We start from the raw sequence: 55,522 nt of genomic DNA, 5'->3' as shown, positions 1-55,522 counted from the left end.
TGGGTGGCTCTGGTTCTCATGGCCGGCGACCACGTCAACAAGTACCTGCTGCACGAATCCAGCACGACGCTCTATGCCCTCGGGCGCCTGGTGATGCCGGTCTTCGGCTTCGTGCTGATGTTCAACCTGGCCCGCCCTGGCGCCCTGGCCGGCGGTCTGCATCGGCGGGTCATGAAACGGCTGGCGATCTTCGGCATCCTGGCAACGCCAGCCTTCGCCTGGCTGGTGGGGTGGTGGCCGCTGAACATTCTCTTCACGCTCTTCATTGCCACCCTGGTCGTCTACCTGCTCGAACGCGGCGGCAAGGGACATCGGCTCCTGGCTGTCGTGGCGTTCGTCATCGGCGGAGCGTTGGTGGAGTTCTGGTGGCCGGCGCTGTTGTGCTGCCTGGGCGCGTGGGCATTCGCGCGCCAGCCCACGGCTGGCCGCTTCACGCTGTGGGCGCTCGGCACGAGCTCCCTGGCCATCATCAATGGCAACGTCGCCGCGCTGGTTGCCCTGGCGCTGATCTGGGGAGCCGCGCAGGTGAACATCCCGCTGCGCCGCAGCCGCTGGGTCTTCTACGCCTTCTACCCGGCCCACCTCACAGCGTTGGCGCTCTTCCTGGCGACGCGCTAGCCGCGCGTGCCGCGGCGCCGCACACAGGCCGGCTTTGCAGGTCAACTCCCGGTGGCCGGCGTCGTTGCGTCAGATCCCTCCTTTTGCCAGCGGCCCAGTATGACGCCCTGCTATAACTCACGCTCGCATGGACAGCACCCAATTGCGCATCCGCATCGACCGGGCCATTGCCGACAAGGCGCACAAAATGGCCAGGTCGCTCGGCATGGAGTTGCCCGACGTGGTCCGCATGATGCTCACCGAGGCGGTGCGCATCGGCGACTTCTCGATTGCGCCCGGCGAGCGGCGGCCCACGGGCCAGGCCGACCGGCCCTTCTACGAATACGACGAGCGGCAGTGGAACTCGATGAAGACCGTGCTGGACGCCGAGCTGGCGCTCGCACTGGTCAATCAGTACATCGCCTCCCATACGCTCCAGATCGAGGCGGCGGCTGAACGGGGCGAACCCCATGCACGACGGATCGAGCAGCTGATCCGGGAGCGCGACGAGGCCCGCAGGGTCCTCGCGACGCTGGACCCGGCCGATGCCGGCGCCGTCCGGGCGATCCTGCAGCAGTTCGGCCGCCAGCCGGACCGGGAGGAGCAGGACAACGAGGGTCTCAAGAAAGGGAACGCATGGTGACGCGCCCCCCGGAACCCGGGTCTGCATCCGCCCCTAACACGCCCACGCCCTCCGAGCGCGAGCTGCGGCGCCTGTACGAGCGATGCGTTGCACCGGACCTCCTGGTCGGTGCGCAGCCTGCTGAGCAGCCTGTGGCCATGATCATCGCCGGACAACCCGGTGCGGGCCTCACTTACGCATCGGTCATGCTGCGCCAGCAACTGATGCAGACCGTGGCACCCGCCGCCCATGTGTCCCTGAACCGCCTGCGTGCGTACCACCCGCTGTGGGCGGCCGGCGGCGACGTGGCTCCGACGGATGCTGCCCGGGTGACCGCCCATTGCCAGGCCTGGTTCGACCGCTTCGTCTCGGACGTTCAGACAAAGCGCCTCAACCTGGTCGCCGAAGTCGAGACCACGGACATCGAGACCGTGCCCAAACTCGCGGCGGACCTGCGGCGCGGCGGCTACACCGTCCAGGCGGTCTTCGTGGCCACCACCCGCGAAGAAAGCCGCCTGGCCATGCTGGCTCGCTACGAGCTGCGCCGCTGCGCGGGGCTCGGCGCCGAAGCGCCCTCCATCCAGGCCCATGAACTGGCCTTCGGCAACGTGAGCAGCCTCCTGGGCCGCCTGGAGCACGAGCACCTGGTCGATGGTCTGCGGGTGATCACGCGCAGCGGCACCCAACTGTACGAGAGCCGGGTGATCGATGGCATGCTCAACCGTGTCCCCCGGGCCGCCGAGACATTGCGGGCTCACCTGGACCGCACACCCGATGCCAGGGAGCTCGTCCAGTACGCGATGCGCTGGGAGACACTGGTGCAGCGCCTGACCGGCGACCCGTCGATTCCACGCGACATCGCCGGGCGCACGGTCATCTGGCGCAACGAAGCCGCCGCTCGCTGCGAGCAAGATCCCGACGCGAAACAGATGCTGCAGTGGGCGCGGGAGGCCGGGGCGTTCCGGGTGATGAACCGCTTCGAGTTCGAGAAGGAGTTCCCGCATCTGGCGCGTGCCGTCGCCGCGCTGGGCGAGGCGGTCCTCGAATCCGAACGCTTCCCGCCTAAGGAGGCCGCCCGGCTGCTGACCCACGCGCGCGAGAACATCGCGCAGCGCATCGAACGCGGGGACATGGCGCGCATCATCGCGCGCCAAAAAGCGATGGAAATGAAGGCGCAGGGAAAGGGAAGAACCCAACCGGACAGAGAGCGAACGGCGAAGGAACCGCCGTCCGAGGAGCCTCCCACTCGGTAGTCCGTCCAGAGGGTCCCGGAGACGGTGTGACGCCGGCCGCAGCGCTGCCGGCCATCCAGGGCAACAGCGTCCAATTCAAGGCGTGTACTGCGTGCGCTGAGTGGTGGCAGCGCCCAACTACCGCCAATCGATGCTGTACGACGAATTCCGGCTTTGCAGCGATTGCGGCCGTTGGCCGCAGATTTTTGAATGACTGATTCGCGACTCATCGCAGTCGTCGGACGTGCCGTGACGCGATGAGCTGTTCGAAGATCTCAAGCAGAAGCGCGAGCGAGAGTCACCCCTGCTTGATAAGGTTCTGCAGAACCAGCGCGCCGCCCTTGTCCAGCAACGTACCGGACTCCGCGAGTGTCCCGAGGACGATCGGTGCAAAGCCCAGGTCGCCGACCAGCTTCGAGATGACGGCGGTGGCCTGCGTCTCATCACCGGCCACGAACATGACCCGCCGTCCGCCGTGCTCAACCGGATTCATCGCCAGCAGCCTGGCGGGAAGTTGATTGAACGTCTTGACCACGCGTGCACCAGGGAAGGCAGACGCCACCACGACCGTGGACGGCTGACCTTTCAGCGCTTCCGGCGGAACGCCGTAGGTGTTCATGGCGTCGACCACGACCTTGTCGGTCCACTGCCCTGCAGCGCGGGCGACATCGACGTGTGCGCTGAAGGGCACCGCGAGAATGACCACGTCTGCCTTGACCGCATCCTGCAAGGTCAATGCCGTGACGTAGCCAGCGAGTTCCTTCTCGAGGGTTTCGATGGTGTCGGGTCCACGCGTGTTGGCGACGCCGACAGCGATGCCGCTGCGCGCGAACTGACGGGCCAGCGCCGAACCGACGTTGCCCGAGCCGATGATTGAGTAAGTCATGAAGATTCCTTAATTGATGATTGATTGAACGTCGGGGCCTTAGGCCGAGATGGCTGCGATGTCGGCAAGCGCCTCTGCGACGGCAGCCTTTTTGGCCTCGGGGCCCATGGCGATGCCTTCAGCTCGCACAACGGTCACGTCGGTGATTCCCAGGAACGCAAGCAAGCCGATGAGGTAGCTCTCCTGGTGTTCGAGACCCGCCGCCGGGCTTCCAGCCGAATACACACCCCCTCGCGCTGAGGCGATGAATGCCTTCTTGCCCTTCAGCAGGCCCTCGGGGCCGGTGGCGGTATAGCGGAAGGTCTTGCCTGCGACTGCGATACGGTCGATCCAGGCCTTGAGTGGCGTCGGAATCGACAAGTTGTACATGGGCGCGCCGATGACGAGGATGTCCGACGCGAAGAGTTCGTCCATGTACGCGTTGCCCTTGACCAGATCCGCCGTGATGGTCGCGTCTTCGGTGGCTGCACCGTTGAAGGCGGCCATGTGGGCGCCGGAGAGGTGCAGCGCCGGGTCGGCCGCCAGGTCGCGGGACACGACCTGGATGCCGGGGTGCAGGGCGCGGTGGCGCGCGACGAGTTCGGCTGAAAGTTGCCTGCTGACGGACGCGCCGCCGAGCACACTGGAGTCGAGATGAAGGAGTTGCATGAGAGCCTCGAAAGATTGATGAAGAAGTCCGACCTGTCCGCTTCGGCGTACAGGGCCTCGGGAAGTCTTTTCCCGTGGCTTGAATGGTGGGGACGCGGCATCATTCTGAGAAGCCGGTATATTGAGATTTAATCCATCTGCCCTGGAGATGGAAGGAGTTCAAATGCTCGATGGCGTGTCCCTGGACCAGCTGCGAACCTTCATCGCGGCCGTGGATGAAGGCAGCTTCTCGGCGGCGGCCCGGCGGCTCAATCGCGTCCAGTCCGCGGTGAGCGGGTGGGTCAGCAGCCTGGAGGGCCAAATCGGAGTCGTTCTGTTCGACAGGTCAGGCCGGTACCCCAAGCTGACACCCGAAGGCGTTCTCTTGCTCGCGGACGCACGCAACATCGTGTCCGGCGTCGACACGATGAAGGCCCGCGCAAGGTTGATGTCTGCCGGGTTGGAAGCGGAACTCTCTGTCGTGGTGGACGTCTTTTTTCCGACGGCGCTCGTCAGTGCGGCCGCGAAGGCGTTTGTGAGCCGATTTCCGCTCACTCCATTGAGGTTGTTCGTGGAAGGTCTGGGCGCGGGATACCAGCCGGTGCTGGACGGACGCTGCAGCCTGGGAATACTGGCGCCGCTGGCGGTCGAGTTTCCGTCGCTGAGCAGCGAGAGCATTGGTCAGGTGCCATTGGTCACCGTGGCCGCACCTGACCACCCGCTGGCGAGCTTCAAGCGACGAATTCCAAAGGCTGCCTTGGCCAAGCACGTCCAACTCGTTCTCACTGACCGGTCGGAGTTGAGCGCGGGCCGGGACTTCGGGGTCAAGTCGGCTTCAACCTGGAGATTGGCAGACCTTTCCACAAAGCACGCATTTCTCAGGGACGGCGTGGGCTGGGGCAACATGCCGATGCACATGGTGCAGGGCGACCTTGCGAGCGGCGCGCTGGTTTCACTCGATGTCGAGGACATGCTGCCTGCCGGCTTTTCGCTGGCGATGGCAGCATTCCATCGCGCCCTAGATCCGCCGGGGCCCGCGGCCAGGTGGCTAGTCGACGACCTGAAGGCGCGCTGTTCGCACGACGCAATGGAGTTAAAGACTTAGCCTGTTGAAAGGCTTATGCCGTGACTCGGTGGTGGTCCAGACTAGCGTCTGATCTCTCTGTAGAACGGTCACGACGCAGACTGAGCCCAGAGACCGCTTCATGCCCTTCACCGTCATTGATCGTCCGGTGCCGAACGACCTCAGGCAGTCTGGAGCGGCCATGCCTGACGATTGCAACCACAGCCGACCGGCATGACCTTCGTGGACGGCACCACTGACCGCTGTCGCACTACGACCTCGCAGGTGCTCACCTCCAGCGAGCTACCGACTTCGCTCATCGGGCGCACGAGTGTGGGAGCGCTCCGGCGTCGGCGCACGCCGCTGAGCCTGCCATTGCTCCGCAAGCCGCTGCGCGTCCGTCCGCACCGGCGGCATCTGCGCCGCGTAGCGTTCCACCTGCTCAGCCAAATCGGCCTGCCCCTGCCGTCGCAGCATCTGCGCCGTGGATCGCCAGTCATCGATCACGGCGTCGCGCGTGCGCTTCAGGGTCTGTTTCCCCTGCTCGATCGAACTGTCCCCGCCTTGGAGCGCTTTCACCATCGCCAGCACCTTGTCGCGCATGAAGGTCGACGGCTTTGGCGTGGCGCGCTGGCTGCGCTCCACGGCATCCAGTTGCCCGAACGCGCGCATCGCCCGCAGCCGATGGTGGATGGGGTCGCGGTGCGGTCGGTGCGCCTGGCCGCGGATCTGCCGCGGCGTCGCATTGGCGGCCACGCCTTGCTCGCGCATGAGTTCAGCGTACTGCTCGCGCCAGCGGCGCAGGGTGTCCTTGCGGATATAGAGCCGCTTGCCCGGCTCGTACTCGTGCTCGCACTTGACCACCAGGTGCACATGGGGGTGCGCCTGGTCAGTGTGCAGCACCATCGCGTACCGGTGCTGCAGACCGAAGTTCTCGCGCGCGAAGATGCGCGCTGCCGCCAGCACCTTCTCCGGCGGTGTCCCCGCGGGCATCGACAGCACGATGTTGTGCGCGAGTTTTGGCCGCGTGTCCTTCTCACCATCCGCGGGCTTCGACCGGTACTGGCTGCGACACTGATCGAGCTGCCAGTCCTGCGCGATCTCCAGCGCCGCATTCTTGCCTTGAACCATGAGGCCATCGTCCGTCTCCAGCGGCAGCTTGCCATGCCGACCGATGTACTTGAGGTGGGCGCGGACACCGCCGAAGTCGCGGCCGCCGCCAGAGACCTTCACCATCACTTCGGGCGTGCGACTGACCGTGCGCTTGATCTGCTGGATCTGCTCCGGACCGAAGCGCAATACACCGCCAGGACCGCGCCGGCCATGGCTCACGATGTCCAGTGCCATGTCACGATCGCCACCACTCAATGGGCGCGATCTAACCGTCCGCTTAGGCATGACCCGCCTCCCAGCTCATCAGGTTGCGGCGCACCACCGCCGCCGCCGCTTCGCGCGCCGATTCAACGTCGTGGCGCACATGCGCGAGCAAATCACGCAGCTCCGATGCTGCGGGTTCGGCCGAAGTGTTCGGCATGTCGAACATTCGCAGTTGCCGGCCCACGGCTGCCAGCTGCGCCCCCACTGCCTTGATCAAGTCCAGCTCCCGCGGCGGCAGGACATCCGAGGCGCACACGTGGTTGTGGATGAGAAGCGCCAGATACGTGCCGGTCCTCATGCCCCGTGCGCCAGCGCGTTCTGCTGCGCGCGTGCGATCGCCATGGCGAAGGCGCAGCGTGATGCGGTCCTCGGATGCAACGTCCGTCGCGGCGTCACTCGCATCAGCCACCGGCCCTGAAGCAGCTACGCCCGGTGCGTTCGAGCGCAACACTTCGTCGATGAGTTTGCAGAGCAGGCCCGACTCGGTGAGCTGGTGACGCGCGGCCAGCGCGGCGAATCTGGCCTTCACATCGGTAGGCAATCGCATCGAGATCACGGCGGATCGAGGAGCGTTGGCCATGACAAACACCAAGGTGTAAACAATGTCTGACGGCAGTCTATCCTGCCCTCAACACCGCACAAGGACTCTGCGTTCGGCATGTCGAACATTGAAGTCTTCGACCAGCGCCGCCGAGCCGCGACGCGCGAGCGGCGCCACAACCCGATGAGGCGCCTCACCCCCTTCCCGCTTCGGCGTGCCGAACACATGGGGCCAGACGGCCACATACGCAAAGGCCTGCCATCCTCGATGGCAGGCCCACAATCCTGGCACGCACCTTCAGCTTCGCATTCGTCGCCCGGTCTTCTTCCATTCTGCTCGCTCGAGCGCCACTCGCTGCTTCACCGCTGCGTAGTAGCACCACGCCAGGTCGACCGTTTCGCGTGAGCGCAGCCCCTTGGCGCGCAGTTCGATCACGCCGCCGACGATCGTCACCATCACGGCCCGCAGTCCTCGCTCACGCACCATGGCCGTGCTTTCACGGGTCACCGGCTTGAACGACTTCGTCGCCATCAAGCGCTCCGGCGCGCCGCGAGCTTGCGGGCGAGTTCGACATGCCGCTCCGCTTCCGACAGATGCCCGGCGATTTCGGCGAGATCCTGGTCCGGCAGGTGCCGTTGCCGTGCCTGCTCGACCCCGAGCACGGCCAGTTGCAGGAGTTCCTCGCATTCGCGCGTGCGCCGCGCGAGGCAGTGGCCCTCGAAGCGCGACAGCGGCTCGGACGCCGCCTGCAATGGCGCCGCGCTATCGACCGTGTCTACCGGACGCATGATGACCTCGCTGGTCAGAGGCCTCGCCACGTGGCTGCTGTGACGCGCCCAGTTCCCGCGTCGGCACGCCGTCCAGTTGCACCGGGGTGAGTTCGCGCGTGCTCCCGATCCCCGCGATGACTGGAAGCGTCGGCTGAAAGCGCGCGGCGAAGGCCGGGGCAATCGGTCTGGCGGGCGTTGAGAAGGCGTCGGGGGCTATCCTGCCGACCGTCACGAGGGTCAATGCCGCCACCACGACGCCGACCGTGCCGCCGATGATGACCTTGTATATGGTGTGCATGAAAAATCTCCTTGGGAAAGTTTGGCGATCGATGTGCCGCGTGCCGCCGGGCTGTCCGGCGGCACGCAAGGGCGATCACTCGTCGATGTCAGTGGTGGTCCCTTCCGACGGCGCGAGCACGCGCAGCGGCTTGGGCAGCCAGCGCGTGCCTTCGAGCTTGCTGGCGCAGTACGCGATTGCTTGAGGCTTCTTCATGCCGGCCACGGCCTTGCTGCAGTCGGCGCCGGTCCCCTCCTTCACCGCTTCCAGCGCCTTGGCCTTGCTGACGCTGCCGAGATAGTGGGTGGCGGACGGCACCCACCAGTCGGCCATGTCGATGCCGAGCGCCTCAGCCAGCGCGTCGCTGTGATCGAAGCTGTGCTCGCGGCCCGTGACAGCGTTGAAGCTGCGTGCCGTGCAATACGCCAGCAGCTCCATCAGGGTGGCGTCGGACTGCGCCAGCAGCCAGCGAAACAGCATCTCGGGCGAACCCGGCAGGCGGTCGCCCCAATGCGACTCGGCCTCGCCCAGCAGTGTGGCGGCGGGACTGGCGGCATAGTCACTCGCGTCCTCGGACAGCGCATGGTCACCGGTCACGCTGACGGTGACCTTGACCACGTTGTTGCCCCGCCCATAGAGGCTGAATACCGTCTCGGCCATCCGGTGCACCAGGGCCACCAGGGCCGCCCTCGGGTTCTGCATCAGCGCCGCCTGGATCGCAGCCGTGCGGTGCGCCGTCAGGTCACGCATCAGCCTCTCGCTGAACTCCGCGCGCACCGGCGTTGCGGTATCAGGCGTGGTCCCAGCCGCACCATCATCGCGTGCGGAAGGCATCGCCTTGCGGTCCTCGGGGCGCACCAGTCCGCGATCGATCGCGACCTCGCCGCGATGGTCGAGCCGCACCAGCGCCCCGGCACGGCTCATCTGCTCGGGCGTCCATTGCCGCAGCCCGTCGCGCGCGGCTGCGAGTTTCTCTTCGACGCAGTCCAGCGCCTCGCACAACTGCTGCTCGATCAGTTCGAAGTCCTCGGCATCCGGGTCGCCTTCGTCCTGGTGCTTGTCGGAGGCCTGGGCCTGCGCGCGCTGCTCGGCCTCCAGTTGCTCGATGACCTGGGCCTCCTCGGCCGTCGGCTCGCGCTCGTCTTGTGCCTCCCGTCCGTAGCCGCGCAGCGTCGCGCTGTCGGTGTCCAGCGCGCAGTCGACCCAGGACCATCCCTCGGCCTGGAGCGGCGCCGCCGCGCCGCGCAGCTTGTCCATGGCGAGGCCCTGCAGCAAGGTCGGGTTGTCCAGGAAGATGCTGCGCAGGTCATCGGTCGAGGCGAAGAGGTCGCGCCGCACCGTGCCGCCCGCGGCCTCGTAGGCGTCGAGCCCGACGAAGCGCGCGAGCTTGCTGTCCGCGCTACAGGCCTCGGCCGTGATGGCCTGACGGATCCGATAGGCGCTGCGGTCGTAGGTGGGAAGGCTCTCCCAGACCGCCTGTTGTGCCACGTGATCCTCGGTCAGCGCCAAGGCCTGCAACTGGTCCGGTTCGATCTCGTTCGCCCGGTACATCGCGATGAAGCGGGGTGCGAGGCGCGCCAGCCGGAGCCGCCGCTCCACCGTCAGCGCCGACACCCCGAAGCGCCCGGCCACCTGGGCCACCGACAGGCGATCGTGTTCGACAAGTCGCCGGAACGCCTCCAACTGGTCGGCCGGGTGCATGGCTTCGCGGCCCGAGTTCTCGGCCAGCGACACCTGCAGCGCCAGCGCCGGATCGTGGACCTTGCACTCCACCGGCTGCGAGGCGTGCCATTTGCCTTGCTCGACCAGCAGCCGCATGGCCCGCAGGCGCCGGCCGCCGGCCACCACCGCGAAGCGCCCATGGGACTGGGCCACCACGCTCAGGCGATTGAGGAGGCCCTGCGCCTCGATCAGCGCCGCCAGTTCCGCGAGGCCCTGCTCGCCCGCGACCTGCCGCACATTGGCATCGCTGAGTTCCAGCCGATCCAGCGGCACCAGCACATCCTCGCCTGGCGCCGGCGCCAGGGCACCTTCGTCCTTCACTGCCTCGCTCGGCTGCTCAGCCGCATGCCCTGCTGCCGCCCTGCCTTTTGCAAGCTTCTGCCGCCTGCCTACGACCTTGCTCGCCGTGCTGTCCTTGTCGATGACCGTCATGTCTGTATTCCTTCCGATGAAGTTGAGCTGAAGAGATGCCGGGTTCCTAGATTCCGAGCCCCTTGTGAAAGGGTTGCTGCACGCATCGGCCTCCTACCCGGAGCTGGCCGCCGTTTTCCTGAGTTCTTCGCCCGGTGGACGGGCGCGACCGAGGGGACGGGGGAGCAAGGGGGAAGCATTCGTAACGTGTGAGCGTTATGAACACCCCCTTGCAGGCGAAGCCGGTCGCCCGGCCGCGCGGGCGCAAAGTCACCGGACAGGCGAGGAACTCAGGACAACGGCAGCGAAGTGAGGCGCAAGAGGCCGACGCGTGCCGCAACCGCCGCGCGGCGAGCGCCGCCACGTGCCGCAGGCACGTCCGATCAATGGCGGTTCAGGGGACGCCCGTCCCCTGTGGGCAGCCTGCGGCTGCCGCGCCAGGGATGCGCAAGGCGGCCGCAGGCCGTCCCCGCCAGGGGATGAGACACCCTGTGTCAACCCCTGGCTGTTTCAAGCAGCTGTTGAGCTGCCCTGTGCATGGCGGGGTCATAAGCCTTGCGGTCGGTCCAGGCGCGCCAGATGACGCGCAGCCATGCTCTGCTGAGTATTCGAATGGCGTGGGGGTGATCGCAACCGCGAGCCCGGGCCTTGGCGTAGAGGCTGGCGGCCCACGCACTGGCATGTCGCGAGTTGTCGGCCAGGCAGGTCAGCGCAGCGCGCAAACGATGGTTGCAGGCCCAGCGGAAGGTCACGGCCTTGGACTTGCCCGATTGGTAGGTCACGGGAGCGACGCCGGCTTCGGCGGCCAAGTGCTCGTCGCTTACGAAGCGCTCGCGCACGCTGCCAAGTTCGGCAAGGATCTGCGCGGCGCAGATGCGTCCGGCGCGCGGGAAGCTCATCATGATGCGACCGTCTTCAAGCGAAGCGACATGGTGCTCGATGCGACTGGACAGCAGCTTGATCTGCTCGACCAGACGAGCCAGCGTACGAGCCAGGCAGCGCGCGAGCTCGCCGTTGGCATCCATTTCCAGTTCGGCGCAGACGCTGGCCGGCGCCCCATGGAGCCTTTGCAGCAGTTCATCGGCGCTGCGTCGGCCGCAGTAGGCGTGCTGAGCGCAGAAGCCGGCCATGCGTTTGGGTCCCAGGCGGGCCGCGCTGTCGGGCGTGGGATAGCGCTCGATGAAGGCCAGCGAGATGGGCGAATCCACGTCGGCGAAGATCTCGGCCGCGCCGGGCCAGAAGGACCCAAGCAGGCTGCGCAGCTGATTGGCCAGCTGCACGCGCGTGGCCACCAGATCGTCACGCCCGCGCACCAGCGCGCGCAGTGCCCGAATCTCGTCGTCCTGAGGCGCCAGGGCTCTGAAGCGGTGGCCATCGGTGCGCAGCAGATCAGCCAGCAGGTAGGCGTCCGAAGCGTCGCTCTTGGCGCCGTGGCTGCGGTAGCGCGGTCGTGTGGCCTTGACCGCATTGGGGTGGATCGGCACCACTGTGAAGCCGGCCTCCACGAGGGTGTCCACCACCAGCCCGGAAGGTCGCTCGATGGCAACGGGTGGGCTGTGCCAGTGACGCAGGCGCCGCTGCAACGTAGCCAGACCATCGGCATCATGAGCGACGTCCAAACGCTCGCGCACGCTGCCGTGCTCGTCGATCACGCACACCGCGTGCGCGCGGCTGGCCCAATCCAGCCCGGCAAAGAAGGTACTCATGGACAAACTCCTTCAAGTTGCGGTATGACTTGCCGTGCCGGAAGCCCACGCGGGTCGCTCACTGATAGGCGCTCTTGGCTGCACACCGTGGCGCTACACCCTGTAGCCCGTCTGGGTCTTCCGGCGCCCCGAGGGCCGCGGGTCTCATCCGGGCCGTCAGACGGCAAGCGCGACTGGCAGTCACCCCGGGGGCACGGAAGTCGAAACGAAAAATCGGCGCCCGATAGGCACCAAGTCAAGCATGTCGCCAGCCAACGCATGCGCGCTGAACACGGGTTGCCCACCGCGGCGGCCGGCCGGTTCGTCGCAAGCGCCGACCGACCACCGCCGTGGACAACCCTGCGCTGTTCCATGCAAACGCCACTCAACGGCCGAAAGGTAGTCCAGTGAGCGCGAAGGCGCGAACCTGGAGCAGCCCGACAGCGGCGCAGCCGCTGGGGCGCCCAAGACAAGATCGTTGCATTGCACGAACGTGCTGCTGCCCAAGGCATGCCGATCGGACCACGACGAACCAACAGGCACCAGCGCGAGGCTCTGGCTAGACGACCTGTCGAATGGATCAGCTGCAGGAAGGCGCCGAGCACCGAAAGCCCCACGAAATGCGCTGAGCCCTGGCCAAGGCGAAGGCCAAGGACCGCGGCGGCCAAGGAACAGCGCTCGCGGGCCGTGGTGCGCGCCACCGCGCGAGGCTTGGCCGCAGGCCCGGCCGGCGGCTGCCGCGGGCCTGCGCGCTCAGGCCTGGATGCGCCCGGCCGCACGCGCCTCGCGCGCGTAGGCGCTCAGCCGCTTGTCGGGCCGGAAGTGCAGGTCCTGCTCTATCGGCAGGTTCATCAGGCCGCGCACGGCCGCCAGGGAGTGCAGGTCTACCAGCCCCAGCTCGGGACTGCCGAGTCCCAGGTCGCACAAGCCGAAGGCGACCTGACCCGTCTCGTCCAGTTCGGACAGCAACCAGGTCGCCCCGGCATCGGGCGTGAACAGCTTGACCACCGGGTAGGGATCGAAGTCGTCCGTTGCTCGCGAAGTCCGGCCGTGGGCGATCAGCTGCTCGCGCTGTGCTTCGGTGATGAAATTGAACATGGTGTGCTCCTTCAGCGGTTGCGGGCGGGATTGCCCGGGACCGTCCGGCGGCACGGCGCGCGCAGCGGTCAAGGTTCGAAGACGGCCGGCAGGCCGCAAGCGCCCGGGAGGGCGCGCCGACCTTGAGGGCGAGCACGCCGTGGCAGCCTGAAGGGAACAGCAAGACCACCCTATCGTCCCTCTGTCCTGCGCCTCTGCCCTAACTGGCGTCCTGCTTCCCGGCAGCGCGGTGGGTGCGAGCCCCCGGCCTGGCCGCCTCAGCGGCCGATGCGCTGCAGCGCCGCCTTCCACAGGCCGGTGTTCAACCGGACGTTCTCGCGGATCGCACGGATGCCGCGGGTGCGCATCGCCCGGCCTGTCGCTGTGCGGCCGCAAACGCCGCCTGTGACGACTGCCTCCTGTACCGCGTTGAAGGTCTTCCAGACATCGTCACCAATGTCGGCCATGCGCCGGCGCTCCAGCAGTTGCGCCGGCTGCACCGGCGGCTCGGTCGCGTCCGGAAAGCGCAGCGCCAGCGCCTCGCGTGCGAAGTCCAGCTGCTGCCCGCCCGAAAGCTGCGTGCCGCGCATCTGCTCGACCGCCTCGCCCACCAGGGCGAACTCGCGCGTGATCCGCTGCGCCGCCTCCACCACGTTGGCCACCACGTTGCCGCGGTGACTGACATGGATCAGCCCGAAGTCGCCGATCGCCGTCAGCATTCCATTGGTGCACACCGGCCTGAAGAGCCCAGCGCGCAGCTGGTACGCGCTGCGCCCGTCGTGCGAGTTGATCAGCACGATCTCGCCCAGCACGTCGTCCAGCGACAGGCACTGCACCACCGGCTGAAAGCGCAGCATGTGCCGCGCGTAGCCCGCGTTGCCGTCGCGCGATCGGGTCTGCACCGCCAGCGTCGGCTCGAAGCCCGCGTCGATCAGGGCGGTGACGATCTCGCGCGTGCTGATGAACACGTACCTGGGTCCGGTGCAGCCGGCCGCCCGGTCCGCAAACACCGCCGGCGCGCTGTGTGCCAGGTCCTGCAGCGAAAGGGAGGTTCTGGCGGCGAAGGTGAAGGAAGAGGAAGAAGTCATGATGAGCTCCTGGCGTGACACAGGCGGGATTGCCTGCGTAGCCCCTGGCTCACGCGGCAGCGCAGCGGTCAAGGTTCGAAGACGGCCGCCAGGCCGCAAGCGCCCGCGAGGGCGCGCAGACCTTGAGCGCGAGAACCGCGTGATACGCTGACCGGACACAGGCAACCCCAACCCACCCCTGCACGGGAGCGGAGCGGCCAGTACGAGGCGAAGCGAGACGGCCGCAGTACGAGTCGTCCGAGAAGAAGCCTGGCGGAGCGCGCGCTGGCGTCAGCGCATACCATCCACGCCCACCTGGTCGGCGATGCGCTGGATGCGCGCGGCGCCTTCCAGCAGCCGCTGCCGGTCGGCCTCTGTCAGCACCAGGCCTCGGGCGAGATTTCCGGCGGCCACCGCCACCACCAGCGCGTCGTCGCGCAGCAGCGCGAGCGCCTCGCGGGCCGGCAGGCCGCAGGGACGCCGGCGCTGCGGGCCCTGCTGCGCCGAGGCCGGATCGTCATGCCAGGCCCCGAGCGCCCGGGCCGCTTCCACGAAGCCCAGGCCCTGCGCGGCCATGTGGTAGGCCAGCACGTCGCCGCCACGCGCGCCGCAGCCGGCCATGCAGCAAAACCCGCCGCTGCGCAAGTTCACCCGCATGCTGTCGCTGCCGCCGTGGAAGGCACAGCGTGTGGTGCGCCAGGCGCCCCGGCCCACTAGCTCGAGGCCCTGCGACGCGAAGTACTCCTGCGGCTCGGGAAGCCGCTCGCGCAGCAGCGTCATGGCTGGCTCCCTGAAGCTGGAGGGCAAGTCAGGCCTGCTTGGGGTGAGCGCTCGGGGGGTGCGGGGGGAACGCCCGCGGGCTTCGAAGTCAGCGACGCGAGCGTGCGGCGCAACGAGGAGCGAGGACATGCGTGCATGGCGTGCCTTTCTGCGGGGGATGCCGCTGTGGTGGATGGATCTGCTTTGGGAGACGCCTCGACGCACTGCTGGCGAGCGCCAGTGCGCGCGGTCCAGGGACCGCCCGCAGGCCGCAGCCGAACGCAGTGAGGACCGGGCGAGGACGGTGGCGCAGCCTTCGCCCTGGACGGCGAAGCGCGCGAGCCAGGCGTCGATCAAGAGGCGTTACCAGGGCAGATCCACCGCGGCGGCCCGCCGGTACAACGAACAGACGCGATGCCACGCTCGTCGACGCGGCGCCGTGACCATCGGCTGATGCCTGTCGCGTGACGCCAGCACATGGCACGCACCCGGGTTGAGCGGCTCACCTCGCGAGCCTCAGATCAGGGCCCTTGCAGAACGCGCCGTTGACCACCGACCCGATCCAGCGGCATCGGGTCTTCACCCGCTCGCCGTCACGCGCTCGTCCGCAGCCGGTAGATGGTCGAAGTCCCCATGGAGAACTGCCCTTGTTCGACATGCCGAATGCGATGCGATCACGCAGACCTTTTTCGTGCGCCGAGTAAAGCGCGAAGAACCCAAATGGTTCGCCATCGGCGATGGCAGGCCTTGGTCGGCATGAAGGTTCACCCCGGCCGGCCGCCGTCATGCCACCGCGATCAGCCGATCGGTGTTCGGCATGCCGAAGGCCTCGCCGCCGCGAGCGCTACAAGCGCTCTTCCGTACATGCTACGTTTCGACACGCTCGCCTCGCGCCAACAGGTTGGCGCCGCCGGACATCCCGGGCACCCTATGGATGTACCGCAACAGCATTGGACGCAGCTGCGGAAACCGAAAAGGTGGTGTCACATGCGAGCCCATACCGACGCATCAAGCCAACGCCTCGCCGCCGAAAATGCGGCCCAACGCGACCTGCAGGCAGCCGCTCATTTGCTGGAAGAAGCACTCACGCTTCTGCGCGCCGATTCAACGCTGCTGGTGACGCACACCACGAAGCGCGCACCCGACAGGCTCCTGCGACTTCCTGACGTCGAGCGGCTCACCGGGCTGCGCCGGTCGGCAATCTACGAGCAGATGCAAAGGGGCGTCTTCCCCCGCTCCGTGAAGGCCGGGCGCCGCACCGCGACCTGGCCGGAGAGCGCCATTCAATCATGGATCGCCGATCGCCTGGACGGGCGCCCGGCCTGAGTCGCGCACCTCGGCCAGCGCAGCTCCGGCGACGCCTGCACTTATGTGCACGGCGCGCTTACTGCGCGGGCCGGCCACAGCCGGCCCGCGCGTTTTACCGCTGTCTGCGCGCCGCGGTCGGTAGTTCGGCCAGCGCAGGCCCCAACTCTCGATCACCCCGCGCACGCGCGTGTCACCGTCAGGGATGAGCCCTCCTGAGCCACAGCCCTCACGGTGGTGACGCTCGACATCGACATCGATCAACTCATCGCCGTCCTGCACCAGCGCGTCAGGCTCACCCCGAATACTGCACGACTGCACGCGTCATCCAGGATCGAGCCAAGCTGTTCAAGTGCGGATTCGGTCTCGTGACCATCCTTCGCGTCCGTGTCGCCTCCTGCCAGGTTTGTGAGCAACGGACCTTCGAGTTCCTTTCGGCGCTGATTTCCGTCCTCAGTCGCAGCGTCGGAGAGACGCACGCCTACTTCGGGTGCCGCGCTTGCGGCGAGGTGTGCCTTCGTCGACGCGACGTGGCGAGCTTTGGGTGTCCTTCGTGCGGACACCGGTGGTCGACAAGTCGCGCAGCGTCAGGGTGCGCGCACTGCAAACACGAGCAGCTCCTCTTCGCCACTTGGCACTCAGTGCTGGTCCAAGAGCTCTACTGGCTCGGCGAACAGCCGCGGGCGCGCCTGAGACTTGTTGCTGCTGATGACCCTGTCGCACTGGATGACGTGAGTGAAGTTCCGAATGCGCTGTCCGAAGCAATCCCGAATGGGCTCGAAACCAAGCGGCTCCTGGCGAATGGCTTTCGAGTCTGGGCCGACCTCTACTCGGGCCGGCAAATCACCGTTCTGAATCGCGCGCTCCAAGCAGTACAAACCCTGAATGCCTCGCAGGCAGTTCGGGACCGACCCGCCTTCGCTGCGCTCGGAGCCGCAAGATGCCCGCTCTGCTTAGCCGCTGGGACCGCTTCCATCTGAAGCCGTTCGAGGGCATGGCAAACCACCGCTACACCCCGACTCCTCTGTGCGTGGAGGCGAACCTGCTTTCGCCAGTCGGGCGAGGCACCCTCGTCAAAAGGCTTGAAAAGGTAGCTCTCGGTCACGAATGGTTGTTTCAGGACCGCGCTTCGCTCCCCAAGGTGGTCTCTTCAACCACGTCACGTCGTGGACGGATGCATTCGGACTGGGATGTGCTTGTCACAACCGGGAGCAGCAGCAAGCAGTTGCTCCCGGACCGGTCGGTGAATGTCGTTTTGACCGACCGCCCGTACTTCGATGACGTGCAGTACGGCGAGCTCGCGCGGCTCTTTCAGGCTTGGCTGCGGACGTACGACCTCGCCGTGGCCGTCGATGAATCACAGGAGGCGGTGCCGAACTCGGTCCGCGGCACCTCGGCGGACGACTACCAGCAAACCATTGCAGCGTGTCTGCGCGAAAGCCGCCGAACACTCGCGCGAGACGGTGCCCTGGTTCTCACGTTCCACAACAAAAGGCTGGTGGCGTGGAAGGCTCTCGCCGGTGCGATTGCGCAAGCAGGGTTTCATGTGCGTGCGCTGGCGGTAGTCAAGGCCGAAAACGACAGCGACCATTGCAAGCGAAACGTGCAGGCGATGCTGCACGACCTCGTCATCGAGTGCGCAATCGCGGAGCTGCACTCACCGGAGGTACGCCTCGAATTTGCGGCTCGCTCTCCAGAAGAGAAAAACCTGGCCGCAATTGGGCTTGCCCTGGCGGCCTGCGTAGCAGCGGGCGACTCGAGTGCCTTGCGACAGACCTACTTGGAGCAGCTGGAGCGCCCAAAGGCGACCCGGCAGATTGCCTGATGTGGAACACGGCTTTCCGCGTTTCGACACAGCGCGTGACGGATGCGCTGCTGCGAAAGCCTGTGCTGCCCGCGGGAGCCAAGCCTTTCGAGCGAATCAGCGGTGCCCTGTGCGTGAGAGCGGCGCTGCTGGCCAGAGCCGCCGAGCAATCCCTTGTTTTTGCCGTTCCTGAAGCAACCGCTCATGTTGGCCGCCAGGTCACGGCAGCGCTCCTGGTCGGTGACCACGCGCATGCGCACGGTGCGGGCAAATTGCCGCCTAAGGAGGCTCGGAGGCTGCTGCGCGGCGGCGTGCTGCTTGTCAGCCAGGCTGTTTCGAAAACTAAGAGCGTGCTGGACGAGCTCCCTATCGGCTCATACCAGAAGCTGAAGGATTGCTGGGACTTGTTCTCGCATCGCGCTACTCCGGCGCGCAGAAAGCGGACAAACCGCGGCTCCTCGTCGCAAACCCCGGCTGGATGGCAAAGAGCGCCGCCGGCAGGCGCTTTGGCGCGGTCGTGATTGACGCCTCCCACCCCCGAACACTCGAGCAGCTGCCGGACCTGCTCAGGTCAGCGCGTGACTGCACCGCACTGCGCGTTGTCGTTGCCCCTCCGGTGCAAGAAGCGACGCTGACGATGAACACCAGCTGAAACAGTCGCCACGCGTCGTACCCGCGCGCGAGCTTCCCCATGACGCGGTTCATCGCCTTGAAGGCGGTCAGCAGGCGCTCGTCGGCGCGGAGCGCAGCTACGCCACATGCGAAACGCTTGATTTTGTCTTCGAAGCCGGCGAAGTCCGTCGTGCACTGCTCGAACGCAAGCGGGTCGAGCTTGAGGCTGTTACCCGCAAGGACATTCAACTTCCAGTGATTCGCGTACGCCACCATCTCCTCGTAGATGGCATTGAGCGTTTGGAAGTGGTCCTTCGCGAGTTCCGCGAACCGTGCCTTCACCGCATCCCTCGTCATGATGCGGGGCTGCTCATACATGGCCAGAGCAGCAGTGCGAATCTCCGAGTCGTTCTCGCTTGCCACGACGCTCGTGTTGTGCCCCACGGCCCACACACGACGGTCATATTGGTAATCCTGAGGGACCGGAAGAATCTCGATGGGATGCAGCTCGCCCTTTACGACGCGGGCGGTGCCCACGACTTACAGCACTTCCACCGCGTGAAGCACATCGCCCAGTGCAGCGTCTAGCTTTCGCGCACTACTCAGCGCTTCGTCGTAGCCGTCTCCGGATACGACAGCCCGCAGAAAGTTCTTCAGAGTCCGGCCGGCCGCTCGGTTCGTCCCGCGCTCCCGCTGGACCGCGTTGAACGTAGCTCTCAGTCGTTCCGGCGTAGAAAACGCCCCCGATTCCGCCGCCAGAATCTCGAATTCCTCGAAGTGTCGCGGAGCGACAACCTCTTCGTCTCCTTCTCGCAGCCAGTTGGTGACCGACGCGGATGTCCATGAGCTGCTTACGTACTACACCACCACCCTGAACTACGTAGGCAGCCTTCAAAAGGGCTCCCGGGTGAAGCAGGTCCTCGACGACGTGGCATCGAAGCTGCGGCAGAGCGCTGCTCGGGACCTGAAGGTGGAATTTCACTCCAGCCGTTCTTCTAGCGCCGAGGTGGCCGACCTTGTACACCGGGTAGAAAGTCCGCCGAAATGGGAGGACACAGGGTTCCTGGACGCACTCGTTGCGACGAACATGATTAGCCATGGTGTCGACCTGGAGCGCGTCAACCTGATGACCATGGACGGCGTGCCCGAGGAGACCGCCGAGTACATCCAGGCCTCGAGCCGAAGCGGTCGGCGCCACGCGGGGCTAGTTGTCGTTGGCAAAGCGATTGATGCCAAGCATTCAGGTAATGCACTTCAAGCAGGCGTGAGAACGCCTGCACGAGCTTCGCGACAGATTCGATCCTGGTGACGAACTCGAACCCAAAAAACTAGGGCCGCGTATCGTGGGAAGCCCAGCGTTCGAGACGGGTTTTTCAACAGAATTGGCCGAAAGCAGACCTTTAACAGCCCAGGCCCGCGACGTGCGCTGTTGGGCACGATTCTCGAAGCGCGCAAGACGGGGTTCAATCCCGTCTTCTCGGCTACGATGGGCGGCTACACAGACAGCGTGCAGCGATTGGGAGGCAAGGCCATGGGCGGCTTGCTGGCGACCATGACCGCGCAACTCCCCTACCCCGATGAGTCGATCGCCCAGGTGCGCTTCTGGGCATCGAAGTATCGCACCAAGTACAACGAGGAGCCGAGCGAATACGCGGTGTACGGATATCACCTGATGGACGCGTTCATTCGCGTCGCTCAAAAGGCAGGGCCGGAACTCACAACAGTATCATTCCTGCGTGTGCTCGACAGCATAGTGATCCCGCGCGACATGTTCGGCATTTCGGAGGCGATCTTCAGCCCAGCGAAGCAATTGGGGGATCCCCATGCCCGCCTGTCGCAACTGCAGGACGGTCGGTGGAGAGTGATCTCGGACTACATCACGTTCAACCGCCTGAAGGTTTTGGCCATGTCACACGCGCTCCAGGACGGCGGCGATGCCCTGGCCGCCTCCGATGCACATGGTGACCAGCGCATAGCGCCCGCCGATCCGCTGCAGTTCATGGATCGCCTTGATCGTAATGATCACACCAGTGGCCCCGACCGGATGGCCGAGGGAGATGCCGGAGCCGTTGGGGTTCACCTTGGCCGGATCCAGATCCAGCGAGCGCGTCACCGCGCACGCCTGGGCCGCGAACGCCTCGTTGGATTCAACAACATCGAGTTGCTGCACCGACAGCCCCGCCCGCTTGAGCGCAAGACGGCTGGCCGGCACTGGGCCGAGCCCCATGATCTGCGGGTCGAGCGCGGCGTGCGCATAACTCACCAAGCGCGCCAGCGGTTTCAGGCTGCCTCCCTTCACGGCGGCTCCATTGGCGAGCACCACGGCGGCGGCTCCATCATTGATCCCGGATGCATTGCCAGCGGTGACTGTCCCGGTGCCGTCGCTCCTGAACGCAGGCTTCATCTTCGCCAACTGGTCAGCCGTGACGTCGGCGCGAACATGTTCGTCGGTATCAAACAAGATGGTGCCTTTCCTGGAGGTGATCTCCACAGGCACGATCTGCGACTTGAAACGACCTTCCGCGATGGCGCGCGCGGCGCGCTGCTGGCTTTCCAGTGCCAGCTGGTCCTGCATTTCGCGCGTGATGCCATCGCGCGCCGCCACGTTTTCCGCTGTGATCCCCATGTGGATGCGGTGAAATGGATCGTGCAGCACCCCGTGCATGTAGTCGATCGCCGTCATGTCGCCCATGCGTCCGCCCCAGCGTGCCGTCGGCATGAGGTATGGGGCCCGGCTCATGGATTCGGCGCCGGCGCCTATAGCGACCTCCGCGTCGCCGAGCATCACCATCTGTGCGGCCGACACGATCGCCTGCAGGCCCGAGCCACACAAGCGGTTCACGTTAAGGGCCGGGGTTTGTTCCGGCAGTCCGGCTTCGATGGCAGCAACGCGCGACAGGTACGCGTCACGCACATCAGTGGGGATCACGTTGCCCATGACCAGATGCCCAACCGTGGCCGGATCGGCACCGCTGCGTTCGAGAGCGGATTTGACGGTTGCAGTGGCGAGCTGCGTGAGCGGCACATCCTTCAGAGCGCCGCCGAACGTGCCGATCGGCGCGCGAGCGGCACCGACGAAGAAGATTTCGCGTTGAGTTGTCATGGGTCGGGTTGTCGAGGCGGGCGGCAGCCGCCCGGTGATTGGAAAACGATATTGTAGGATGATTTTGTTCTACAATTTGCCATTAATTGCCTGCCGCCGAGCTCCATGGACTTCACTCTTTCACCCGACCTTCTCGACCTGCAGGAGCGCACCCGGACCTTCATAGCCAGCCAGATCATTCCGCTCGAAAACGAGCAAGACCCGCACGCGCACGGCCCGAGCGACGCGCTGCGTACAGAACTCGTGGCGCGGGCGCGGCGTGCCGGCCTTCTCACGCCGCACGCTTCCAGGGAGATGGGCGGCATGGCTTTGACGCACCTTGCCAAGGCGGTGGTGTTCGAGGAAGCCGGTTACTCCTTCCTGGGGCCGGTAGCGCTCAACATCAACGCCCCCGACGAAGGCAACATTCACCTGATGGACGAAGTCGCCACGGCCGCGCAGAAGGAGCGCTGGCTGCGTCCGCAGGTGGAGGGCCGCACACGCTCCTGCTTCGCGATGACCGAGCCCGACCCAGGCGCCGGCTCGGACCCTGGCATGCTGCAGACCAGGGCAGTGCGCGATGGCGACGACTACGTCATCTGCGGAACCAAGTGGATGATCACCGGTGCCGAAGGCGCCAACTACGCCATCATCATGGCCCGCATGGAAGACGGGTCGGCCACCATGTTCCTGAGCGACATGAACCGGCCAGGCATCCGGCTCGAGCGAAACCTCGACGCCATGGACCGCTGCTTTCCCGGCGGACACGGCGTGCTGAGATTCGAGAACCTGCGGGTACCCGCGGAAGACGTGCTCGGCGAACTCGGGAAGGGATTCCGTTACGCGCAGGTGCGCCTCGCGCCCGCGCGTCTCACGCATTGCATGCGCTGGCTCGGCCAGGCGCGCCGCGCCCATGACGAAGCAGTGGCGTACGCACGCAATCGGCACGCGTTCGGCAAGCCCTTGGCCGAACACGAAGGCGTCGGATTCATGCTGGCCGACAACGACATGGATATGCACACCGCGCGCCTGCACATCTGGCACACCGCGTGGCTGCTGGACCAGGGGAAGAAGTGCAACTTCGAGTCCAGCCGAGCAAAGGTCGTCTGCTCGGAGGCGCAATGGCGCGTCGTGGACCGCAGCGTGCAGGTGCTTGGCGGCCGGGGCGTGACCCGTGAATCCGCCGCCATGCGCATCTTCACCGACATGCGCGCCTTTCGCATCTACGACGGCCCGAGCGAGGTGCACCGCTGGAGCATGGCGCGAAAGATCGTCGAGCAGAAAGAGCAGCGCTGATGAACGCGCTGGATCGCTTCCGGCTGGATGGCCGCTTCGCCCTGATCACCGGAGGTTCCAGCGGGCTGGGCCCGCACTTTGCGAAGCTGCTCGCCTCCGCGGGCGCACGTGTCGCGCTGGGCGCGCGACGCACGGACAAGCTGCACGCGCAGGTGGAAATCATCGTGCAGGACGGTGGAGAAGCACGCGCCGTTGCCCTCGACGTCACCGATTCGGCGAGCGTGAAACGCTGCCTGGATGAACTGGCCACCTGGGGTGCGCCTGACATTGTGGTCAACAACGCGGGCGTCACGGTCACCAAGCCGCTGCTCGAGCAAAGCGAGGCCGACTACGACGCGGTGCTCGATGCCAACCTGAAGGGCGCCTGGTTGATCGCCACCGAGGCGGCACGCCGCATGCGCGCTGCCGGTCACGGCGGGTGCATCGTCAACGTCGCCTCCATCCTGGGGGAGCGGGTGGCCGGCGGCGTCGCTCCCTATGCAATTTCCAAGGCTGGACTGGTGCAGGCGACCAAGGCGATGGCGCTCGAACTCGCGCGCTACAGCATCCGTGTCAACGCCCTGCTACCCGGCTACGTCGTCACCGGCTTCAATCGCGACTTTCTCGCATCCGAAGCCGGCCGCAAGCTCCAAAGTCGCATCCCGACCCGCCGCTTCAGTGAACTGCGCGACCTCGACGGGCCGATGCTGCTGCTGGCCTCGGACGCTGGCGCGGCGATGACCGGAGCCACCCTGGCCGTCGATGGCGGACACCTCGTGAGCTCCTTATGAACAGACCGGACACGAGGGCGCTGGCGGAGTGGCTACGCACGCAGTCGATCGCCACCGGCGATGACGTCGCACTGAAATCGCTGGCCGGCGGTCAGTCGAATCCAACCTTCCTCGCGGACACGGGCGATCGCCACGTCGTGCTGCGCACGAAGCCGCGGGGGCTGCTCCTGGCCTCCGCGCATGCGATCGATCGCGAGTACCGCGTGATGAAAGCCTTGCAGGACACTGAGGTGCCGGTGCCGCGGATGCTCGCTTATTGCGCGGACGCCGGTGTTCTGGGCACCGAGTTCTTCGTCATGGAGTTCCTCGAAGGTCGCGTTTTCATGGACCAGTCGTTGCCGGGCGTAACCCCGGCGGCGCGCAGCGCCATGTACCGCGATATGAACCGCGTCATCGCGGCACTGCACAGGGCCGATTACCGCGAGCTGGGTTTGGGCGACTTCGGAAAGCCCGGTAATTACTTCGCGCGCCAGATCGGCCGCTGGTCGCGCCAGTGCGAGGCCTCCTCCATTCCTTTGCCCGCCGCGATGCGTCGCCTGATGGACTGGTTGCCGCAGCATATCCCCGCGGACGACACCACGGCTGTCGTCCACGGCGACTATCGCCTCGACAACGTGGTGTTCCATCCGACCGAGCCGCGCATCATCGGAGTGCTCGATTGGGAGCTGTCGACGCTGGGCCACCCGCTGGCGGACTTCTCCGCACACTGCATGAGCTGGCACATCGCGCCGCAACTGTGGCGCGGCATCGCCGGATTGGATCTACAGCAGTTGGGGATACCGACCGAGGCCGAGTACATGCGGCTGTACGTGGATGCGACCGGCCTCGATCCCGCGCGGCACTGGGACTTCTATCTCGCGTTCAACCTGTTCCGCATGGCGGCGATCCTGCATGGAATCGCGCAGCGCGCCGCGGACGGCACCGCCGCAGCGGCCGATGCACTGGAGACGGGGCGCAAGGCGGAACCGCTGGCGGAACTCGGCTGGCAGTGCGCGTTACGATACAGCGGATGATCATCGCCTCGGACAACGTCAGCGAGCAGGAGGACCGCAGCGCAGCCGACGTTGTCTTGACCGGCATTCTTTACGCGTTGGAAGCGCGCCAATTGGTTCCCGGTCAGCGCCTGGTGGAAGTGGACCTGGCGGCATCGTTCGAAGTCAGTCGCAATTCAGTGCGCGAAGCGTTGCAGCGGCTTGCAGCGGAGGGGGTCGTCGAACTGTCGCGACACAAGGGAGCCGCCATCCGGCTGCTCTCCTTGCAGGAGACGCTGGACGTGCTCGATGTAGCGGAGCGCATCAGCGGACTGCTGGCCAAGGCAGCGGCTCGCGCGGTGGGCCAAGGCGCTGACGGGGAGTCGTTGGCGGCCGCAGTCGGCGCGCTGGTCGCCGGCGCCGACGCTGGCGACTCGGCGGCTTTTGCAAAGGCGAGGCGCGCGTACTATCGCGCCCTGCTCTCGCTCGCAAACAACCGCGAACTGCGGCGCCTGTTCGCGAGCATCCAAATGCCCATCGTCTATGCGCAGTACACCTTGCCCGATTTGCAGCAGATTCGGTTGCAAGATTACCAGGTGATTGCTCGCGAAGTGCTGGCAGGTGACGAGGACGGCGCCGACTTGGCAGCAATGGCACACGTACAAAGCGTTCGTGCTGCCATCCTGAGGCAGGCGTCGGCCGAAACGCCGCGCGTGTGGGCCTCCTCGCCCAAACCCATTGCCGCGCCGCACACGCGCGACCGGGATTCTCAGAGACCTCGCCGCCAAGACTAGCACGTCGCTCCTCACTGGACGTCACGGATCTGCTGCAGTGCGCCAGGATCCTCAATGGTCGTGAGGTCACCCGGGTCCCGTCCTTCGCAAACAGCCTGGATCGCGCGGCGCAGCAGCTTGCCGCTGCGGGTCTTGGGCAGCATGGTGACGAAGTGCACCCGCGCCGGGCGGGCGACCGCACCGATCTGCTCGTCGACCAGCTTCATGATCTCGCCTTCGAGCTTCAGCTTCGCGTGGTCGTCGGGCAGCGCCGAGGCGTCCTTGACCACCGCGAACGCCATCGCGACCTGCCCCTTGAGCGGATCGGCGACGCCGACCACAGCGACTTCAGCGACGTTCGGGTGGCTGGAAATGCTCTCCTCGATCTCGCGCGTGCCCAGTCGATGCCCGGCCACGTTGATCACGTCGTCGGTGCGGCCCAGGATGTAGAAGTAGCCGTCCTCGTCGCGGATGCCCCAGTCGAAGGTGCTGTAGACCTGCTGCCCCGGAATACTGGACCAATAAGTCTCCACGTAACGCTCGTCGTCGCCCCAGACGGTCTGCATGAACCCTGGCGGCGTTGGGCCCTTGACCACCACCACCCCCTTCTGTTTCGGCCCGGTCAGCTCCTCACCGGTGGCCTCGTGCACGATGCGCACGTCGAAGCCGTACATCGGCACGCCGGGGCTGCCGAACCTGCTGGCCTTCTTCTCCACGCCATTGGCGATGGTCAGGATCGGCCAGCCGCTTTCGGTCTGCCAATAGTTGTCGATGATGGGAACGCCCAGGCCTTCATGGATCCAGCGCCCGGTGGGCTCGTCGAGCGGCTCGCCGGCCAGGAACAGCGCCTTGAGCGTGGAGAGGTCGTATTTCTTCAGGAAGGCCGAGTCATGCTTCTTCAGCACACGCACGGCCGTCGGCGCGCTGAACATGCCCGTCACCTTGTGCTTCTCCACCAGGCTCCACCAGATGCCGGCGTCGGGGCGGACCGGCAAGCCCTCATACATGATGGTCGCCATGCCGGCGATCAGCGGCCCATACACGATGTAGCTGTGGCCCACCACCCAGCCGATGTCGCTGGTGGAGAAGAAGGTCTCCCCGGGCTCACCCAGGAAGATGTGCTTCATGCTGGCGGCGAGCGCCACCGCGTAGCCGCCCACGTCCCGCTGCACGCCTTTCGGCCGGCCCGTGGTGCCGCTGGTGTAGATCGTGTAGCTGGTGTCGGTGGCTTCGAGCCAGGTGCAGGGGACTTCCGTGCGTGCGTGCTGTTCGGCCAACGTGGCCCAGTCGTGGTCGCGCCCGGGCACTTTCTCCATCGGGGCCAAACCACGATCGACCAAAAGCACCGCGTCGGGCTTGTGCTGCGACAGGCGAATGGCCTCATCGAGCAAGGGCTTGTACGCCAGCACCTTGCCTGCGCGCGAGCCCGCGTCGGCACTGACGATGATGTTGGGTGAGAAGTCGTCGATGCGTGAGGCCAACGAAACCGAGGCGAAGCCGCCGAAAACGACGCAGTGGATGGCGCCGATGCGCGCGCACGCCAGCATGGCAAAGGCTGCTTCCGCGACCATCGGCATGTAGATCAGCACGCGGCTGCCCTTGCCCGCCCCAAGCGCCTGCATCGTCGCCGCCATCGTCTGCACTTTGCGGTGCAACTCGCGAAAGGTGTAAACACGTTCCTGGTCGGTCTCGCTCGAAACGCAGATCAGCGCCGGCCGATCGGCCTCGGCTTCCAGGTGCCGGTCCACCGCGTTGTGGCACAGGTTGGTCTGGCCGCCGACGAACCAGCGCACGAACGGCGGTCTGCTGGCGTCGCAAACTTGCCTGGGCTGCACGTGCCAATCGATCAGGCGTGCCTGTTCGGCCCAGAACATGTCCGGGTGCTGCAACGAACGCTGGTGGAAATCTTGGAAGGAAGGCATTGGAGTCGCTCGCGGCCAATCTAGCCCGGGTGTGATGTTGGGAATGACGGGAATTTCAAGCTGCCGAGCGGTGCGATGTGCTGGAAGCTCCTCATGCGAAGGCGCCAGAGCCGACGCTCAGCGGCCGCGCCACTGCGGCGCCCGGCGTTCGTTGAACGCAGCCAAACCCTCGCGCGCGTCTTCCGTCTGGATCATGGACGGAATCGCCGTCTCCGTGAACGCCATCATCTGGTGGAAATCCATAGCCTCTACGGCGCGCATGGCGTACTTGCCGCGCCGCAGGGCAAGCGGGGAAACCGCCAGGAGGTCGGCGACCAGCGCGTCGACAGCCTGGTCGAGCTCCGCGAACGGCACCACCTTGTTCAGCAAACCGAGCCCGAACGCTGTGGCAGCGTCGATCGGCCGGCCCGTCATGCACATCTCGTTGAGAATCCGCCGCGGGATCAGGTCGCGCAAGGTGGTCAGGATCTGCATCGGGAAGATGCCGACCTTCACTTCCGGCAGACCGAACCTGGCGGTGTCGCAGGCGATCGCCATGTCGCACAGGCCGAACAGGCCCATGCCGCCGGCCACGCACACGCCGTTGATGCGGCCCACGATTGGTGTGCGGCACGCATGAACGGCGCGTGACAGCTCGCCCAGCGGCGACTGCAGGCGGGCGAAATCGGGCTTGAAGGGTGTGTCGCCCGGCGTCAGGTCGGCCCCCGCACAGAAGGCCTTGTCGCCCTCGCCGGTCAGCACGATCACGCGCACGGAGGAATCATCGGACGCGGCCTTCACGGCGTCGCGCAAGGCCAGGAGCAGGGCATCCGTCACGGCATTGCGACGCTGCGGCCGGTTGAGCGTCAGTCGCAGCACCGGCCCATCACGCCGGACCAGCAGGTCGTCACCGGCGGCAGTGACCATCGTCGGGGTTTCGTTCAAATCAGGGCTCCTCGTTGTCCTTCATGCATCGAGATGGGCGCGCCTCGCCTCAGTCGGCTGCGGCCCCGGAATAACCTGGCTCCGTATCGGCGAGCCACGCCGTCGGGACGCGAATCGGATGGCACAACACGACCTGCGACAGCGTCTTGCCCAGCGGGTCATTGCGCAGCGACGCCGCGCCTCCTCCGCCAAGGGCTTGCTGCAGAACGAAGTTGTAGGCGTTCACGCCCGGCACCTCGTAGCGCGTCACCGGACCGCGTGCGAGGTGGGCGAACCACCGTGCCACGGCTTCTGAGCCGAGTTGCTCCCCGATCAGGTGGGCGAATTGGGGTTTGCGGGCGATGACTGCAAGGTGCGCGGTGTCGCCTTTGTCGCCGCTGCGCGCAACGGCGATCGCTGAAAGCGGAACGGTCTTGCGCTCGCCTTTGGGAGTGTCGGCCGTCCCGTAGCGGATGCCCGGGAATGGTTCCGCGCATCCCCTCACGGCGATCTGCGGAAGCGCTTCCCGCTCGCCATCCACGTCCACCGTGATGGGCACGCGTTGCTTGTCCCAGAGGAAGGAGAACAGGCGGAAGACCGGCGAGATCTTGGGTCGGCCGCTGAAACCGGTGGTGCCCGGTGCGCCCATGATGCCCATTGGCGCGACCTCGGTGGCGAGGATGCGCAGGGCTTTCTCGTTGCGATGGCGGGCGGAGAGCCGCACGACCACCTCGCGCGCATCGGGTCGCGCATGTTGGCCGAACGAAGCTGTTTCGCCTCCGAGCACTTCGAGGTTGGTCTCGGTGAAGTCTTCGTGCCCGGCCTCGGCCATCAGCCGCCGGCTGCGTTTGAAAATGGCCTCAGCGGCCCGCCGGCCCATGGCAACGGCATCGGCGCCCACGAAGGTCAGCGTCGTCGAGAGCCGGTATCCATCGAGCCACGTGGCACTGACCTTGTACGTTGATGTCGGAGCCCCACCCCGGGCACCGGAGACGTGAACCTTGTTATCGCCCGCTGCGCTGATGGTGACGCCGGTGAAATCGCAACGCACATCCGGCAGCAGATAGTTGGCCGGATCCGTAATCTCGTAGAGCATCTGCTCCGCGACAACAAGGGGCTGAATCAGGCCACCGGTGCCTTCCGGCTTCGACAGGACGAAACTGCCGTCGGCATAGCACTCGGCGATGGGATAACCCATGTTGTCCCAGCCCGGGACCTTCCACCAGTCCGTGAACAAGCCGCCTGTCGTCTGCGTCGTGCATTCCAGGATGTGCCCGACGAGGCTTCCTGCCGCGAGGCGATCGTAGTCGTCGGTGCTCCAGCCGAAGTGATGGATCAGTGCGGCCAGCGCCAACGAACTGTCCACGACGCGCCCGGTAATGACCACGTCGGCGCCGCGGCGCAGCGCGGCCACGATCGGCAACGCGCCGAGATAGGCGTTCATGCTGGTGAGGGAGGACGGCAATGGCGCGCCAGAGAAGGCTTCCGTCACGCCTTCAGCCTGCACGGCCGCCTGCTGCGGCAAAAGGTCGTCACCCTCGACGACGGCAATGCGCAACGACACGCCGGCCACCTCCGCCGCCGTGCGCAACGCGCGCGCGCAGGCCTGCGGATTCATTCCGCCCGCGTTGCTGAGGAGGATCGTCTTGCGCACCGCGATCTCCTTCAGCATGGGGGCCACAGCGACGACGAAATCGGTTGCGTAGCCGTGTTCCGGATTCTTGGTGCGGGCGTTCGCCATGATCGACAGAGTCAGTTCCGCCAGATAGTCGAACACGAGCACGTCCGTGTTGCCGTGCCGCACCAGTTGCTCCACCGCTTTGTTGCTGTCGCCCCAGAAGGCGCAGGCGCCGCCGATGCGCAGCGATCGCTTGGAGGTCATGTCCTTGTTCCTTGTTTCAGCAGGAGATGGAATCGCGGGAATGGCATGAGGTCATCGCCCGCAGATTCGCTGCCGCCCGGGAACGTCATCGAGGCTCTGCGTCACGTTCTCGCCGATTCGGCGCAAGATGATTGGGCGCAGTCAGTGCTCAGCCATGAGCCGCCCATAGCCATCGATCTGATCCGGGATGCCGTTGGTGCGAAGGGCGTGCCAGTAGGTTGCGGCGTTCACCGCAATCACTGGCAGGTTCAGCCATCGCTCGGCCTCATCGGCAATACGGGCCATGCACATGTTCGCGCCGAATTGAATGATCGCACTGGGTTGGCCAGCCGCCAGCTCCCGCAATTTTTCTCGCAGCGTCTCGCCGGTAACATGAGCGATTCCTACCGTAGTGCGGCAGGCCAGATGGCGCGAGTCAGCCAATTCATAACCGGCCGCACCCAAGAAGTCGGAAATATGCTCTTCCGCAGCAGGCTGATACGGTGTGACTACGCTGACCCGGCCCCCCGTTATGCCGTAGGCGCGCAGCGCCGCGGGTATCGCGCTACCTGCGTGCACCAGTTTGAGGTTCGCTCCAAACTTGGCGCGCAGTCGCGCTTCAATGGCCGCTCCTGCCCGGGGGTCTCCGTACACGGCCTCGATGGAAACACCCATCACGACGGCATCGGGTTCGCAGGTCAGCACCCGCTCTACAGCAGCATCCAGCGACTCGTCGATGTTGCGCACAACTTGCGCCCACGACGCCGTATCGTGAATCTCAATGTCATCACGTATATGCATTCTTGCAATGTGATTAGTGACTCCGCGCGGCCTCATGCCGTCGTATTCGGGTTGAACGACTGTGTTAACAGACGGAGTCACCACACCGAGCTTGAGCCGAAAACCTAGCTGATCCACTTTAAGTCCCCATTTGAAATTGATTCTGCGTCGGCACAGGCGTAGGACGATCGCATGCTTCTCTTCACTTACCTGGTGCCGGAATTGGGCGCCAGAAGGCGTATTGCGATAGAATGCAAAAGGCCGGCGCGGAGGCCGAAGCGACCACGCAGCAGCTTTGCTTTTCTAAGACTGACGGCAGCTATGATGGCCATCGTGTTGCCCCAGACGCCAGTTTTCCGTCAGGCGGAAGAAGGCGCTTGCAGGTTTGCTTCTTGACCAGGTGTCGATTCGGGTAAGACTTCCGGGTCGAGCGCCTTGTAGTGTGCGCCGGCAACTCTTAGCGTGTCGTTTAGCTGCGGGCCCCGGAGACAATTGATGGAGAAGGACGCCGATTTTGTCAACTCCCTCGCGAGGGGCATGCGGATCCTGACTTGCTTCACGGCTGCCGAGGAAGAACTCGGGAATGGTCAAATCGCCCGCAGGTCCGGGTTGCCGCCTGCTACGGTCGCCCGCTTGACGCACACCCTCACCGAGCTGGGCTATCTCCGCAGCGTGCCGTTGCGACGAACATACGCCATCACGCCCAAGGTACTGGCGATCGCATACCCGCTTCTTGCCGCGCTGCCGGAGCGCGCACTGCTGCGGCCCCACATCCACAGGCTGACGGCCGAAACCGGCGGCTCCGTGTGCGTCGCTGTGGCGGACCGCCTGCAGTCTGTGTATGTCGAGGTATGGAGGGGAAGCAATGGGGAGCAGTTGCCTGACATAGGCACCCAGCGTCACCTGCTCGAAAGCTCGGCTGGTTGCGTCCTCTTTGCGAGCAGCAAGGCAGCGGCGCGGGAGGCGCTGCTTCACCAGATGTGCGTTGCCGAACCGGACCGGGCCGACTCGCTTCGGGAATGCGCCCGGATGGCTGTAGAACAATACGAACGCTACGGCATGTGCCACGCGACCAGCCGACTTGTCCCGGGATGGACAGGAGTGGCGATGCCGCTGGCCGGTTTCAATGGGCACCGGCTGGCTGTGAGCCTGGGCATGGCTTACGGGGCCGTATCGCCCGAGGAACAGATCCAACGGGTAGGAAGCCAATTGGCAGCGACGGTTGCGCACATACAGGCCGCCATCCATTCCGCAGCACTTCGCGCGGACAAGGTCATTTAGGTCGCTTCAGTCCTTCCGCAGGAGCCCAGTACCCGTACCTGTCGCCTTGCTGCATCGCGTAATGCGCCAAGCGATCGAGCAGGTGCCGGCTGCCCAGGCGCTGCCCGTAGAACATGGGGCCGCCACGTTCCGGCGGAAATCCATAACCCGACAGCCACACGACGTCGATGTCGGAACTGCGGTATGCAATGCCTTCCGCGATGATCCGCTGCCCTTCGTTGATCAACGGCAAGAGGCAGCGCTCGACGATTTCGCCAGCCTCGATCGCAGATTCGCGGCCCGGATGTCCAACGCGCTGCGCCAACTGGCGAATGGCGGTCACACTCTCCGGATCTTCTATCGTTCGCCGGCCCTCGTAGCGGTAGAAGCCCTGGCCGGTCTTCTGGCCGAGCCGCCCTTGCGCGTGCATCTCGCGACACACGATGCGATACATAGGATCGTCGGGGAGCGCACCCTGCTTTGCACGTTCGTCAACCACCTTCGCAACGACGTCGACCCCGGCGAGATCCATCATCCGGCAAGGCCCCATCGCCATGCCGAATTGCTCCAGCGCGTCATCGATCTGCCGGGGTGATGCTCCCTCGAGGAGCAGCGCTTCGGTTTCGCGCAGGTACGGCTCCAGCATGCGATTTCCGATGAAACCCCAGCACACGCCACTCACCACAGGATCCTTCCCGAGCCGTCGGGCCAGACCGAGGACGGTGGCGAGTACATCGGGCGACGTTTCCTTGCCGCGCACGATCTCCAGCAGGCGCATGACGTTGGCGGGGCTGAAGAAGTGCATGCCGACGAAGTCGGGCGCGCACCCGCTCGCCGCGGCGAGCAGGTCAATGTCCAGGGTGGACGTGTTGCTTGCGATGATGGCACCGGGCCGGCACCGGGCCCCGAGTTCCCGCGCGACCTGGAGTTTGACCTGCAGGTCCTCGAACACGGCTTCGATCACGAGATCGCAAGACGCAAGCTCGTCGTAGCCGGTGCGCAGCTGGATGCATCCGGCCCGCAGGGCGGCCTCGGATTCCGTCAGCTTGCCCGCGGTTGCGAGGCGGCGATACTCGTCGTCGACTGCTTCGCGCGCCAGCGCAGCACGTGCCTGGTCGACCTCCACCAGCTCGATCGGAATCCCCGCGTTGGCGAAAGCCATCGCGATGCCGCGCCCCATGGTGCCGCCGCCGAGGATCCCGACTTTGTCGATCCGCCGCGGCTCGGTGCCCGCCGGGACGTCGGGGGACTTCTGGGCTTCGCGTCGGGCGAAGAAGCCGTGCTGCAGAGCGGCCGCTGCCTCGGACGAGTTGCAGGCAACGAAGCGCTCACGCTCGAGAAGGACGCCCTCGTCGAATCCGAGTCGCGTCGAAGCCTCCACGCATTCCGCAATATTGAGTGCTGCCTGGCGCTGACCGCGCTTTTTCGAGGCAGCGTCGACGATCAGCGCCAGGTCGGCGGCCTCGATGGAAGTTGCAGGCGGGAGGTCGCGCACGCGGCGCACGCCGGTGGCGCCCTCCAGGACCTGGTTCGCGAAGGCGACTGCTTCGGTGCTAAGGTCGCCTTCCACCAGCGTGTCGACCAGGCCGATCCGAAGCGCCTCGCTACCGTCCGCCGTGCGTCCGGTGAGCATCAGATCCGCCGCGTTCTTGCAACCGACCAGGCGGGGCAGCCGCTGCGTCCCACCCGCGCCCGGGAGTACGCCCAGGAGGATTTCCGTCAGACCCATGCGCGCGTCCGCAGTGGCAACCCGATAGTGGCAGCCCAATGCCAGTTCCAGCCCTCCGCCGAGCGCGGAGCCGTGGATCGCGGCGATCACCGGCTTCGTCATGCTGTCGATGCCGCTCGTGATCTCGAGCGGGTCGCGACCGGCAAACATGGCGGCACCGCCCTGCTGGAACTCGCCGATGTCCGCGCCAGCGCTGAACATCCGGCCCCCGCCGCGCAGCACCACTGCGCGTACGGACGCATCTTCTTCCAGGGCCGTCAGCATTCCCCACAAGCGCGTACGAACTTCCCTGGAAAGCGCATTGACGGGCGGGTTGACGATTGACACCACGGCTACGGCTCCGTGCTGTTCCATTTGGAGGACTTCATTCATAGAAACCATTCATCCTTCATGTCGAGGGGCGTTCTGTCGAAGCGATTCAGGAGCGCAAATTGCGCGCCCGTGACAGGCAGTTCCCAACGGAAATAGAACTCCGCGGCCTGAAGCTTCCCGCGCAGGTAGTCGGTATCAGCGGCGGTGGCGACCGCGGCAAGGCCGCGCATGGCGACCGAGGCTTGCTTCAGCCAGATCCAGGCCATGACGACCCGGCCGAACGCGTCGAGGTACACCGTTGCATTGGCCAGGGCCAGGTCCATGTCTGCCGCCTGTCTTTCCCGGATCAGGGCGGTCGTGCGCGCGAGTTCCTCCAGTGCTTCCTGAAGGCTTCGGCTGTGGTCGCGCAACTGTCCGTGTTCGTGCGCACGCTGCGCCTCCGACACGATGGTCGAGCGCAGCAGTTCGAACGCAGCGCCCTCCTGCATGACGATCTTCCGAGCCAGCAGGTCCAGGGCGTGGATCGCCTCCGTGCCTTCGTGGATCGGGTTCAGGCGCTGATCCCGGTAGAGTTGCTCCAGGGGATAGTCGCGCGTATAACCCGCTCCGCCCAGCACCTGCATGGCCAAGTCGTTCGAGGCGCAGCCATACCTGGCGGGCCAGGACTTGACCACCGGGGTCAGCAGGTCCAGCAACAGCTGCGCCGAAGCGCGCTGCTGCGGGTCGGGGTGCGTGTGCTGGTCCTCGAACAGCGAAGTGGCATACATGCACAAGGCCAGGGAGCCCTCCGCGTAGACCTTCTGCGCGATCAGCATGCGGCGCACATCGGCGTGCTCGATCAGTCGCACCTGCGGCGACAGCGGGTCCTTGGCCGAGGGCAAGCGCCCCTGCGGCCGCTCGCGCGCGTAGCCCAGCGATTCGGCGAAGCCGCTGTACGCGAGGCAGGCGCCCATCAGGCCGACCCCGATGCGCGCTTCGTTCATCATCTGGAACATGTGGGCGAGCCCGCGGTTCGCCTGGCCCAGCAGGAACCCGACTGCGCCTCGTGTTTCGCCAAACGAGAGGACGGTGGACGTCAGGTTGTGCCACCCCATCTTGTGCAGCAATCCGGCCAGGGCCACGTCGTTGCGCTCGGCCGGGCGACCCGCGCCATCGGCCAGCCACTTGGGGACCAGGAACAGCGAGATGCCCCGCGCGCCCGGCGGTGCGCCCTGGATCCGGGCGAGCACCATGTGCACGATGTTGCCGGTGATGTCCTGGTCCCCGCCGGAGATGAACATCTTCTGCCCGAAGATCCGGTAAGTCCCGTCCGGCTGCGGCACCGCGTAGGTCTTGATGTCGCCGAGCGCGGAACCCTGCCCCGGTTCCGTGAGGCACATGGTACCGGCGGCGTCGCCAGTGCCCATGGCAGCAAGGTACCGTCGCTTCAGTTCATCGCTGCCGAACGAGCGCAGCAGGTTGGCCGCGCCGATCGAGAGGAATGGATATCCCGCGGTAGACACGTTGGCGCAGAAGAACAAGGACATCGCAGCGCGCAGGATTACCTCCGGCAGTTGCAGGCCGCCCTCGTCTTCGTCCCAGTGCGCGCTGAGGAAACCGGCTTGCGCGAAGCCCTGCCAGGCTTCATGCGCTCCCCGGATAACGACGGCGCCGCCCTCGCGGAAGACGGGTTCGTGCTGGTCGCCCTTGGCGTAGTGGGGCGCGAACAGCTCTGTGGCGATCCGCCGGGCTGCCTGCAGCGTCTGCTGGAACACCTCGCGAGAATGATCTGCATAGCGCGCTCGCGCGGCGAGATCTGCGGTGTCGAGAAACTCGTACAGCAGGAAGTCGAGTTCGCGTTCAGTGATGAGTGCGGGCATGGGTTGTGCTGCGTGATTACGGGATATGAGTCGAGGATGCATGGCCAGTGGGGGCGCACGCTGAAAGCTGCACCTTCAGGGCAGCACGGCGCACCTGCTGCGCATGGCCTTCTTGTCGATCTTGCCGACGCTGGTGCGGTCCAGCGCCTCCACGAGCATCACCTGCTGCGGAACCGCAAATTTCGAAACCAAGCCCTTGGCAGCGTAGGACGCAACGTGTCGGCGGATGGCCTCAGGCATTCCGCTCGCGTCGGCCGTGGCACGTGCGACCACGAACGCGACTGGCCGTTCGCCCCACTTCTCGCTCGCGGCGCCGACCACCGCCACTTCGGCGACGCCGGAATGACGTGAAATGATGTCCTCGATTGACAGCGATGAGACCCATTCACCACCAGTCTTGATGACGTCCTTCAGGCGGTCCGTGATCTGGACACATCCCTGTGCATCCATGCACCCGATGTCCTGCGTGTGCAGATACCCACCGCGCCACAAGGACCGGGTCGCCTCGGCGTCCCCGGCATACGACTGTGTAAGCCAAGGTGCGCGCACCACGATCTCGCCGGGTGTGCTGCCGTCGCGGGGCACGTCCCGCATCTGCTCGTCCACCACACGCAGTTCCACTAAGGGCAGGGGCAGGCCCGTCTTGCCCCGCGCCGCCAGTGCGTCTTCACCCTGCAGCCCTTGCGTGACGCGTGTCAAGGTGAGGAAAGGGCAGGTTTCGGACATTCCGTAGCCCGCGAACACTTCCATGCCTTGCCCCAATGCCCGCTCGAGCAGTCCTCGCGCCAGGGCAGCACCGCCGATGATCATCTTCCACCCGGAAAGGTCGGCGCCGCACTCCGCTGCCGAGTCCAGCACCATCTGCAGGATGGTCGGCACGCAATGCGAGTAGGTGACGCCCTCGCGCCGTCGCAGCTCGATCAGCGCACGAGGCTCGTAGCGCCCCGGGTAGACCTGTTTCACGCCGAGGACGGTGGCGACATACGGGATGCCCCAGGCGTGAACGTGGAACATCGGGGTGATCGGCATGTACACGTCGCCCTGACGAAGGCTTTGCCCATCCGGCGCGCTCGCGAGGGCGCCCAGTGTCGCAAGCGTATGGACGACCAGCTGTCGATGCGTGAAACACACGCCTTTCGGCATGCCCGTGGTCCCGGTAGTGTAGAAGGTCGTCGCGACCGCGTTTTCATCGAAGTCCTCGAACTCGAACGTGCCGCTCGCTTGCGACAGGAGCGCTTCGTATTCCCCGTGGAACCGCTCCGGGCTGGTGCCGGGGCGCGCATCCTCGTCGATCACGAGCACGGCGCGAACGGCGCTCAACCTCCCCAGCATCGGCTCGAGCACCGGCAGGAACTCCCGGTTGACGATCACGACCTCGGCATTCGCATGCCCGATCGTGTACTCGATCTGCTCCGGCGCCAGCCTGATGTTCACCGTGTGCAGGACCGCCCCGAGCATCGGTACCGAAAAATAGCACTCCAGGTACCGGTGGCTGTCCCAGTCGAGGATGGACACAGTGGTGCCATGGCCCACGTCGATGCCGGTCAGGGCATTGGCAAGCTTGGCGATGCGAGTCTTGAGATCACGGTACGTGTAGCGGACCCGGTCCCGGTAGACAATCTCCTGGTCGCCGGCAACCAGCAGCGGCGTGCGCAGCAGGCTCTTGATCAGCAGCGGTTCTGCGTGCGCCGCAAATTCGGCGGCAATCGTCTTCAAGGGCATTATTTCTTTCGTGATCTGGAAATTCGGCCGGGCGCCGCCGAGATGTCATGCACGATGCGGCCCGCGTCCAGCGTATCGATCTTGTCGCCCGGAATGTCCATCAGGATCCGGCTGCGGTCGGGGGGCAGGAGGGTGGTCAGATGCTGGACAGGGCGCGCGTCCTGATCGTGCATCAGGCGCACAAGCTTGATCAGCGGCGAACCGATATCCACCTGCAAATGCGCGGCCACTTCAGGGCTCGCCGTCTGCGCGCTGATCTCCTGGATCACGCGGCCGAAATGCACACCAAGGTCCTGCATGATCTCGTACAACGCCCTCCTGCGCATGGCAGCCATCGTGATCCGTTTGCCCACGCTCCCGGGCACCCACGCCTCGGTGAACATGATCGGCGCCCCGCAGGAGCTTCGCACCCGGAAAACATGCAACGCGGGCTCGCCATCCTCTAGGTGCAGCAGCGCTGCGATGTCGGGATAGGGCGCCACACGCTCGGCGCCCAGCACGCGAACCTCGGTTTCGGCGGCGACTTGGCGCAGCGAGTCCATGACGCCCAGATTGGGCATCGAGCGCGCCTGCTGCGGCCCACCTGTGACAAAGGTGCCTCGGCCGGCGCGGCGCTCAACCACTCCGAGCGCCGCCAAGTCCGCGAGCGCCCGCCGGATCGTGATGCGCGAAACACCGAAGCGGTCACAGAGACCTTCTTCGCTGGGCAGCGCTCCCGTACCCGCATACATGCCACGCGCGATCTCGTCGCGCAGCACCACGAACAATTGGCGGTGCAGCGCCGTTCCGGTGGAACGCGCGACGCTGGTCTCGCGGGAAAGTCCGTTTGGCTTCATGGGGGTTTAGCTCCGGGGTTGACCGGGGATAGAGTTAATAATACTATAACAATGCTACAACTTCAACCGAACAAGGATCCACGTGAGTCCTTCTGCCCTGCTGCGACAGCAGCTTGCTTCCGACCGGATGCTCGTCGCTCCCGGTGCCTATGACGCCATAGGTGCCCGCTTGATCGCGCAAGCCGGCTTCGGCGCCGTTTACATGACCGGCGCGGGAACCTCGGCCGCTTGCGGCTTCCCGGACTTTGGCCTGCTCTCCATGAGTGAAATGGTGGAAAACGCCGCGCGAATGGCCGCCGCAGTGCAGTTGCCGCTGATTGCCGATGCGGACACCGGCTACGGCAACGAGCTGAACGTCACGCGCACCGTGCGGGCGTACGAAGCGCGTGGCGTGGCGGCGATCCACATCGAGGACCAGGAGTCGCCCAAGCGCTGCGGTCACCTCGACGGCAAACTCGTGACCCCTCGTAAGGAGTTCATTTCGAAGATCCGCGCGGCCACGCAGGCCCGGCGCTCGCCGGACTTCGTCATCATCGCCCGCACCGATTCCCGGGCCACGCTTGGCCTGGACGAGGCGATCTCGCGCGCGAACGACGCGCTGGACGCGGGCGCGGACATGGCATTCGTGGAAGCCGCGGAGTCCGTCGACGAGCTTTCCGCCATCCCCCGCCGGGTCCGGGGACCGTGCCTGCTGAACGCCGTCCAGGGTGGCAAGACGCCCCCGGTTAGCATGGAGCAGGCGGAAGGAATGGGTTACAAGCTGGCGATCGTGCCCGGACTCCTGCTGATGGCCGCCGTCCAGGCCGGGGAGAACGCGCTCGCGCATTTGCGCTCGACCGGGCAGCCGCCGGACGCGGGCATGACCGTCGGCGACCTGTTCCGCCGCTTCGGTTCCGACGAGTGGAACGACTTGCGCGAGCGCTTCAATGCGGGCGCGCGCGGCTGAAATGGCTGGCGAAACGCTGTTCGACAAGCTCTGGGCCGCGCACGTGGTGCGCGATCTGGGCGACGACTGGGCACTGCTGCACGTCGACCGCCACCTGATGCATGATCTCGGCGGCGGGCCGGCGTTCGCTGAACTGGCGCGGCGGGGGCTGGAACTGCACAATCCCGAGCTCACGTTTGCGACGCCCGACCACTCCATGGCCAGCGCGCCGGGCCGCGTGAGCACCACCTTCCCGCTCGGCGGGCGCCTGCACGACGCGTTGCGTGGCGGTGCGCAAGCCGCCGGAGTGCAATTCTTCGACATCGGCGATCCAGCTCATGGCATCGTGCACGTCATGGCGCCGGAGCAGGGCATCGTGCTTCCGGGTCTCTCGGTCGTCTGCACCGACAGCCACACGTGCACCAACGGTGGCATTGGCGCGCTGGCGTTCGGGATCGGCACGTCCGAGAGCGTGCATGTGCTGGCGACACAGACCGTTCGCCAGAAGAAGCCCGCGCAGATGCGCATTCGCTGCGAAGGTCGGCTCGCCCCAGAGGTGACTGCCAAGGACCTCGCTCTCTACCTTATCGGTCGACTCGGCGCTGCCGCAGGCACCGGCTACGCGATCGAGTTTGCGGGGACAGCCGTCGAAGCACTCGAGGTCGAGGAGCGCCTGACGCTCTGTAATCTCGCAGTGGAACTGGGCGCGCGCTTCGGCCTGATCGCGCCGGACGAGCGCACGCTGGCCTGGGTCGAGGGGCGACCGAAAGCGCCGAAGGGTGAGTCCTTCAAAGCGGCAGCGAGTTACTGGCGCGGGTTGCACACCGACCCGGACGCGGCCTTCGCACGCGAAGAGGTGTTCGATGCTGCCGACGTGGTGCCAATGGTGACCTGGGGGACGAGTCCGCAGGACGCGGCTTCCATCACGGACGTCATTCCGGCTACTGCCACACGATCGGCGGACGCATTGGCAGCGCTCGAATACATGGGTCTGCGCGCTGGCACCCCGATTGCCGGGACTCCGGTGGACTGGGTGTTCATCGGGTCCTGCGCGAACTCGCGCCTCTCGGACCTGCGTGCCGCTGCGCTCGTTGTGCGCGGCCGGCATGTGGCACCGGGCGTGACTGCATGGGTGGTGCCGGGCTCCGAGTCTGTGAAGCGCGCTGCCGAGGCGGAAGGTCTGCGCGAGGTTTTTGTCGATGCGGGTTTCCAGTGGCGGGAGCCGGGCTGCAGCATGTGCGTCGCGGTCAATGGCGAGCAGGTGCCGCCCGGCAAGCGCTGCGTTTCCACTTCGAACCGGAACTTCGTCGGCCGCCAGGGGGCCGGTGCGCGCACGCACCTCGCCAGCCCGGCGACCGCTGCGGCCTCCGCGATCGCCGGTTGCATCGCCGATCCAAGGAGCTTGTCATGCCCATGATTCCATTCGCACAGGTTACCGGTCCGGCTGCACCTCTTCTGCGCGACAACATCGACACGGACGTGATCATCCGGATCGAACGGCTGGCAGCTCTCGACCGTGACCAGTTGGGTCCCTACGCACTGGAAGCGCTTCGGTTCAGGTCGGACGGTTCCGAAGACCCCGCGTTCGTCCTCAACGAGCACGCATTCCGGACCGCCCCCATCCTGTTGGCCGGCGCCAATTTCGGCTGCGGCTCATCCCGTGAAGCCGCGGTGTGGGCGCTCATGGAGCGCGGCGTCCGCTGCGTGATCGCGCCCAGCTTTGGCGACATCTTCTTCAACAACTGCATCCAGAACGGCTTGCTCCCGATTCGGCTGCCGCTCGCACGCATCCAGGCCGTTGCGAGGGCCGCCGCTGCGGGGGGGCACTTCACTGTGGATCTTGAGCAGTGCACGGTTGCGTCGCCCGACGGTGAGGTGACCCCGTTCGTGATTGACGTCCAGCAGCGGAAAGCGCTGCTGCTGGGTCTTGACGAGATCCAACTGACGCTGCGCGAGGCCGAAAGCATCCGTGCATGGCAAGGCAAGGACCAGCTTTGCAGGCCGTGGGCATGGCTGTCGTGCACGTCATCAGTCCGCCCACGGGCATGAGCTCGGCCCTTCGCCCACATTCAAGGAGACAAACTGTGACCGCATTCCGCGCCGAGGAGGCGCCGCTGGAGCCGCAACTCGAGATCATCGACCCGCATCATCATCTGTGGGACAACCGCGAAGGTCCTGCCTACCTGCTTGAAGATTTTTGCGCGGATGTTGCAGCCTCTGGCCACAATGTTGTTGGAAGCGTCTTCGTGGAGTGCGGCTGGGGGTCCAACACGGGAACTCTGAAAGCTCCAGCGGACGAAGTGTCAAGGGTCGTCGCATCCATCACGTCTTCGTCTGAGCTGAAGCCGCAGATCATGGGCATCGTCGGGCATCTCGACTTGACTGCGGGGCGAGCGGTAAGCCGTGATCTCGAGGACATGATCAACATCGCGGGCGGTCGGCTCGTTGGTATCCGCCATTCGACGGCGTATGACAACGATCCCGCGGTGCCCGCCCACAGATCCGCCCGCCAACCGGGAATCATGTCGACACCCAACTGGCGCGATGGATTCGCTCAGTTCGCGAAGGCGAACCTCGCCTTCGACGCGTGGGTCTACCATCCGCAGCTGCATGAAGTTGTCGCTTTGGCAGATGACTTTCCGGACGTCCGCATTGTCGTTGACCACTTTGGCGGCCCGCTGATGGTGGGCATGTACGAGCGACACTCGAATGACTCGGACAGACAGTGGCGATCAAGCTTGGCTTCTCTCGCTGAACGGCCCAATGTCTACCTAAAGCTCGGCGCGGTCGGATGGCCAGCAACCGGTGTCGCGCGTAGCGACGATCAGCCCACCTCCGTGGCCTTGGCTAAGCGGTGGGGGTCGAGAATCAGCTTCTGCATCGAAACGTTCGGCACAAAAAGATGCATGTTCGAAAGTAATTTCCCCGTCGATGGAGCGCTCTATTCCTACGGCGCTGTTTGGAATGGTTTCAAGTTGATTTGTTCGGGCTACAGCGAAGATGAGAAGCGCGATCTCTTCTCTGGAACGGCGCGGTCGGTCTACGGGTTGTGTCCATGACTCGCCTGCACACGACAGCCGACCTGCCGCGCGTGCACGCGGCCGATCATCCCGACCGCACGGCGCTCGTGTTCGAAGAGCGCTCGTCGACTTGGTCCGAGCTCGACCGTCGCACCAACCGCGTCGCGCAGGCGCTGCTGGCCACCGGTCTCGCGCCGCAAGCGCGCGTGGCGTATCTGGGCAAGAACAGCAACTGCTTTACCGAAGTGCAGCTCGCGGTGGCCAAATCACGCCACGTGCTGGTGCCGGTGAACTGGCGCCTCACCGTCGCCGAGATGAGCTTCATCCTCGACGACGCCGAGGCGGAGGTGCTCTTCGTCGGGGTCGACTATCTGCCGCTGTTGCCGGCGTTGCGCGCCGCGGCGCCACGGCTGAAGCTGGCGATCTCGGTCGACGGGCCGCACGAGGGCGCACGCGCCTACGAGGACTGGATCGCGGCCCAGTCGGACGTCGACCCCGACCTGCCCGCCGACCCCGACGAGGTAGTGATCCAGCTCTACACCTCCGGCACCACCGGCCTGCCGAAGGGCGCCGAGCTGACGCACCGCCAGGTCCTATCGGCAAACTCGCGCGCCGCTACCGGTCAGCTCGGCCCGTGGAAGAACACCGACGTCTGCATGACGGTGCTGCCGCAGTTCCATGCCGGCGGCGCCTGCTACAGCATGAACGCGGTCTACATGGGCGCCACGCTGGTGCTGGTGAGAGAGCCGCAGCCCGAGCTGATCATGCAGACGATGGCACGCCACCGCGTCACCAAGACGTCGATGGTGCCGGCGGTGCTGCAGTTCGTGCTCGACCACCCGACCTTCGATGCGAGGCACTTCGCAAGCGTCGACACCATCTGCTACGGCGGTGCGCCGATCACGCCGGCGTTGCTGCGGCGCGCGCTCGCCGCCGTCGGCCCGGTGTTCCTGCAAATGTTCGGCATGACCGAGACCGACTGCATCGCCACCGTGCTTCCGCACGAGGACCACGACCCCGACCGGCCGCAGGTGCTGGCCTCGTGCGGCCGGGTGCTGCCGGGCGTCGAGCTGCGCATCGTGCGGCTCGACGGCACCACCGCCGACACCGGCGAAGCGGGCGAGATCTGGATCCGCTGCGGCTCGGTGATGAAGGGCTATTGGCACCGCCCCGAAGCCAACGCCGCCGTGCTGACCGACGGCTGGTACCACACCGGCGATATCGGCAGCCTCGACGCCGAAGGCTACCTCTCGATCCACGACCGGCTGAAGGACATGATCATCAGCGGCGGCGAGAACGTGTACCCCGCCGAGGTGGAGCGGGTGCTGGCCGAGCATCCGGCGGTCGCCGACGTCGGCGTCATCGGCGTGCCTGACGAGCGCTGGGGAGAGGCCGTCAAGGCGGTGGTCGTGCTGCGGCCCGGCACGCAGGTCACCGCTTCCGATCTGCTTGCCTTCGCGCGCAAGAGCCTGGCCGGCTACAAATGCCCCAAGAGCATCGACTTCATCGAGGCGCTGCCGCGCAACCCGTCGGGCAAGATCCTCAAGCGCGTACTGCGCGAGCCGTACTGGAAGGGCCACACGCGCCGCGTGAACTGAACCCTCCCGCGCTCGGGTCACACTCGTGAGGAGGCGCGCCGCCTCACGACCCGCATGCCACCCCGCCTCTCGCCTGGCTTCGAGCGCTGGGCGTTGTACCAAGCTAGGTATTCAGCGATGTCGCCGCGCGCGGCGCTGGCACTGTCGTAGGCCTTGAGCTACACGCGCTCGATCATCGCTTGCGCTCAGCAATCCCGCTTTGGTGAGCGCGCGTTCTAAGAAATCGTTCTCCAGCGTAAGCTGGCCGATCTTGGCGTGCAGCGGCGCGAGGTCCACTGGCTCAACCGCCCCGTGCTGCCACCCAACGCACCGGCAGCGTTCTCAAGCAACTGCCTGCGCCACTCGGTGATCTGGGACGCTGCTCAGATTTTCGGCGCCACTTCTCTCACTTACCTTCGACGATGAGCACGCGGTAATCGGCGCCCAATTGTCGATGCCGACGCGCCTCGACATACTGAGGGCTGTCATACCATGCCTTCGCCGCTTGGAAGGTGGGAAATTCCAGGATCACCGCGCCACCGGCTTCCGGTCCTTCAAGGGTTTCGCATCTCCCATATGCGGCGAGCATCTTGCTTTCATGGCCGCCAAACGAGTTACGCGCTATCCTACGATATTCGGCCATCTCGCCCTCGTCTCGGGAGCGTTCACGCGTGAAAATTATATAAGCAGTCATCCGTCGTCCTTGTATTAAGCAACACGCTATCCAATAAAGCATTGGCGTCGATAAGGCGTCAGACCGCAAGGGCTCCGCCGTCAACAATGAGTTCCGAACCAGTCACATAAGCCGACTCATCAGACGCCAGGTTCCTGTGACTATTCCACCTTCCAAAGCGCGCTGACGCCCATCACTGGCCCTGCAAGTATTCCGCCGTCGACATTGAGCGACGCTCCCGTCACGAACGAGGCCGCGGGCGAAGCGAGCCAATAGATGGCCTCGGCCACCTCTGCCGCCGAGCCGACGCGTCGAAGCGGTGTCACCGATGACATGGCGGTATCGATGTCCTTGCCGTAAAGCCGCTCGCTCATGGGGGTGCGAAACGACCCCGGAGCAATGATGTTGACGCGAATGCCCTGCTCTCCGTATTCGAGCGCGGCAGATTTGGTCAACCCGACCAGGGCGTGTTTCGTCGCGCAGTACGCAGCCATTCGGGGGGTGCCCCGATGACCCGAGGTCGAACCCACGTTGACGATGGTGCCACCGCCGGTCTTGAGCATCGCCTTGATCTCGTGCTTCATGGCAGTGAACACACCCATGAAATTGACGTCGTACAGGCGCCTGGCTTCCTCCTCGGGATAATCAGCGAGGAAACTGCGTCTTCCCTCGATGGCGGCATTGTTGACGGCACAGTCGAGGCGGCCATGCGCGCGGATGGCCTGGTCGACCAGCGCCTGGACATCTGCGGGAAGCGCGACGTCCGTACGCAAGAACGTTGCGCTTCCTCCGTCTGTGCGGATCTGCGCCACGGTTTCCTCGCCGCCCGCGGTGTCGCGGTCGCCGATGACGACGTCATAGCCCGCGCTGGCGAAACGCAGCGAGGTCGCACGGCCAAGGCCGGATGCGCCGCCCGTGATCAGGCAAACTTTTGGTCCTGCAGAGGTCATCGATCGTCCGGGTTGGGTTGAGGTGTGACCTTCCGAAAGCTCGAGTCGCTGGCAGCCGAAGTTCGCAGCTTCGTCGCACTGCTTGCGGCATTCTGCGGGCGGTTCATGTCGATCCTTGTTGACTGACGAGATCAGTCCACACTTACCCGTGCCTTTTTTATGATCGCGCGATACACATCTGTCTCCTTGACAATGAAATCACGCAGCTTGTCTGGTCCCAAGGCGTAAAGGGATGCCTGCTCGTTCCCACTATCGAACTTGATGATCTCCGGCTCGGCGCCAGCTGACTGGATTGCTGCTGACAACTTCCGCACGATTTCAGCAGGCGTTCCAGCTGGGGCCACAATCGACTGCCATGTAGTAAGTTGAACATCGAAACCCTTTTCGTGGAAAGCCGGTATGCCAGGGTATCCTTTCAAGCGGTCAGTTGCTGCGACAGCGACTACGCTGCCCGCCTTCATGTACTCCCGCATGGTCGGAATAAAATCGAAGACCGCATCGATTCGCCCGGCGAGCAAATCCGCATACAAGGCGCCGCCTTCCTTGTAGGGTGAGTGAATCATTTTTGTTCCAGTAGCCGCTTGGAACAACTCGCCCGTCAGATGAGCTCCGCTGCCTACTCCCAGGGACCCGAAGGTGCCTTTTCCGGGATTGCTCTTCAGGTAGTCCACGAATTCCTCCAGCGTCTTGATATTCTTCGATGAATTGACGACGAGAATGAGCGGGACTGCATTCAGCCCATTTACTGGGGTGAACGATTGGAGCGAATAAGGAAGCTTCTTGTACAGAGATGGGTGCGACGCCAGCGGGCCAGACGTCCCCCACAGAAGCGTGTAGCCATCGGGCTTCGCATTGGCGACGTACTGCGTGCCTATGATGCCAGCAGCGCCAGGCTTGTTCTCGACTACGACGGATTGGCCAAGTTTCGCCGTCAGGGTCTGTGCCAGAAGACGCGCGTCGATGTCGGGGATGGTCCCGACTGGAAACGGAACGACCAGCGTGATGGGCCGGCTTGGATATTGCGCCGTCTGCGCTAGCGCAGGCACAACGGTTAAGGCCAAGGCGCTTACAGCCGCCCCCAATACACGTTTGAATAAACCGATCATCGTTTGCTCCTATGTTGGGACTGAGGACGGCGACGGCGGCGGTCTCCTGTTGCGGGAGCGCCGCGATTCCACGCACCTTCATCTTCCGCTTCACCGCGCGATCCGGAAAGCGGCGCGAGATGGGCTTGGTGAGGCAGTGGCAGGGCTCGGATGCAACGTACGTGTTCGCGTCTCCGACAGCTGACGGAAAGCCGCTCTCGAATATGGAATACGGGAAGCATTCAGTCGCGGGCGAGTGGCAGACAAAGTCGACCACTCCCCCTTGTGCGTTCACACACTGATCACTTGGCCAAACGCCCTCCAACTTCCCTTTTCGCTTCGCGCGAGCTGCAGCTGCTCGATGGGGTAGTAGTCCGTGGGTGACGTGTTCAGCGTGATGCCGGGAAGCACCAGTGGCAGTTGCACGCCTTTCAGATTGCGCGCCACGTTCAGGATGTTCTCGCCGCTTAAGTCATTGCCGCAGGCTTTCAGGACATGAAACATCGCTTGTGCAAAGCAGGTGCCGAGCACGCAGTTGGGCTCGTCCGCGTCGCCCTCCGGATAGTATTTCTTCATGAAGCCCTTCCACTCGACCATCGCCGGGTCGCTTGCCCATGCCGGGTCGACCGGACTCTTGTGCCAATGGCTGGTGATAGACCCTTCCGGGAGGCTGCCGCCCGATTCCTTCAGGACCTTGTTGACAGCCGCTGAAGTGTTCAGGAGAAACATGGGGGGTTCCCAGCCGACTTCCTGGGCCTTCTTGACTGCCATGGCGCAGTGTTTGAGCGTCGCGGAGTTGTAGAAGATCTCTGCGCCCGACGCCTTCAGGTTCAACACCTGGGAGTCGACGGTGGTATCGGAAGTTTGGTAGGACTGCTCACTCACGATCAGTTGCTCGTTGCCCGCGCCCAGCCCCTCACGCAAACCCTGTCGAACACTGGCACCGATTTCGTCCTGCTGGTACAGGACGCCGATTTTCTTGCCCTTGTGGCTCTGCAGCATGTACTTGGCAAAGACCTTGGCTTCCATTCGCGCAGTTGGTTGGAGGGGCATGGTGTACGGCTGCGTCTGCGGTTCCGCGAATCCATCACCGCTGGTGCCACAGAAGATCTGCGGGATTTTTTTTGTATTCAGGTAGCGTACGACCGCACGGTTCAGCGAAGTTCCGGCGATTTGCAGCATGGCCGCTACGCCATCGCTCTCCACCAGCTTGCGTACTTGCTCCACCGTCCGCGCCGGCTGGTATCCGTCGTCGTAGCTGATCAGCTTGATCTTTCGCCCGTTGATCCCCCCTTGGTCGTTCACGTAGTTGCAGTACGCGAGCTGCGTCTTGCCGAAAAAAGCGGAATACTGGGACAGCGGACCGCTGTAAGGATTGGTCTGCCCGAGGCGAATCTCGGTTGCGGTCACGCCGGGGGGAAATGCGGATTGAGCGCGCACGAAAGGGGGGAGCAACATGGCGGCGGTTCCGGCGCCGGCCACGAGCACTTGACGTCTTCTCATTGGTGTCTCCTGAATTGGGCCAGCGTTGCCGGCACGTCGACGAGGTAAGCGCGCCACCACTGTGGATGCGAAGGTCGCGCCCGTGGATGCTTTCCGCCTGACGGAAAAAGTCCTCCAGCGGAACGCCTCTGGATACCGTTGCGACATTCGAAAACGAGCGCCAGCCGAATTCATTTTTGCGATCGTGGCAGTCCGGTGACGCGGCCGCACCGCGCCCGCACGACGAACGCGCCTGTCCGCGCAACCAATGGAGACAACGTGAACGCGAACCGAAGCAAGGGGATTCTGAGTGGCATCAAGGTGCTGGACGTGGCGCATGCCTACTCGGCGGCGTTGTCAGGGGCCTTGCTGGCGGACCTGGGCGCTGACGTTCTCTGCATCGAACATCCCACCGGCAGCCCTATACGCCAGACAACGCCGAAGAGCGGGGGGCAAGCGCTGTGGTGGAAGAACATGGCGCGTGGCAAGCGCTGCATCACGTTGAACCTCGGCACGCCCAAGGGGCAGGATCTGTTCCTGCAACTGGCGCCGAAGTTCGACCTGATGGTCGAAAATTTCCGGCCCGGGACGCTGGAACGCTGGAAGATCGGGCCGGCGGAACTCGAGGCCGCTGGGGCTAATCTCTCGCTGTTGCGCATCAGCGGCTATGGCCAGACTGGCCCAAAGAAGCTCCGGCCCGGGTTTGGCACCACCGCGGAGGCATTCAGCGGGTTCGCCCACCTGAACGGGTTTCCGGACGGCCCGCCGGTCTTTCCGTCGATCGCGCTGGCGGACGGAGTGGCGGCCACATTCGGCGCTTTCGGGTTAATGGCCTCTATGAATCATCGCTTGCGCACCGGCAAGAAGGGCGTCGACGTCGTCGACGTGGCCCTGTTCGAAGGCTTGTTCCGGTTGAGCCCCGTGCAGGTCATGACGTATGACCAGCTGGGTAGCGATCTGAAGAGACCCGGCAATTCGCTCGAAGCGCTAGGGCTGGTGCGTAACCTGTACACCACGAAGGACGAAGTCCACTTCGTTGTCAGCACGGTAGGCCCCCCAACGATCCGGCGGCTCCTCCTCAGCGCCGAGACGCCCCCCCAGCTGGTGGAAACGCTGGACGGCGGGGTGATGGGGCGATCCAACGAAGAGATCCGGGCGTTCATCGCTGCCTGCGACCGGCACCTGGCGGAATGGGCGCGGCAGCGAACCTGGGCCGAGGTCGAGAGGCGCCTGATAGATGCCGACGCGATTCATGAGCGCGTGTACACCACGGCAGACATTTTCGCGGACGAACAGTACGCCGCGAGGGAAGACGTAATCAAGGTTCAGGATCCGGACCTTGGCGAGATACGCATGTCCGGTGTGGTTCCGAAGTTCCCCGGCTACCAGCACGCAATCAGCAGGCCGGGGCCCACGCTGGGCGCGCACAATGATGAAGTCTACGCAGAGTACTTCGGATACGACAGGGAAACGCTCGCGGCACTGCGCGCCGAAAACGTGGTCTGACAGCCTCTCCGAGGAAATCCTGCAGGCCGGCGGCGACTTCCGACAAACGGGACTTCCCATGACAGAAGCGTTCATTTTGGATGCCGTGCGTACGCCGCGCGGCAAGGGCCGCGCCAGCGGTGCGCCGCACGAAGTCGGGGTGATGGCCGGCCACTTCGCAGTGGAGAGCCGGCAGCGCGCGGCGCGTGCCTGGCGCGAGCAGCGCTTTGCAAAGCCCATGCACACCTTCGTTTTCCGCGCCCCCGAGGCGCTTCCCTTGGAGCTGCAATGAACACTCATCCCTTCGACGGCCGGACGGCCGTGATCACCGGCGGCGCGAGCGGCATCGGCCTGGCGCTTGCGCACCAGCTGCTGGGGGTCGGCGCCAATGTGCTGGTCGTGGACCGCGATGCTGCCGCGCTCGACCGGGCGCTGTCTGGCATGGACGCGAAGCGCGCGATCGTCGTGCAGGCCGACGTGGCCGTCGCGTCCGACGTGCAGCGTTACGCCGACACTGCGGTGCAGCGCTTCGGCCGCATCGATCTGTTCCACAACAACGCGGGGATCGTGGGGCCGCAATCCTCGCTGCTCGATTTCCGCATGGAGGACTTCGACCGCGTCTTTGCCGTGAACGTGCGCGGCATGCTGCTGGGCATGCAGGCCGTGGGCAAGGTGATGCGGGCACAGGGCGGCGGGGCCATCGTGAACACCGCGTCGATAGCCGGCCAGCGCAGCAGGTCGCCGGAAGCCGGGCTAGGCATATACGGCGCCTCCAAGGCGGCCGTGATCCGCATGACGCAGCAGGCCGCGCACGAGTTCGCGCCGCACGGCATCCGCATCAACGTGGTCTGCCCGGGGCCCATCGACACACCGCTCCTGCGCAGCACGTTCCGCGTGGACGGCCGCACCGAGGAGCAGGTGGAGGCCGCGGTCAAGCAGCACTTCATGAACCAGCCGCTGAAACGGGCGTGCACGGCGGAGGAAGTAGCCAATCTCGTGTTCTGGCTGCTGTCGCCGCAGGCGAGCATCGTCACCGGTGCGGTCTACAACGCCGACGGGGGCTCGACGGCATAGCGCCCATCAGGCGGTCGCGCCGGCCTTGCGGCGCGCTCAATGCACTACAACGAGCTCACGAGTTGTCCGCCATCGACCGCCAGCACTGAGCCGGTGATGTAGCGACCAGCATCCGAGGCTAGCAACAGGGCAGCGCCGGAAAGCTCGTCGGCCTGGCCGAAGCGGCGTTGCGGTATGCGTTTGACCAGCGCGTTCGCGAAGCCGCGATCGACGAAATCGTGGTGCATGTCGGTCTCGAAATTACCCGGGCACAATGCGTTGACGCGAATGCCATGTTGCGCGAGCTCGAGCGCCATGACTTTCGTAAGATGGATGAGACCCGCCTTCGATGCGCAGTAGCTCGACAGATGCCCGCCGGGCCGCAGGCCGGCGGTGGAGGCGACGTTGATGATGGATCCGCGGCCGAGCGGGACCATCGCGGCAGCGGCACGTTGCGAGACGAAGAACGCGCCGCGCAGGTTCGTGTCCATGACCATGTCGTAGTCCGCGCCCGTCTGCTCGAGGAACGGCTTGGTCACGAGAACACCCGCGCAGTTCAACAGGACATCGGGAGGTCTGCCGAGCTCGTGCGCGATGCCTTCGAACGCCGCATCGAACGTATCGGTCCGCACGACGTCGAGGGTGACGCTGGTGGCGCGGTGACCTCCCGCGCGCAACTCGGCCACGGCGCTCTCGAGCCGATCGCGGCGCCGCGCCGCCAAGGCCACCGCGGCGCCGGCGCGCGCAAACACCCCCGCGAGGTGAAGGCCAAGGCCACTGGAAGCTCCCGTGATCAATACCACGCGATCGCGCAGGTTGAACGCGTCGAGTTCGTCAGTACCAGGATGTGCGCTCATCGGGTTTTTTGCTTGCCTCGAGTGCCAGGCACCTATCGTGCAGAAACTGCAGCCGCCGGCAGGATTCGATCCAGAACGGATTCGGACGGTCGCGCGTACTCCCAAGCCCGGCCGACACGCAGCCCGGTCTTACGCCAGAGGTTCACCAGCATTTCCGCATAGTTCCAGGCGATGCCCACCGTGTCGAGGATCGGTACGGAATCGACAGAGATAACATTGTTGCTGCGTAACAATGCACTGAGAACTGCTTCAGCCGGGATGATGACGTCCGCCCCGTTTGCTATTTCTTGTCTGCTTAACCGCAGGAACTCTTCGATGATCATCGATGGATCGGACCAACCCTTATTGAACTGCAGTTCATCCATCATCGGGCCCACCGACCGCACGGCCGAGACGCGACTCTCAAGACCGTACACACGGACATGGTCTTCGACGATTCGCTGAACCGCTGGAACGCTCGAAATCAGGGCCTGCTTCTTGCCCAGACTGCACGCCACCAACATGCAGGCTTCGCCGATCGAGACCACTGGAATATCGACGATAGAGCGAAGCTCACGCACGAACGGCTCACTAAAGGATGCGATTACAAACGCGTCGTATCCCTGGTCCTCTGCCTGCCTTCCATATTCGATGATCTGGCGGTAGACCCGGTGGTACAGGTACGGTGCCCGCAGAACATCGGTTGTGGTGAGTCCGGCATACGTTCCCTCAGGCAGTCCGTGGACCACTACTTCGGTTTCTTGCCCACACACCGCGCGAACGTGACCTTGGAGGCTTTCTGCGTAGGTCGGTTGAACCGAGAGGTCGGCCATGGATTGATGCCAGAAGCGCATTGTTTTGTTCCGTTGTATCTGGAAGTGGATTTGTGCTGCCATGAATGCCGTAAATGGTCGTCACTGGCAGGGGTTCGCTGCGCCGGGCTGCGCCCTTGACGGCGCCGCAGCGCCGGAAGTCCTTACGCGCTTGCCTGGATCCGCACGTTGCAGGAAGGCCCGCGGCTTCAGACCGTGGGCGGCGCCCCTGCAATCTGGTACACCTGATTGTCGAGAACCGTGATCTTGGTCATTTCCATGTCGAGGAAGAGATGTTCGTCAGGGATCATCACGGCGCGGTGGACGGGCTCGGCGCGCATCTTCTTGAAATCCTCCACGCTGTCGTACCAGGCCTCGGAGAAGCCATCGTACTCGAGCGGCTTCAGGCCCGGGAAGATCTCGTTCGGCACCAGATGGTGCTGGACGTACCGGCGCATGTACTTTCCGATCTCCGGTATGTTGCGGACTAGAGAGCCATGAACGTCTCGCCAGTGCCGTGAGAATTGCTCGTACGTCAAGCCCGGCTTGCGCTTATAAAAACCCATAACGATGATCATGTCCGTCTCCAGTTTGCGTGACAGTCCCGCCGCGCTCGTCGTACGCAACGTTTGAAATCGATCTGGCGAGAGAGTGCGGCGCCTCCGCTCGGCAACTCCTTTTGCCGAGATCGACGCAGCCATCATCGCAATGGTTCAAAGGCAGGCTTCCGCTTTTCCGTCTGACGGAAAGGAAAGTTGATGTGCCCGGAAGTGGTGTGAGTCCTTCCGCTGTGCGGCAAGGCGCGTAGGACGAGGCAGAGAACGCCGAGCTCGCCTTCATGACCTTCCCCCGGGCGCACTGGGTGCGGATCCACTCCACCAACCCGCTTGAACGAGAGAGCGAGGAGATCGCGTGTCGTGGCTTCGGCGGTGGAGCTGGCCTGTTCAAGCAGGTCACCCGGCGAGAGTGCTTCTCACGCGCATGCTCCACTCGTGCGCTCAGGTCCTGAACCTGCCGTCGTCTTTTCCGCCAGACGGAAGAGTGGAAGCATGTCTTCGAACCATTGCGATGATGGCTGCCGTCGATCTCGGCAAAGGAGCTGCCGAGTGGAGGCCGCATTCTCTCGCCAGATCGGTTCAGCGTCGCGCACCACGGGCGCAGCGGGACTGTCACACAAACTGGAGACGGACATGATCATCGTTCTGGGTTTTTATAAGCGCAAGCCGGGCTTGACGTACGAGCAATTCTCAAGGCACTGGCGCGAGGTTCATGGCCCACTCGTCCGCAACACACCGGAGATCGCAAAGTACATCCGCCGGTACGTCCAGCACCATTTGGTACCGAACGAGATCTTCCCGGGCCTGAAGCCGCTCGAGTACGATGGCTTCTCCGAGGTCTGGTTCGACAGCGTCGAGGATCACAAGAAGATGCGCGCCGAGCCCGTCCACCGCGCCGTGATGATCCCTGACGAACATCTCTTCCTCGACATGGAAATGACCAAGATCACGGTTCTCGACAATCAGGTGTACCAGATTGCAGGAGAGCCGCCCAAGGTCTGAAGCCGCGGTCGGAGCCGCGGGCACGCAGCGACCATAGGCTGATGAGTGCTGCGACGGGGCAGCGCGCCGCGTCGGAGCCGATGAACAGGAAGCAAGACGTGCAAGACAAGCTGTTCGGGGCGCCTCTGGGAAACGAGTCGCCATGGTTCCAGCGGGTGCTGACCTGCGAAGCCTCCGTCCTGATCGGCTTCTACGGCTCCCGGCTGTGCGCGCTCAAGGGGATGGCCGGGCACGGCGAACAGGCCAACATCCGCGTGCGCCGCTGCGGCGGGCGCGAGGTCCCCTACGCCGGTGCGGTTTCAGCATGAGCCCGCCCGCGCGAACCGTACCCTTCGAGCTGCAGGTCGAGGATGCAGCGCTCGAGGACCTGCGCCAGCGCCTCGAGCGCACGCGCTTGCCAGACCAGGCGCCTGGCTGTAGTTGGGAGTGCGGCACCGAGCTGGGCTGGTTCCAATCGATCCTGGCATATTGGCGCACGGGCTTCGACTGGCGCGCGCAGGAGCGCCGCCTGAACGCCTTCGCGCAGTTCAAGGCGAAGGTGGGCGGAATCGACCTGCACTTCCTGCACGTGCCGGGGGAGGGGCCCCGGCCCGGCTCCGTCTTCGAGTTTCTGGAGCTGATCCCCAGGCTGACGCAGCCGCAGCGCTTCGGCGCACCCGCCGAGGACGCGTTCACCGTGGTCGCGCCCAGCCTCCCCGGCTTCGGCCTGTCCTTCGAGCCGGGCCAGCCGCGCTTCTCGGCCGAAGCCATGGCCGACGCGCTGGTGGAGTTGATGTCGGGAGTGCTGGGGTACGAGCGCTTCGCGGCCCAGGGCGGCGACTGGGGCGCTTCGATCGCGGCGCGCATCGGTTTGGCCCACCCGCAGCGGGTGTACGGCATCCACCTCAATCTCCTGCCGCTGCCCCGTGATCCGGCTCGCATCCGCACGGAAGAGCCGGCGCAGGCGCGCTACCTGGCGCAGCTACGGAATTGGCTGAAGGAAGACGCCGCCTATGCCGCCATCCAGGGTACCCGGCCGCAGACCCTGGCCTATGGCCTGTCCGACTCGCCCGCCGGCCTGGCCGCGTGGATTCTCGAAAAGATGCGGGCATGGTCGGACTGCGGCGGCGACGTCGAGAGCGCGATCGACCGTGACACGCTGCTGGCCAACGTGTCGCTGTACTGGTTCACCGGCGCGATCGGTTCCTCCTTCTGGCCCTACTACGCTCGGGCGCATGGCCCCTGGCCAGTGCCGGAGGACGCGACGGTGGGCGTCCCGCTCGGCTACGCGGAGTTTCCTGCGGAGATCCTGAAGCCGCCACGCTCGCTGGCGCAGCGCACCTTCACCGACATCCGGCGCTGGACCGAGATGCCGCGCGGCGGGCACTTCGCAGCGCTGGAGCAGCCCGAGGCCCTGGCGAGCGAAATCCGCGCGTTCTTCCGTCCCTTGCGCCATCCGGAGCGTACGGCATGAGACAACGATTCGAAGGTGCGCGTATTCGACAGAGCCTCAAAAGGCGAGATACCCGCCATCGGAAGGGTAGAAGCCGCCGGTAACAATGCTGGCGCGATCGCT

52 protein-coding genes and 3 pseudogenes (2 of these 55 running past the window's edge) are annotated in these 55,522 nt (G+C 65.2%); 24 read left to right on the top strand and 31 right to left on the bottom strand.

The genetic code is table 11. The features are described 5' to 3' along the window. From AC1DNF_RS00815 to AC1DNF_RS00805, 3 genes are all read left to right on the top strand, one after another. Window positions 1-618: the 3' portion of a TraX family protein gene (locus tag AC1DNF_RS00815; RefSeq protein WP_478146618.1), read on the top strand. It extends 90 nt beyond the left edge of the window; the window shows 618 of its 708 coding nt (coding positions 91-708); its start codon lies off the left edge, out of view; it ends in the stop codon at window positions 616-618. 127 nt (window positions 619-745) lie between these two features. Beyond that, entirely contained in the window at window positions 746-1,240 is a 495-nt protein-coding gene (locus AC1DNF_RS00810) for a hypothetical protein (protein ID WP_478146617.1), read from the top strand. Beyond that, window positions 1,234-2,472 carry a zeta toxin family protein gene (locus AC1DNF_RS00805; RefSeq protein ID WP_478146616.1) on the top strand — a complete coding sequence of 413 codons (1,239 nt, stop codon included), beginning with the start codon at window positions 1,234-1,236 and terminating at the stop codon, window positions 2,470-2,472. Before AC1DNF_RS00810 ends, AC1DNF_RS00805 begins: the two co-directional genes overlap by 7 nt. Before the next feature lie 277 nt (window positions 2,473-2,749). Here AC1DNF_RS00805 and AC1DNF_RS00800 read toward each other — a convergent pair whose 3' ends face one another. Both AC1DNF_RS00800 and AC1DNF_RS00795 read right to left on the bottom strand, forming a co-directional pair. Continuing rightward, the gene (locus AC1DNF_RS00800; protein ID WP_478146615.1) at window positions 2,750-3,337 is read right to left on the bottom strand and encodes an NADPH-dependent F420 reductase; all 588 of its coding nucleotides are present in this window, start codon (window positions 3,335-3,337) and stop codon (window positions 2,750-2,752) included. 39 nt (window positions 3,338-3,376) lie between these two features. Next, window positions 3,377-3,985, bottom strand: a complete 609-nt coding sequence (locus tag AC1DNF_RS00795; protein WP_028253982.1) for an FMN-dependent NADH-azoreductase — start codon at window positions 3,983-3,985, stop codon at window positions 3,377-3,379. A gap of 163 nt (window positions 3,986-4,148) precedes the next feature. Here AC1DNF_RS00795 and AC1DNF_RS00790 point away from each other — a divergent pair, with 163 nt between their 5' ends. Then, window positions 4,149-5,069, top strand: coding sequence for a LysR family transcriptional regulator (locus AC1DNF_RS00790; protein ID WP_478146614.1), 921 nt, complete (start codon window positions 4,149-4,151; stop codon window positions 5,067-5,069). A gap of 261 nt (window positions 5,070-5,330) precedes the next feature. Here AC1DNF_RS00790 and AC1DNF_RS00785 read toward each other — a convergent pair whose 3' ends face one another. From AC1DNF_RS00785 to AC1DNF_RS00740, 10 genes are all read right to left on the bottom strand, one after another. Continuing rightward, the gene (locus AC1DNF_RS00785) at window positions 5,331-6,374 is read right to left on the bottom strand and encodes a relaxase/mobilization nuclease domain-containing protein (RefSeq protein ID WP_478146613.1); all 1,044 of its coding nucleotides are present in this window, start codon (window positions 6,372-6,374) and stop codon (window positions 5,331-5,333) included. 43 nt (window positions 6,375-6,417) lie between these two features. Next, window positions 6,418-6,951, bottom strand: a complete 534-nt coding sequence (locus AC1DNF_RS00780; RefSeq protein WP_478146779.1) for a hypothetical protein — start codon at window positions 6,949-6,951, stop codon at window positions 6,418-6,420. A gap of 291 nt (window positions 6,952-7,242) precedes the next feature. Then, complete coding sequence (locus AC1DNF_RS00775; RefSeq protein ID WP_478146612.1) at window positions 7,243-7,476, bottom strand: hypothetical protein; 234 nt, start codon at window positions 7,474-7,476, stop codon at window positions 7,243-7,245. After that, window positions 7,476-7,733, bottom strand: a complete 258-nt coding sequence (locus tag AC1DNF_RS00770) for a hypothetical protein (protein ID WP_478146611.1) — start codon at window positions 7,731-7,733, stop codon at window positions 7,476-7,478. Before AC1DNF_RS00770 ends, AC1DNF_RS00775 begins: the two co-directional genes overlap by 1 nt. Beyond that, entirely contained in the window at window positions 7,708-8,013 is a 306-nt protein-coding gene (locus tag AC1DNF_RS00765; RefSeq protein WP_478146610.1) for a hypothetical protein, read from the bottom strand. Before AC1DNF_RS00765 ends, AC1DNF_RS00770 begins: the two co-directional genes overlap by 26 nt. Before the next feature lie 75 nt (window positions 8,014-8,088). Then, a complete protein-coding gene (locus AC1DNF_RS00760; protein ID WP_478146609.1) occupies window positions 8,089-10,146 on the bottom strand; it encodes a ParB/RepB/Spo0J family partition protein in 2,058 nt (685 codons plus the stop codon). Window positions 10,147-10,619: 473 nt separating this feature from the next. After that, a complete protein-coding gene (locus AC1DNF_RS00755; protein ID WP_436292975.1) occupies window positions 10,620-11,831 on the bottom strand; it encodes an IS110 family RNA-guided transposase in 1,212 nt (403 codons plus the stop codon). 732 nt (window positions 11,832-12,563) lie between these two features. Continuing rightward, window positions 12,564-12,908: a DUF2958 domain-containing protein gene (locus AC1DNF_RS00750; RefSeq protein ID WP_345539060.1), complete on the bottom strand. Its 345-nt coding sequence runs from the start codon at window positions 12,906-12,908 to the stop codon at window positions 12,564-12,566. A 257-nt stretch (window positions 12,909-13,165) separates the two neighbouring features. Then, the gene (locus AC1DNF_RS00745) at window positions 13,166-13,975 is read right to left on the bottom strand and encodes a DUF932 domain-containing protein (RefSeq protein WP_478146608.1); all 810 of its coding nucleotides are present in this window, start codon (window positions 13,973-13,975) and stop codon (window positions 13,166-13,168) included. Window positions 13,976-14,245: 270 nt separating this feature from the next. Next, entirely contained in the window at window positions 14,246-14,761 is a 516-nt protein-coding gene (locus AC1DNF_RS00740) for a CHC2 zinc finger domain-containing protein (protein ID WP_478146607.1), read from the bottom strand. 939 nt (window positions 14,762-15,700) lie between these two features. Between AC1DNF_RS00740 and AC1DNF_RS00735 the strand changes: the two genes are divergently transcribed. Both AC1DNF_RS00735 and AC1DNF_RS00730 read left to right on the top strand, forming a co-directional pair. After that, complete coding sequence (locus AC1DNF_RS00735; RefSeq protein WP_478146606.1) at window positions 15,701-16,039, top strand: helix-turn-helix transcriptional regulator; 339 nt, start codon at window positions 15,701-15,703, stop codon at window positions 16,037-16,039. 919 nt (window positions 16,040-16,958) lie between these two features. Beyond that, window positions 16,959-17,843 carry a hypothetical protein gene (locus tag AC1DNF_RS00730; RefSeq protein WP_478146605.1) on the top strand — a complete coding sequence of 295 codons (885 nt, stop codon included), beginning with the start codon at window positions 16,959-16,961 and terminating at the stop codon, window positions 17,841-17,843. A gap of 399 nt (window positions 17,844-18,242) precedes the next feature. On the opposite strand, the gene AC1DNF_RS00725 is transcribed toward AC1DNF_RS00730, so the two are convergent. Then, window positions 18,243-18,971: a hypothetical protein gene (locus AC1DNF_RS00725; protein WP_478146604.1), complete on the bottom strand. Its 729-nt coding sequence runs from the start codon at window positions 18,969-18,971 to the stop codon at window positions 18,243-18,245. Window positions 18,972-19,257: 286 nt separating this feature from the next. On the opposite strand from AC1DNF_RS00725, the gene AC1DNF_RS00720 reads away from it, so the two are divergent. Continuing rightward, window positions 19,258-19,743 (top strand): helicase-related protein, encoded by a 486-nt coding sequence (locus tag AC1DNF_RS00720; protein ID WP_478146603.1) that lies wholly within the window; start codon window positions 19,258-19,260, stop codon window positions 19,741-19,743. A 120-nt stretch (window positions 19,744-19,863) separates the two neighbouring features. Then, window positions 19,864-20,199, top strand: a pseudogene (locus AC1DNF_RS00715) (ABC transporter substrate-binding protein); the annotation flags it as partial. 144 nt (window positions 20,200-20,343) lie between these two features. Here AC1DNF_RS00715 and AC1DNF_RS00710 read toward each other — a convergent pair. Then, window positions 20,344-21,537, bottom strand: a complete 1,194-nt coding sequence (locus AC1DNF_RS00710) for an acetyl-CoA C-acyltransferase family protein (RefSeq protein WP_478146602.1) — start codon at window positions 21,535-21,537, stop codon at window positions 20,344-20,346. 105 nt (window positions 21,538-21,642) lie between these two features. Between AC1DNF_RS00710 and AC1DNF_RS00705 the strand changes: the two genes are divergently transcribed. From AC1DNF_RS00705 to AC1DNF_RS00690, 4 genes are read left to right on the top strand one after another with little or no spacing between them, the layout of a single operon-like run. Beyond that, the gene (locus AC1DNF_RS00705) at window positions 21,643-22,812 is read left to right on the top strand and encodes an acyl-CoA dehydrogenase family protein (RefSeq protein WP_478146601.1); all 1,170 of its coding nucleotides are present in this window, start codon (window positions 21,643-21,645) and stop codon (window positions 22,810-22,812) included. Next, window positions 22,812-23,582, top strand: coding sequence for an SDR family NAD(P)-dependent oxidoreductase (locus AC1DNF_RS00700; RefSeq protein WP_478146600.1), 771 nt, complete (start codon window positions 22,812-22,814; stop codon window positions 23,580-23,582). Before AC1DNF_RS00705 ends, AC1DNF_RS00700 begins: the two co-directional genes overlap by 1 nt. Further along, window positions 23,579-24,595, top strand: coding sequence for a phosphotransferase family protein (locus AC1DNF_RS00695; protein ID WP_478146599.1), 1,017 nt, complete (start codon window positions 23,579-23,581; stop codon window positions 24,593-24,595). The genes AC1DNF_RS00700 and AC1DNF_RS00695 overlap by 4 nt, the downstream gene beginning before the upstream one ends. Beyond that, window positions 24,592-25,347: a GntR family transcriptional regulator gene (locus AC1DNF_RS00690; RefSeq protein ID WP_478146598.1), complete on the top strand. Its 756-nt coding sequence runs from the start codon at window positions 24,592-24,594 to the stop codon at window positions 25,345-25,347. Before AC1DNF_RS00695 ends, AC1DNF_RS00690 begins: the two co-directional genes overlap by 4 nt. Window positions 25,348-25,358: 11 nt before the next feature. Here AC1DNF_RS00690 and AC1DNF_RS00685 read toward each other — a convergent pair whose 3' ends face one another. The 4 genes from AC1DNF_RS00685 to AC1DNF_RS00670 all read right to left on the bottom strand — a co-directional run bounded on the left by AC1DNF_RS00685 (window position 25,359) and on the right by AC1DNF_RS00670 (window position 30,813). Beyond that, window positions 25,359-27,248 (bottom strand): propionate--CoA ligase, encoded by a 1,890-nt coding sequence (locus tag AC1DNF_RS00685; protein WP_478146597.1) that lies wholly within the window; start codon window positions 27,246-27,248, stop codon window positions 25,359-25,361. 117 nt (window positions 27,249-27,365) lie between these two features. Continuing rightward, a complete protein-coding gene (locus AC1DNF_RS00680; RefSeq protein WP_478146596.1) occupies window positions 27,366-28,172 on the bottom strand; it encodes an enoyl-CoA hydratase-related protein in 807 nt (268 codons plus the stop codon). A gap of 49 nt (window positions 28,173-28,221) precedes the next feature. Then, window positions 28,222-30,033, bottom strand: a complete 1,812-nt coding sequence (locus AC1DNF_RS00675) for an acyclic terpene utilization AtuA family protein (protein WP_478146595.1) — start codon at window positions 30,031-30,033, stop codon at window positions 28,222-28,224. A gap of 141 nt (window positions 30,034-30,174) precedes the next feature. Next, complete coding sequence (locus AC1DNF_RS00670) at window positions 30,175-30,813, bottom strand: maleate cis-trans isomerase family protein (RefSeq protein WP_478146594.1); 639 nt, start codon at window positions 30,811-30,813, stop codon at window positions 30,175-30,177. A 474-nt stretch (window positions 30,814-31,287) separates the two neighbouring features. Between AC1DNF_RS00670 and AC1DNF_RS00665 the strand changes: the two genes are divergently transcribed. Next, complete coding sequence (locus tag AC1DNF_RS00665) at window positions 31,288-32,073, top strand: IclR family transcriptional regulator (protein ID WP_478146593.1); 786 nt, start codon at window positions 31,288-31,290, stop codon at window positions 32,071-32,073. Here the strand turns inward: AC1DNF_RS00665 and AC1DNF_RS00660 are convergent. From AC1DNF_RS00660 to AC1DNF_RS00645, 4 genes are all read right to left on the bottom strand, one after another. After that, window positions 32,066-34,153 (bottom strand): 3-hydroxyacyl-CoA dehydrogenase NAD-binding domain-containing protein, encoded by a 2,088-nt coding sequence (locus tag AC1DNF_RS00660; RefSeq protein WP_478146592.1) that lies wholly within the window; start codon window positions 34,151-34,153, stop codon window positions 32,066-32,068. The genes AC1DNF_RS00665 and AC1DNF_RS00660 overlap by 8 nt on opposite strands. Next, window positions 34,150-35,952, bottom strand: coding sequence for an acyl-CoA dehydrogenase (locus AC1DNF_RS00655; RefSeq protein ID WP_478146591.1), 1,803 nt, complete (start codon window positions 35,950-35,952; stop codon window positions 34,150-34,152). The genes AC1DNF_RS00660 and AC1DNF_RS00655 overlap by 4 nt, the downstream gene beginning before the upstream one ends. A 75-nt stretch (window positions 35,953-36,027) precedes the next feature. Further along, window positions 36,028-37,668 carry a fatty acid--CoA ligase gene (locus AC1DNF_RS00650; RefSeq protein WP_478146590.1) on the bottom strand — a complete coding sequence of 547 codons (1,641 nt, stop codon included), beginning with the start codon at window positions 37,666-37,668 and terminating at the stop codon, window positions 36,028-36,030. A 5-nt stretch (window positions 37,669-37,673) separates the two neighbouring features. Next, entirely contained in the window at window positions 37,674-38,510 is an 837-nt protein-coding gene (locus AC1DNF_RS00645; protein ID WP_478146589.1) for a GntR family transcriptional regulator, read from the bottom strand. Window positions 38,511-38,592: 82 nt separating this feature from the next. On the opposite strand from AC1DNF_RS00645, the gene AC1DNF_RS00640 reads away from it, so the two are divergent. From AC1DNF_RS00640 to AC1DNF_RS00620, 5 genes are read left to right on the top strand one after another with little or no spacing between them, the layout of a single operon-like run. Further along, complete coding sequence (locus AC1DNF_RS00640; RefSeq protein ID WP_478146588.1) at window positions 38,593-39,456, top strand: isocitrate lyase/PEP mutase family protein; 864 nt, start codon at window positions 38,593-38,595, stop codon at window positions 39,454-39,456. Between the two features lies 1 nt (window position 39,457). Further along, a complete protein-coding gene (locus AC1DNF_RS00635) occupies window positions 39,458-40,852 on the top strand; it encodes a 3-isopropylmalate dehydratase large subunit (protein WP_478146778.1) in 1,395 nt (464 codons plus the stop codon). Further along, window positions 40,849-41,484, top strand: coding sequence for a 3-isopropylmalate dehydratase small subunit (gene leuD, locus AC1DNF_RS00630; RefSeq protein WP_478146777.1), 636 nt, complete (start codon window positions 40,849-40,851; stop codon window positions 41,482-41,484). The genes AC1DNF_RS00635 and leuD overlap by 4 nt, the downstream gene beginning before the upstream one ends. Before the next feature lie 35 nt (window positions 41,485-41,519). Further along, a complete protein-coding gene (locus AC1DNF_RS00625; protein ID WP_478146587.1) occupies window positions 41,520-42,494 on the top strand; it encodes an amidohydrolase family protein in 975 nt (324 codons plus the stop codon). Next, window positions 42,491-44,053, top strand: coding sequence for a long-chain-fatty-acid--CoA ligase (locus AC1DNF_RS00620; RefSeq protein WP_478146586.1), 1,563 nt, complete (start codon window positions 42,491-42,493; stop codon window positions 44,051-44,053). Before AC1DNF_RS00625 ends, AC1DNF_RS00620 begins: the two co-directional genes overlap by 4 nt. A 178-nt stretch (window positions 44,054-44,231) precedes the next feature. On the opposite strand, the pseudogene AC1DNF_RS00615 reads toward AC1DNF_RS00620, so the two are convergent. The 5 genes and pseudogenes from AC1DNF_RS00615 to AC1DNF_RS00595 all read right to left on the bottom strand — a co-directional run. Next, a pseudogene (locus AC1DNF_RS00615) lies at window positions 44,232-44,409 on the bottom strand (transposase); the annotation flags it as partial. 29 nt (window positions 44,410-44,438) lie between these two features. Beyond that, complete coding sequence (locus AC1DNF_RS00610) at window positions 44,439-44,726, bottom strand: DUF1330 domain-containing protein (protein WP_478146585.1); 288 nt, start codon at window positions 44,724-44,726, stop codon at window positions 44,439-44,441. 140 nt (window positions 44,727-44,866) lie between these two features. Further along, the gene (locus AC1DNF_RS00605; RefSeq protein WP_478146584.1) at window positions 44,867-45,655 is read right to left on the bottom strand and encodes an SDR family NAD(P)-dependent oxidoreductase; all 789 of its coding nucleotides are present in this window, start codon (window positions 45,653-45,655) and stop codon (window positions 44,867-44,869) included. 131 nt (window positions 45,656-45,786) lie between these two features. Then, complete coding sequence (locus AC1DNF_RS00600; protein WP_478146583.1) at window positions 45,787-46,761, bottom strand: Bug family tripartite tricarboxylate transporter substrate binding protein; 975 nt, start codon at window positions 46,759-46,761, stop codon at window positions 45,787-45,789. Between the two features lie 270 nt (window positions 46,762-47,031). Next, the gene (locus AC1DNF_RS00595) at window positions 47,032-48,243 is read right to left on the bottom strand and encodes an ABC transporter substrate-binding protein (protein ID WP_478146582.1); all 1,212 of its coding nucleotides are present in this window, start codon (window positions 48,241-48,243) and stop codon (window positions 47,032-47,034) included. A 258-nt stretch (window positions 48,244-48,501) separates the two neighbouring features. Here AC1DNF_RS00595 and AC1DNF_RS00590 point away from each other — a divergent pair, with 258 nt between their 5' ends. Genes AC1DNF_RS00590 through AC1DNF_RS00580 form a run of 3 tightly spaced genes read left to right on the top strand, consistent with a single transcriptional unit; the run spans window position 48,502 to window position 50,781 of the window. Next, window positions 48,502-49,728 carry a CaiB/BaiF CoA transferase family protein gene (locus AC1DNF_RS00590; protein WP_478146581.1) on the top strand — a complete coding sequence of 409 codons (1,227 nt, stop codon included), beginning with the start codon at window positions 48,502-48,504 and terminating at the stop codon, window positions 49,726-49,728. A gap of 58 nt (window positions 49,729-49,786) precedes the next feature. Then, complete coding sequence (locus AC1DNF_RS00585) at window positions 49,787-49,999, top strand: hypothetical protein (protein WP_478146580.1); 213 nt, start codon at window positions 49,787-49,789, stop codon at window positions 49,997-49,999. Next, a complete protein-coding gene (locus tag AC1DNF_RS00580) occupies window positions 49,996-50,781 on the top strand; it encodes an SDR family NAD(P)-dependent oxidoreductase (protein ID WP_478146579.1) in 786 nt (261 codons plus the stop codon). Before AC1DNF_RS00585 ends, AC1DNF_RS00580 begins: the two co-directional genes overlap by 4 nt. 44 nt (window positions 50,782-50,825) lie before the next feature. Here AC1DNF_RS00580 and AC1DNF_RS00575 read toward each other — a convergent pair whose 3' ends face one another. The 3 genes from AC1DNF_RS00575 to AC1DNF_RS00565 form a co-directional block, all read right to left on the bottom strand. After that, on the bottom strand, window positions 50,826-51,617 hold the full coding sequence (locus AC1DNF_RS00575) for an SDR family NAD(P)-dependent oxidoreductase (RefSeq protein ID WP_478146578.1): 792 nt from the start codon (window positions 51,615-51,617) through the stop codon (window positions 50,826-50,828). A gap of 32 nt (window positions 51,618-51,649) precedes the next feature. Next, window positions 51,650-52,492: an aspartate/glutamate racemase family protein gene (locus AC1DNF_RS00570; RefSeq protein WP_478146577.1), complete on the bottom strand. Its 843-nt coding sequence runs from the start codon at window positions 52,490-52,492 to the stop codon at window positions 51,650-51,652. 125 nt (window positions 52,493-52,617) lie between these two features. Beyond that, the gene (locus tag AC1DNF_RS00565; protein WP_478146576.1) at window positions 52,618-52,986 is read right to left on the bottom strand and encodes an EthD domain-containing protein; all 369 of its coding nucleotides are present in this window, start codon (window positions 52,984-52,986) and stop codon (window positions 52,618-52,620) included. A gap of 612 nt (window positions 52,987-53,598) precedes the next feature. Here AC1DNF_RS00565 and AC1DNF_RS00560 point away from each other — a divergent pair. The 3 genes and pseudogenes from AC1DNF_RS00560 (at window position 53,599) to AC1DNF_RS00550 (ending at window position 55,420) form a co-directional block, all read left to right on the top strand. Continuing rightward, window positions 53,599-53,967: an EthD domain-containing protein gene (locus AC1DNF_RS00560; RefSeq protein WP_478146575.1), complete on the top strand. Its 369-nt coding sequence runs from the start codon at window positions 53,599-53,601 to the stop codon at window positions 53,965-53,967. 146 nt (window positions 53,968-54,113) lie between these two features. Next, window positions 54,114-54,275, top strand: a pseudogene (locus tag AC1DNF_RS00555) (histidinol dehydrogenase); the annotation flags it as partial. Then, window positions 54,272-55,420, top strand: a complete 1,149-nt coding sequence (locus AC1DNF_RS00550) for an epoxide hydrolase family protein (RefSeq protein ID WP_478146574.1) — start codon at window positions 54,272-54,274, stop codon at window positions 55,418-55,420. The pseudogene AC1DNF_RS00555 and the gene AC1DNF_RS00550, both read left to right, overlap by 4 nt. A 36-nt stretch (window positions 55,421-55,456) precedes the next feature. On the opposite strand, the gene AC1DNF_RS00545 is transcribed toward AC1DNF_RS00550, so the two are convergent. Beyond that, window positions 55,457-55,522, bottom strand: the 3' portion of a protein-coding gene (locus AC1DNF_RS00545) for an SDR family NAD(P)-dependent oxidoreductase (protein ID WP_478146573.1). It continues 696 nt past the right edge of the window; 66 of the gene's 762 nt are visible here — the last part of the coding sequence; the start codon falls outside the window, past its right edge — the gene reads right to left on this strand; its stop codon occupies window positions 55,457-55,459.

This window comes from Variovorax sp. 01T432 (assembly GCF_056398605.1).
This window is presented reverse-complemented; position numbering and strand designations above follow the sequence as displayed.

What these genes read in the sequence shown, in the direction of transcription:
- AC1DNF_RS00810 (WP_478146617.1), top strand. Translation starts at nt 746, where the DNA reads ATGGACAGCACCCAATTGCGCATCCGCATCGACCGGGCCATTGCCGAC.
- AC1DNF_RS00805 (WP_478146616.1), top strand. Translation starts at nt 1,234, where the DNA reads ATGGTGACGCGCCCCCCGGAACCCGGGTCTGCATCCGCCCCTAACACG.
- AC1DNF_RS00800 (WP_478146615.1), bottom strand. Translation starts at nt 3,337, where the DNA reads ATGACTTACTCAATCATCGGCTCGGGCAACGTCGGTTCGGCGCTGGCC.
- AC1DNF_RS00795 (WP_028253982.1), bottom strand. Translation starts at nt 3,985, where the DNA reads ATGCAACTCCTTCATCTCGACTCCAGTGTGCTCGGCGGCGCGTCCGTC.
- AC1DNF_RS00790 (WP_478146614.1), top strand. Translation starts at nt 4,149, where the DNA reads ATGCTCGATGGCGTGTCCCTGGACCAGCTGCGAACCTTCATCGCGGCC.
- AC1DNF_RS00785 (WP_478146613.1), bottom strand. Translation starts at nt 6,374, where the DNA reads ATGGCACTGGACATCGTGAGCCATGGCCGGCGCGGTCCTGGCGGTGTA.
- AC1DNF_RS00780 (WP_478146779.1), bottom strand. Translation starts at nt 6,951, where the DNA reads ATGCGATTGCCTACCGATGTGAAGGCCAGATTCGCCGCGCTGGCCGCG.
- AC1DNF_RS00775 (WP_478146612.1), bottom strand. Translation starts at nt 7,476, where the DNA reads ATGGCGACGAAGTCGTTCAAGCCGGTGACCCGTGAAAGCACGGCCATG.
- AC1DNF_RS00770 (WP_478146611.1), bottom strand. Translation starts at nt 7,733, where the DNA reads ATGCGTCCGGTAGACACGGTCGATAGCGCGGCGCCATTGCAGGCGGCG.
- AC1DNF_RS00765 (WP_478146610.1), bottom strand. Translation starts at nt 8,013, where the DNA reads ATGCACACCATATACAAGGTCATCATCGGCGGCACGGTCGGCGTCGTG.
- AC1DNF_RS00760 (WP_478146609.1), bottom strand. Translation starts at nt 10,146, where the DNA reads ATGACGGTCATCGACAAGGACAGCACGGCGAGCAAGGTCGTAGGCAGG.
- AC1DNF_RS00755 (WP_436292975.1), bottom strand. Translation starts at nt 11,831, where the DNA reads ATGAGTACCTTCTTTGCCGGGCTGGATTGGGCCAGCCGCGCGCACGCG.
- AC1DNF_RS00750 (WP_345539060.1), bottom strand. Translation starts at nt 12,908, where the DNA reads ATGTTCAATTTCATCACCGAAGCACAGCGCGAGCAGCTGATCGCCCAC.
- AC1DNF_RS00745 (WP_478146608.1), bottom strand. Translation starts at nt 13,975, where the DNA reads ATGACTTCTTCCTCTTCCTTCACCTTCGCCGCCAGAACCTCCCTTTCG.
- AC1DNF_RS00735 (WP_478146606.1), top strand. Translation starts at nt 15,701, where the DNA reads ATGCGAGCCCATACCGACGCATCAAGCCAACGCCTCGCCGCCGAAAAT.
- AC1DNF_RS00730 (WP_478146605.1), top strand. Translation starts at nt 16,959, where the DNA reads ATGCCCGCTCTGCTTAGCCGCTGGGACCGCTTCCATCTGAAGCCGTTC.
- AC1DNF_RS00710 (WP_478146602.1), bottom strand. Translation starts at nt 21,537, where the DNA reads ATGACAACTCAACGCGAAATCTTCTTCGTCGGTGCCGCTCGCGCGCCG.
- AC1DNF_RS00705 (WP_478146601.1), top strand. Translation starts at nt 21,643, where the DNA reads ATGGACTTCACTCTTTCACCCGACCTTCTCGACCTGCAGGAGCGCACC.
- AC1DNF_RS00700 (WP_478146600.1), top strand. Translation starts at nt 22,812, where the DNA reads ATGAACGCGCTGGATCGCTTCCGGCTGGATGGCCGCTTCGCCCTGATC.
- AC1DNF_RS00695 (WP_478146599.1), top strand. Translation starts at nt 23,579, where the DNA reads ATGAACAGACCGGACACGAGGGCGCTGGCGGAGTGGCTACGCACGCAG.
- AC1DNF_RS00690 (WP_478146598.1), top strand. Translation starts at nt 24,592, where the DNA reads ATGATCATCGCCTCGGACAACGTCAGCGAGCAGGAGGACCGCAGCGCA.
- AC1DNF_RS00685 (WP_478146597.1), bottom strand. Translation starts at nt 27,248, where the DNA reads ATGCCTTCCTTCCAAGATTTCCACCAGCGTTCGTTGCAGCACCCGGAC.
- AC1DNF_RS00675 (WP_478146595.1), bottom strand. Translation starts at nt 30,033, where the DNA reads ATGACCTCCAAGCGATCGCTGCGCATCGGCGGCGCCTGCGCCTTCTGG.
- AC1DNF_RS00670 (WP_478146594.1), bottom strand. Translation starts at nt 30,813, where the DNA reads ATGCATATACGTGATGACATTGAGATTCACGATACGGCGTCGTGGGCG.
- AC1DNF_RS00665 (WP_478146593.1), top strand. Translation starts at nt 31,288, where the DNA reads ATGGAGAAGGACGCCGATTTTGTCAACTCCCTCGCGAGGGGCATGCGG.
- AC1DNF_RS00660 (WP_478146592.1), bottom strand. Translation starts at nt 34,153, where the DNA reads ATGAATGAAGTCCTCCAAATGGAACAGCACGGAGCCGTAGCCGTGGTG.
- AC1DNF_RS00655 (WP_478146591.1), bottom strand. Translation starts at nt 35,952, where the DNA reads ATGCCCGCACTCATCACTGAACGCGAACTCGACTTCCTGCTGTACGAG.
- AC1DNF_RS00645 (WP_478146589.1), bottom strand. Translation starts at nt 38,510, where the DNA reads ATGAAGCCAAACGGACTTTCCCGCGAGACCAGCGTCGCGCGTTCCACC.
- AC1DNF_RS00635 (WP_478146778.1), top strand. Translation starts at nt 39,458, where the DNA reads ATGGCTGGCGAAACGCTGTTCGACAAGCTCTGGGCCGCGCACGTGGTG.
- leuD (WP_478146777.1), top strand. Translation starts at nt 40,849, where the DNA reads ATGATTCCATTCGCACAGGTTACCGGTCCGGCTGCACCTCTTCTGCGC.
- AC1DNF_RS00620 (WP_478146586.1), top strand. Translation starts at nt 42,491, where the DNA reads ATGACTCGCCTGCACACGACAGCCGACCTGCCGCGCGTGCACGCGGCC.
- AC1DNF_RS00610 (WP_478146585.1), bottom strand. Translation starts at nt 44,726, where the DNA reads ATGACTGCTTATATAATTTTCACGCGTGAACGCTCCCGAGACGAGGGC.
- AC1DNF_RS00605 (WP_478146584.1), bottom strand. Translation starts at nt 45,655, where the DNA reads ATGACCTCTGCAGGACCAAAAGTTTGCCTGATCACGGGCGGCGCATCC.
- AC1DNF_RS00600 (WP_478146583.1), bottom strand. Translation starts at nt 46,761, where the DNA reads ATGATCGGTTTATTCAAACGTGTATTGGGGGCGGCTGTAAGCGCCTTG.
- AC1DNF_RS00595 (WP_478146582.1), bottom strand. Translation starts at nt 48,243, where the DNA reads ATGAGAAGACGTCAAGTGCTCGTGGCCGGCGCCGGAACCGCCGCCATG.
- AC1DNF_RS00585 (WP_478146580.1), top strand. Translation starts at nt 49,787, where the DNA reads ATGACAGAAGCGTTCATTTTGGATGCCGTGCGTACGCCGCGCGGCAAG.
- AC1DNF_RS00580 (WP_478146579.1), top strand. Translation starts at nt 49,996, where the DNA reads ATGAACACTCATCCCTTCGACGGCCGGACGGCCGTGATCACCGGCGGC.
- AC1DNF_RS00575 (WP_478146578.1), bottom strand. Translation starts at nt 51,617, where the DNA reads ATGAGCGCACATCCTGGTACTGACGAACTCGACGCGTTCAACCTGCGC.
- AC1DNF_RS00570 (WP_478146577.1), bottom strand. Translation starts at nt 52,492, where the DNA reads ATGGCAGCACAAATCCACTTCCAGATACAACGGAACAAAACAATGCGC.
- AC1DNF_RS00565 (WP_478146576.1), bottom strand. Translation starts at nt 52,986, where the DNA reads ATGATCATCGTTATGGGTTTTTATAAGCGCAAGCCGGGCTTGACGTAC.
- AC1DNF_RS00560 (WP_478146575.1), top strand. Translation starts at nt 53,599, where the DNA reads ATGATCATCGTTCTGGGTTTTTATAAGCGCAAGCCGGGCTTGACGTAC.
- AC1DNF_RS00550 (WP_478146574.1), top strand. Translation starts at nt 54,272, where the DNA reads ATGAGCCCGCCCGCGCGAACCGTACCCTTCGAGCTGCAGGTCGAGGAT.